The 55480-nt window shown below is 67.0% G+C and carries 57 protein-coding genes and 1 tRNA gene (2 of these 58 only partly in view); 28 read left to right on the plus strand and 30 right to left on the minus strand.

The annotated features are described in order from the left end of the window. Together ACIGII_RS13500 and ACIGII_RS13505 are read left to right on the plus strand one after the other, a co-directional pair. On the plus strand, positions 1-619 hold the 3' portion of the coding sequence (locus tag ACIGII_RS13500) for a response regulator transcription factor (RefSeq protein WP_004136763.1). The gene continues 65 nt to the left of window position 1, outside the view; 619 of the gene's 684 nt are visible here — the last part of the coding sequence; its start codon lies beyond the left edge, outside the window; it ends in the stop codon at positions 617-619. 23 nt (positions 620-642) lie between these two features. Continuing rightward, positions 643-2067, plus strand: coding sequence for a sensor histidine kinase (locus ACIGII_RS13505; RefSeq protein ID WP_399638934.1), 1425 nt, complete (start codon positions 643-645; stop codon positions 2065-2067). A gap of 616 nt (positions 2068-2683) precedes the next feature. On the opposite strand, the gene ACIGII_RS13510 is transcribed toward ACIGII_RS13505, so the two are convergent. Together ACIGII_RS13510 and ACIGII_RS13515 are read right to left on the minus strand one after the other, a co-directional pair. Then, the gene (locus tag ACIGII_RS13510) at positions 2684-3481 is read right to left on the minus strand and encodes a zinc-dependent peptidase (RefSeq protein ID WP_399638836.1); all 798 of its coding nucleotides are present in this window, start codon (positions 3479-3481) and stop codon (positions 2684-2686) included. Further along, positions 3448-3723: a hypothetical protein gene (locus tag ACIGII_RS13515; protein ID WP_399638837.1), complete on the minus strand. Its 276-nt coding sequence runs from the start codon at positions 3721-3723 to the stop codon at positions 3448-3450. Before ACIGII_RS13515 ends, ACIGII_RS13510 begins: the two co-directional genes overlap by 34 nt. A 134-nt stretch (positions 3724-3857) precedes the next feature. Here ACIGII_RS13515 and birA point away from each other — a divergent pair, with 134 nt between their 5' ends. The 5 genes from birA (at position 3858) to ACIGII_RS13540 (ending at position 7390) form a co-directional block, all read left to right on the plus strand. After that, entirely contained in the window at positions 3858-4823 is a 966-nt protein-coding gene (birA, locus tag ACIGII_RS13520; protein ID WP_399638838.1) for a bifunctional biotin--[acetyl-CoA-carboxylase] ligase/biotin operon repressor BirA, read from the plus strand. Continuing rightward, complete coding sequence (locus ACIGII_RS13525) at positions 4820-5557, plus strand: type III pantothenate kinase (protein ID WP_399638840.1); 738 nt, start codon at positions 4820-4822, stop codon at positions 5555-5557. Before birA ends, ACIGII_RS13525 begins: the two co-directional genes overlap by 4 nt. Positions 5558-5566: 9 nt before the next feature. Further along, entirely contained in the window at positions 5567-6373 is an 807-nt protein-coding gene (locus ACIGII_RS13530; RefSeq protein ID WP_399638841.1) for an SPOR domain-containing protein, read from the plus strand. A 39-nt stretch (positions 6374-6412) separates the two neighbouring features. Further along, a tRNA-Thr gene (locus ACIGII_RS13535) sits at positions 6413-6488 on the plus strand. Between the two features lie 140 nt (positions 6489-6628). Beyond that, a complete protein-coding gene (locus tag ACIGII_RS13540; protein WP_399638842.1) occupies positions 6629-7390 on the plus strand; it encodes a DUF3800 domain-containing protein in 762 nt (253 codons plus the stop codon). A gap of 152 nt (positions 7391-7542) precedes the next feature. Here ACIGII_RS13540 and ACIGII_RS13545 read toward each other — a convergent pair whose 3' ends face one another. The 4 genes from ACIGII_RS13545 to ACIGII_RS13560 all read right to left on the minus strand — a co-directional run bounded on the left by ACIGII_RS13545 (position 7543) and on the right by ACIGII_RS13560 (position 10004). Next, on the minus strand, positions 7543-8082 hold the full coding sequence (locus ACIGII_RS13545) for a GTP-binding protein (RefSeq protein WP_399638843.1): 540 nt from the start codon (positions 8080-8082) through the stop codon (positions 7543-7545). Continuing rightward, a complete protein-coding gene (locus ACIGII_RS13550) occupies positions 8079-9041 on the minus strand; it encodes a hypothetical protein (protein ID WP_399638845.1) in 963 nt (320 codons plus the stop codon). The genes ACIGII_RS13545 and ACIGII_RS13550 overlap by 4 nt, the downstream gene beginning before the upstream one ends. 74 nt (positions 9042-9115) lie before the next feature. Further along, a complete protein-coding gene (locus tag ACIGII_RS13555; protein ID WP_399638846.1) occupies positions 9116-9475 on the minus strand; it encodes a roadblock/LC7 domain-containing protein in 360 nt (119 codons plus the stop codon). A gap of 76 nt (positions 9476-9551) precedes the next feature. Further along, on the minus strand, positions 9552-10004 hold the full coding sequence (locus tag ACIGII_RS13560) for a roadblock/LC7 domain-containing protein (RefSeq protein WP_399638848.1): 453 nt from the start codon (positions 10002-10004) through the stop codon (positions 9552-9554). Between the two features lie 310 nt (positions 10005-10314). Between ACIGII_RS13560 and rocF the strand changes: the two genes are divergently transcribed. From rocF to ACIGII_RS13575, 3 genes are all read left to right on the plus strand, one after another. Then, complete coding sequence (rocF, locus tag ACIGII_RS13565; RefSeq protein WP_399638850.1) at positions 10315-11238, plus strand: arginase; 924 nt, start codon at positions 10315-10317, stop codon at positions 11236-11238. A gap of 190 nt (positions 11239-11428) precedes the next feature. Then, positions 11429-11566, plus strand: a complete 138-nt coding sequence (locus ACIGII_RS13570) for an entericidin A/B family lipoprotein (RefSeq protein ID WP_399638851.1) — start codon at positions 11429-11431, stop codon at positions 11564-11566. A 244-nt stretch (positions 11567-11810) separates the two neighbouring features. After that, on the plus strand, positions 11811-12032 hold the full coding sequence (locus ACIGII_RS13575) for a CsbD family protein (protein ID WP_399638852.1): 222 nt from the start codon (positions 11811-11813) through the stop codon (positions 12030-12032). A 96-nt stretch (positions 12033-12128) separates the two neighbouring features. Here ACIGII_RS13575 and ACIGII_RS13580 read toward each other — a convergent pair whose 3' ends face one another. Further along, on the minus strand, positions 12129-12950 hold the full coding sequence (locus ACIGII_RS13580; protein ID WP_399638853.1) for a hypothetical protein: 822 nt from the start codon (positions 12948-12950) through the stop codon (positions 12129-12131). A 108-nt stretch (positions 12951-13058) separates the two neighbouring features. On the opposite strand from ACIGII_RS13580, the gene ACIGII_RS13585 reads away from it, so the two are divergent. From ACIGII_RS13585 to ACIGII_RS13600, 4 genes are all read left to right on the plus strand, one after another. Next, positions 13059-14354, plus strand: coding sequence for a tryptophan--tRNA ligase (locus ACIGII_RS13585; RefSeq protein WP_399638854.1), 1296 nt, complete (start codon positions 13059-13061; stop codon positions 14352-14354). A 135-nt stretch (positions 14355-14489) separates the two neighbouring features. Next, positions 14490-14828, plus strand: coding sequence for a hypothetical protein (locus ACIGII_RS13590; protein WP_399638856.1), 339 nt, complete (start codon positions 14490-14492; stop codon positions 14826-14828). Positions 14829-14865: 37 nt separating this feature from the next. Then, entirely contained in the window at positions 14866-15798 is a 933-nt protein-coding gene (locus tag ACIGII_RS13595; protein ID WP_399638858.1) for an MBL fold metallo-hydrolase, read from the plus strand. Between the two features lie 98 nt (positions 15799-15896). After that, on the plus strand, positions 15897-17549 hold the full coding sequence (locus tag ACIGII_RS13600) for a M28 family metallopeptidase (RefSeq protein ID WP_399638935.1): 1653 nt from the start codon (positions 15897-15899) through the stop codon (positions 17547-17549). A 141-nt stretch (positions 17550-17690) separates the two neighbouring features. Here ACIGII_RS13600 and ACIGII_RS13605 read toward each other — a convergent pair whose 3' ends face one another. After that, entirely contained in the window at positions 17691-19025 is a 1335-nt protein-coding gene (locus ACIGII_RS13605; protein ID WP_399638860.1) for an MFS transporter, read from the minus strand. A gap of 178 nt (positions 19026-19203) precedes the next feature. Between ACIGII_RS13605 and yedA the strand changes: the two genes are divergently transcribed. The 3 genes from yedA (at position 19204) to ACIGII_RS13620 (ending at position 21619) form a co-directional block, all read left to right on the plus strand. Next, positions 19204-20106: a drug/metabolite exporter YedA gene (yedA, locus tag ACIGII_RS13610; RefSeq protein ID WP_399638861.1), complete on the plus strand. Its 903-nt coding sequence runs from the start codon at positions 19204-19206 to the stop codon at positions 20104-20106. Then, positions 20103-21014, plus strand: coding sequence for an EamA family transporter RarD (gene rarD, locus ACIGII_RS13615; RefSeq protein WP_399638863.1), 912 nt, complete (start codon positions 20103-20105; stop codon positions 21012-21014). Before yedA ends, rarD begins: the two co-directional genes overlap by 4 nt. 152 nt (positions 21015-21166) lie before the next feature. After that, a complete protein-coding gene (locus ACIGII_RS13620; RefSeq protein WP_399638865.1) occupies positions 21167-21619 on the plus strand; it encodes a hypothetical protein in 453 nt (150 codons plus the stop codon). On the opposite strand, the gene ACIGII_RS13625 is transcribed toward ACIGII_RS13620, so the two are convergent. Then, a complete protein-coding gene (locus ACIGII_RS13625; protein WP_399638867.1) occupies positions 21608-23137 on the minus strand; it encodes an MASE1 domain-containing protein in 1530 nt (509 codons plus the stop codon). The genes ACIGII_RS13620 and ACIGII_RS13625 overlap by 12 nt on opposite strands. A gap of 603 nt (positions 23138-23740) precedes the next feature. On the opposite strand from ACIGII_RS13625, the gene ACIGII_RS13630 reads away from it, so the two are divergent. Continuing rightward, positions 23741-24601: a hypothetical protein gene (locus ACIGII_RS13630; protein WP_399638869.1), complete on the plus strand. Its 861-nt coding sequence runs from the start codon at positions 23741-23743 to the stop codon at positions 24599-24601. Positions 24602-24643: 42 nt separating this feature from the next. Here ACIGII_RS13630 and ACIGII_RS13635 read toward each other — a convergent pair whose 3' ends face one another. From ACIGII_RS13635 to ACIGII_RS13650, 4 genes are all read right to left on the minus strand, one after another. Beyond that, positions 24644-25954, minus strand: a complete 1311-nt coding sequence (locus tag ACIGII_RS13635) for an ABC transporter permease (RefSeq protein WP_399638870.1) — start codon at positions 25952-25954, stop codon at positions 24644-24646. Positions 25955-25964: 10 nt separating this feature from the next. Then, a complete protein-coding gene (locus ACIGII_RS13640) occupies positions 25965-27122 on the minus strand; it encodes an ABC transporter permease (RefSeq protein ID WP_399638872.1) in 1158 nt (385 codons plus the stop codon). Positions 27123-27136: 14 nt separating this feature from the next. Then, positions 27137-27826: an ABC transporter ATP-binding protein gene (locus ACIGII_RS13645; protein ID WP_399638873.1), complete on the minus strand. Its 690-nt coding sequence runs from the start codon at positions 27824-27826 to the stop codon at positions 27137-27139. Positions 27827-27944: 118 nt separating this feature from the next. Next, positions 27945-29189 (minus strand): efflux RND transporter periplasmic adaptor subunit, encoded by a 1245-nt coding sequence (locus ACIGII_RS13650; protein WP_399638875.1) that lies wholly within the window; start codon positions 29187-29189, stop codon positions 27945-27947. A gap of 319 nt (positions 29190-29508) precedes the next feature. Here ACIGII_RS13650 and ACIGII_RS13655 point away from each other — a divergent pair, with 319 nt between their 5' ends. Together ACIGII_RS13655 and ACIGII_RS13660 are read left to right on the plus strand one after the other, a co-directional pair. Next, positions 29509-30726: a sensor histidine kinase gene (locus ACIGII_RS13655; protein WP_399638877.1), complete on the plus strand. Its 1218-nt coding sequence runs from the start codon at positions 29509-29511 to the stop codon at positions 30724-30726. Further along, positions 30723-31325: a response regulator gene (locus ACIGII_RS13660; protein WP_399638879.1), complete on the plus strand. Its 603-nt coding sequence runs from the start codon at positions 30723-30725 to the stop codon at positions 31323-31325. The genes ACIGII_RS13655 and ACIGII_RS13660 overlap by 4 nt, the downstream gene beginning before the upstream one ends. A 56-nt stretch (positions 31326-31381) precedes the next feature. Here the strand turns inward: ACIGII_RS13660 and ACIGII_RS13665 are convergent, their stop codons facing one another. From ACIGII_RS13665 to ACIGII_RS13705, 9 genes are all read right to left on the minus strand, one after another. Further along, positions 31382-31924, minus strand: coding sequence for a cytochrome b (locus tag ACIGII_RS13665; protein ID WP_399638880.1), 543 nt, complete (start codon positions 31922-31924; stop codon positions 31382-31384). Continuing rightward, positions 31921-33036, minus strand: coding sequence for a catalase family peroxidase (locus ACIGII_RS13670; protein ID WP_399638882.1), 1116 nt, complete (start codon positions 33034-33036; stop codon positions 31921-31923). The genes ACIGII_RS13665 and ACIGII_RS13670 overlap by 4 nt, the downstream gene beginning before the upstream one ends. Before the next feature lie 165 nt (positions 33037-33201). After that, positions 33202-34569, minus strand: a complete 1368-nt coding sequence (locus ACIGII_RS13675; RefSeq protein ID WP_399638884.1) for a leucyl aminopeptidase family protein — start codon at positions 34567-34569, stop codon at positions 33202-33204. Further along, positions 34566-35303, minus strand: a complete 738-nt coding sequence (locus ACIGII_RS13680; RefSeq protein WP_399638886.1) for an HAD family hydrolase — start codon at positions 35301-35303, stop codon at positions 34566-34568. Before ACIGII_RS13680 ends, ACIGII_RS13675 begins: the two co-directional genes overlap by 4 nt. Positions 35304-35347: 44 nt before the next feature. After that, positions 35348-36448, minus strand: coding sequence for an AI-2E family transporter (locus ACIGII_RS13685; RefSeq protein ID WP_399638887.1), 1101 nt, complete (start codon positions 36446-36448; stop codon positions 35348-35350). A 129-nt stretch (positions 36449-36577) separates the two neighbouring features. Then, on the minus strand, positions 36578-37048 hold the full coding sequence (locus ACIGII_RS13690; protein ID WP_399638888.1) for a protein sip-5: 471 nt from the start codon (positions 37046-37048) through the stop codon (positions 36578-36580). Further along, positions 37045-37551 carry a phage holin family protein gene (locus ACIGII_RS13695; protein WP_399638889.1) on the minus strand — a complete coding sequence of 169 codons (507 nt, stop codon included), beginning with the start codon at positions 37549-37551 and terminating at the stop codon, positions 37045-37047. Before ACIGII_RS13695 ends, ACIGII_RS13690 begins: the two co-directional genes overlap by 4 nt. A 6-nt stretch (positions 37552-37557) precedes the next feature. Next, positions 37558-37923 (minus strand): hypothetical protein, encoded by a 366-nt coding sequence (locus tag ACIGII_RS13700; RefSeq protein ID WP_070208571.1) that lies wholly within the window; start codon positions 37921-37923, stop codon positions 37558-37560. Between the two features lie 137 nt (positions 37924-38060). Continuing rightward, entirely contained in the window at positions 38061-39488 is a 1428-nt protein-coding gene (locus ACIGII_RS13705) for a Do family serine endopeptidase (protein ID WP_399638891.1), read from the minus strand. Positions 39489-39995: 507 nt separating this feature from the next. Between ACIGII_RS13705 and ACIGII_RS13710 the strand changes: the two genes are divergently transcribed. Beyond that, positions 39996-40928: a histone gene (locus ACIGII_RS13710; RefSeq protein WP_399638892.1), complete on the plus strand. Its 933-nt coding sequence runs from the start codon at positions 39996-39998 to the stop codon at positions 40926-40928. Between the two features lie 125 nt (positions 40929-41053). Continuing rightward, complete coding sequence (locus tag ACIGII_RS13715) at positions 41054-41722, plus strand: hypothetical protein (protein WP_399638893.1); 669 nt, start codon at positions 41054-41056, stop codon at positions 41720-41722. Between the two features lie 43 nt (positions 41723-41765). On the opposite strand, the gene ACIGII_RS13720 is transcribed toward ACIGII_RS13715, so the two are convergent. Beyond that, positions 41766-42131: a DUF1428 domain-containing protein gene (locus ACIGII_RS13720; RefSeq protein WP_399638894.1), complete on the minus strand. Its 366-nt coding sequence runs from the start codon at positions 42129-42131 to the stop codon at positions 41766-41768. A 732-nt stretch (positions 42132-42863) separates the two neighbouring features. Between ACIGII_RS13720 and ACIGII_RS13725 the strand changes: the two genes are divergently transcribed. Continuing rightward, a complete protein-coding gene (locus tag ACIGII_RS13725; RefSeq protein ID WP_399638896.1) occupies positions 42864-43436 on the plus strand; it encodes an Ax21 family protein in 573 nt (190 codons plus the stop codon). A 474-nt stretch (positions 43437-43910) separates the two neighbouring features. Beyond that, positions 43911-44336, plus strand: coding sequence for an NUDIX domain-containing protein (locus tag ACIGII_RS13730; RefSeq protein WP_399638898.1), 426 nt, complete (start codon positions 43911-43913; stop codon positions 44334-44336). 64 nt (positions 44337-44400) lie between these two features. On the opposite strand, the gene ACIGII_RS13735 is transcribed toward ACIGII_RS13730, so the two are convergent. Continuing rightward, positions 44401-44790, minus strand: a complete 390-nt coding sequence (locus ACIGII_RS13735) for a DUF6165 family protein (protein ID WP_399638899.1) — start codon at positions 44788-44790, stop codon at positions 44401-44403. 264 nt (positions 44791-45054) lie between these two features. On the opposite strand from ACIGII_RS13735, the gene ACIGII_RS13740 reads away from it, so the two are divergent. Continuing rightward, positions 45055-45720 carry a TorF family putative porin gene (locus ACIGII_RS13740; RefSeq protein ID WP_399638936.1) on the plus strand — a complete coding sequence of 222 codons (666 nt, stop codon included), beginning with the start codon at positions 45055-45057 and terminating at the stop codon, positions 45718-45720. Positions 45721-45799: 79 nt separating this feature from the next. On the opposite strand, the gene ACIGII_RS13745 is transcribed toward ACIGII_RS13740, so the two are convergent. After that, positions 45800-46270 carry a DUF1456 family protein gene (locus tag ACIGII_RS13745; RefSeq protein ID WP_399638900.1) on the minus strand — a complete coding sequence of 157 codons (471 nt, stop codon included), beginning with the start codon at positions 46268-46270 and terminating at the stop codon, positions 45800-45802. Positions 46271-46427: 157 nt separating this feature from the next. On the opposite strand from ACIGII_RS13745, the gene ACIGII_RS13750 reads away from it, so the two are divergent. Then, a complete protein-coding gene (locus tag ACIGII_RS13750) occupies positions 46428-46922 on the plus strand; it encodes a hypothetical protein (protein WP_399638902.1) in 495 nt (164 codons plus the stop codon). A 71-nt stretch (positions 46923-46993) separates the two neighbouring features. Then, on the plus strand, positions 46994-47743 hold the full coding sequence (locus tag ACIGII_RS13755; RefSeq protein WP_145481115.1) for an SDR family NAD(P)-dependent oxidoreductase: 750 nt from the start codon (positions 46994-46996) through the stop codon (positions 47741-47743). Between the two features lie 270 nt (positions 47744-48013). On the opposite strand, the gene ACIGII_RS13760 is transcribed toward ACIGII_RS13755, so the two are convergent. The 5 genes from ACIGII_RS13760 to ACIGII_RS13780 all read right to left on the minus strand — a co-directional run bounded on the left by ACIGII_RS13760 (position 48014) and on the right by ACIGII_RS13780 (position 54055). After that, positions 48014-48874: an SPOR domain-containing protein gene (locus ACIGII_RS13760; RefSeq protein WP_399638903.1), complete on the minus strand. Its 861-nt coding sequence runs from the start codon at positions 48872-48874 to the stop codon at positions 48014-48016. A gap of 18 nt (positions 48875-48892) precedes the next feature. Next, entirely contained in the window at positions 48893-50581 is a 1689-nt protein-coding gene (argS, locus tag ACIGII_RS13765; RefSeq protein WP_399638905.1) for an arginine--tRNA ligase, read from the minus strand. A 153-nt stretch (positions 50582-50734) separates the two neighbouring features. Next, on the minus strand, positions 50735-51433 hold the full coding sequence (gene radC, locus ACIGII_RS13770) for a DNA repair protein RadC (RefSeq protein WP_399638906.1): 699 nt from the start codon (positions 51431-51433) through the stop codon (positions 50735-50737). 560 nt (positions 51434-51993) lie between these two features. Continuing rightward, positions 51994-52404, minus strand: a complete 411-nt coding sequence (locus tag ACIGII_RS13775) for a hypothetical protein (protein ID WP_399638907.1) — start codon at positions 52402-52404, stop codon at positions 51994-51996. A gap of 232 nt (positions 52405-52636) precedes the next feature. Beyond that, positions 52637-54055, minus strand: a complete 1419-nt coding sequence (locus tag ACIGII_RS13780; RefSeq protein ID WP_399638909.1) for an ankyrin repeat domain-containing protein — start codon at positions 54053-54055, stop codon at positions 52637-52639. A 273-nt stretch (positions 54056-54328) separates the two neighbouring features. Here ACIGII_RS13780 and coaBC point away from each other — a divergent pair, with 273 nt between their 5' ends. Then, positions 54329-55480, plus strand: the 5' portion of a protein-coding gene (coaBC, locus tag ACIGII_RS13785; protein ID WP_399638910.1) for a bifunctional phosphopantothenoylcysteine decarboxylase/phosphopantothenate--cysteine ligase CoaBC. It continues 102 nt past the right edge of the window; only the first 1152 of its 1254 coding nucleotides appear in the window; the start codon lies at positions 54329-54331; the stop codon falls past the right edge of the window.

Here is a 55480-nt window from a genome sequence, read left to right on the forward strand (position 1 = left end):
CGAAGGCTTTGCCGTCGATGCCGCACAGGACGGTGAGGAAGGTCTGTACATGGGCCGCGAAGTGCCGTTCGACGTGGGCATCATCGATCTGGGCCTGCCCAAGATGTCGGGCATGGAACTGATCAAAGCGCTGCGCGACGAGGGCAAGAAGTTCCCGGTGCTGATCCTTACCGCCCGCTCGAGCTGGCAGGACAAGGTTGAAGGGCTCAAGCAGGGCGCCGACGATTACCTCGTCAAGCCGTTCCATGTCGAAGAGCTGCTGGCCCGCGTCAATGCGCTGCTGCGCCGCGCAGCGGGCTGGAGCAAGCCGACGCTCGAATGCGGTCCGGTTGCGCTGGATCTCGCCGCGCAGACCGTCAGCGTTGCCGGCAGCAACGTGGACCTCACCAGCTACGAGTACAAGGTGCTGGAATACCTGATGATGCATGCCGGTGAACTGGTCTCCAAGGCCGACCTCACCGAGCATATCTACCAGCAGGATTTCGATCGCGACTCGAACGTGTTGGAAGTCTTCATCGGCCGCCTGCGCAAGAAGCTGGATCCGGACGGCGAACTCAAGCCGATCGAAACCGTGCGTGGTCGCGGCTATCGGTTTGCGATTCCGCGCAACGAGGGCTGAGCCGCTAGTCCGGCGATGGGATGATGTCAGGCCGTCTGTGGTTCTTTAAACGCTGGCGGCCGCGCTCCCTGCAGGCACGCCAGCTGCTGGCTGCCAGCGTGAGCCTGGTCGCCTTCCTGGCGATCGCGGGCTACGCGCTGGATGCCGCGTTCGCCGACACCGCGCGTGCCAACCTGCGCGAGCGCCTGAAGAACTACGCCACCGCGTACGCGGCGGGCATCGACTTCACCCGCGACCGCTCGTTGTACATCCGCGAGCAGCCGCCGGATCCGCGCTTCGATGTCCCCGGCAGCGGCCTGTACCTGCAGGTCGTCATGCCGGACGGCAAGGGAAATTCCATGTCGGCCGAAGGCCCGATGCTGCCCACCGTGGGCGGCGGGCTGCTGGCACCGCGACAGGAAGTGTTCGAAGGCCCGCTGCCGATGATCCAGATCGACGGCAGCCAGGGCTCGGTGTACCGCTATGGCCTGGGCCTGGTGTGGGACGCCGACGCCGATCCTGCCACCGAATTTCCGTACACCATCTACGTGATGGAAGACTCGCGTGCGCTTGGCGCACAGCTGCGTGTGTTCCGTGGCCGGGTGTGGTTCTGGATGGGCGGTGCCGGCCTGATCCTGCTGCTGTTGCAGACGGTGATCCTGCAGTGGAGCCTGCGCCCGATGCGGCGCGTGATCACCGAACTGACCAAAGTGCAGCGCGGTGAAACCGAGCGCATGAGCGAACGCCACCCGCGCGAACTCGAACCGCTCACCGACAGCATCAACGCGCTGATCGAGAGCGAGCGCGAGAACCTCGAACGCCAGCGCAATACCCTGGCTGACCTGGCGCACAGCCTGAAGACCCCGCTGGCGGTGCTGCGCACGCAGTTGGACAGCGGTGCGCAGGACCAGGACCTGCGCGAGGAATTCGACGTGCAGCTGCGGCGCATGAACAACCTGGTCGGTTACCAACTGGCGCGCGCGGCCTCCTCTGGCCACAAGCTGTTCTCGGCACCGCTGCCGATCGAGTCCAACGCCGAAGAAATCGTGCGCGGGCTGGAGAAGGTGTACGCGTCCAAGGGCGTACTGTGCGAGTTCGACATCGACGAAGCCGCGCGCTTCCATGGCGAGCCGGGCGATCTGCAGGAACTGCTCGGCAACCTGCTGGAAAACGCGTTCAAGTGGGCCAACCGCCGCGTGCTGCTGACCGCCAAGCCGCTGAGCGCACCGGGCGTGCGCCGCGCCGGCCTGCTGCTGTCGGTGGACGACGACGGCCCGGGCATCGCACCGGAAGACATCGCCAAGGTGCTGCAGCGTGGCGTGCGTGGCGACGAACGCGTGCAGGGCCACGGCATCGGCCTGTCGATCGTGCAGGACCTGATCAAGGATTACCGCGGCGAACTGCAGGTCAAGCGCTCACCCGAACTCGGCGGCGCCCGGTTCGAAGTAAAGCTGCCGCCCGGGCCGTAAGTCCAGAGCGTACCGACCAACGGTCGGTACCTACCGGGACGCACCACAGAATCCGTCGGCACGCATTCACCGGTACGCACCCCACGAACATCGGCCCGCGATCGCCGGTACGCACCACACGAACATCGGCCCGCATTCACCGGTACGTACCACACGAACCATCGGCACGCATTCACCGGTACGCACCCCACGAACATCGGCCCGCGATTGCCGGTACGCGCCACACGAACATCGGCCCGCGATCGCCGGTACGCACCCCACGAACATCGGCCCGCATTCACCGGTACGCACCACACGAACCATCGGCACGCATTCACCGGTACGCACCACACGAACATCGGCCCGCGATTGCCGGTACGCACCACACGAACATCGGCCCGCAATCGCCGGTACGCACCACACGAACATCGGCCCGCATTCACCGGTACGCACCACACGAACCATCGGCACGCATTCACCGGTACGCACCACACGAACATCGGCCCGCATTCACCGGTACGCACCACACGAACCATCGGCATGCATTCACCGGTACGCACCACACGAACCATCGGCATGCATTCACCGGTAGGTGCCGACCGTTGGTCGGCACGCTTTTGCCAAGTAGGTACGACCGTCAGTCGGTACCCAGCCCAACCGAAGGCGGCGCCCCATAAAACCGCCGCAGATGCCCCGCAACACCCGGCATCTCCGCTTCAAGTACCTCCGGCGCCGAGAAGTGGTACTCCGTCGCCACCGCAAAGAACTCATCCGGCCCTTCGCTGGCATACGGATCGATCACCGTCTCCTCGCCGTCATCCACCTGCGCGCATAGCGCGTCATACGCCTGCTGGAAATCCGCTGCCCACTGCTTCTGCCAGTCACGCGGCAGCGGCGGGGTGCCATCGAGCACCCCATCGAGCACATCGATGCGATGCGCCATCTCATGCACCACCACGCACGCGCCTTCATGCGGGTGCTTCAGTTCGGCCTGCACGTCATGCCAGGACAACAGCAGCGGACCGTTGTGCGAGACCTGGCCGATCGCTTCCTCTTCCCACTCGTGCAGCACGCCGTCTTCGTCCATCTCGCTCTGCGGCACGATGAAGCCTTCCGGGTACACCAGTACCTGCGACCAGCCGCGCAGTCCCACTTCGCCCAGTTCCAGCAGCGGCAGGCAGCACAGCGCGGCGATCAGCACCGCGTCATCGTCGCCCAGCTGCAGGCCGCCGATCGGGGTGATGGTCTTGCCGTGCAGGAAGGCCGCCGCCAGTTCGCGCAGGCGTTGCTGGCGCGCCGGCGCCAGGCCACGCAGCCATGCGCTGCGCTGGCAGGTGCGTTGCCAGGCGGAATCGGGAATCGGGCGCGGTGACGACCGCAGCCAGCGCAACACCGACTGGATCAGCGGAACATGCCCGGCAGGAAGCTGTGCCATTTCGGCGCGCGCAGGCGGGGCAGCACATCGTCATCGCCGCCGCCGCCGGTGCTGCCGGGCGCCGTGGCGCTGGGCTTGACCGTCGCCGGGGCCGGTGCCGCCGGCGTTGCGGCCGGCGCCGTGCGCTCGCTTTCGGCAGCCGAATACACGCAGCCGCCCCGGCCCGAGCTGGCCAACGCGTCCGAGGCGTGCGCGGCAAGGGGGGCCATCAACAGGATCAGGCAATGGGCGAACGGGCGCATCGTCAACATCCGGAAGGGCGGAGGGGGTCAATCTTCGATTCTAGCCCGATTCACGACCTCAATTGGAACCCCTCCCCAAAGCGCGCCCGGTCGCTTTCCCGCATAATTTTCCCCATCAACCGATGGAAGCTGCCGTGGACGACCGCCAACTGCTGGCCAAACTGGGCGCCGGGCGACTGTCCGGCGACGCGCTGGCGCGTGAGCTGGGCCAGACCCGCGCCGCCATTTGGAAGCGGATTCAAGGACTTAGGGCAGCCGGCGTGGAGATAGACGGCCGCGCCGGAGACGGCTACCAGCTGCAGCAGCGGCTGGACCTGCTGGAGGCTGCGTCCCTCCTGGCGGCACTGCCTGCGCCGCTGGCGGCAGGCCTGGACAGCCTGGAGGTGGTTTGGAGCGTAGGCTCGACCAACTCTGAATTGCTGCGCTGCAGCGCGCCGGAGCGCGGCGCCCGGGTGCTGCTGGCCGAGCGCCAGACCGGCGGCCGCGGTCGCCGGGGGCGGGCGTGGGCCTCCCCGCTGGCCGCGCACGTGTATCTGTCGGTGCTGCGCGGTTTCGCCGGTGGCCTGTCGCGCCTGGGCGGCCTGAGCCTGGTGGCCGGCGTGGCGGTCGCCGAGGCGCTGCGCGCGCATGGCGTCGCCCAGGTCGGGCTGAAGTGGCCCAATGACATCGTGGTCGACGGCCACAAGCTGGGCGGCCTGCTGGTGGAAGGGGGCGGCGAGTTTGCTGGCCCGGCGCGCGCGGTGATCGGGCTGGGCATCAACGTGCGCATGCCGCCCGCGTTTGCGGTCGAGATCACCCAGCCCTGGACCGACCTGCGCACGCTGCTGGGCGACGACGTGAGCCGCAACGACGTGGTGACCTGGCTGCTGGCCGCGTTGCTGCCGGCGCTGGACGCGTTCGAGCGCGACGGCCTGGCCCCGTTCCTGCCACGCTATGCAGCCCTGGACAGCTTGGCCGGGCGCCGTGTGCGGGTGGATGACGGCGGCGTACTGCATGAAGGCACCGCGCTGGGGCTGGCCGACGATGGCGCGCTGCGGGTGCGTATCGACGGCAGCGAACGCGTGTTCCACGCCGGGGAAGTCAGCGTGAGGGCGCAATGAGCGACTGGTTGTTCGATCTGGGGAATTCGCGCTTCAAGTTCGCCCCGCTGCAGGGTAACCGTGCCGGCGACGTACAGGCATGGCCGCACGGGGCCGAAGCGATGCCCGCCGACGCGCTGGCCCTGCTGCCCAGCGGCGATACCGCCTACGTTGCCAGCGTCGCAGCGGCCTCCCTCACCGCCAGCATGCTGGACGTGCTGCGCGCGCGTTTCACCCACGTGCGGGTTGCGCGTACCGAAGCCAGCTGCGCGGGCGTGCGCATCGCCTACGCGGACCCGTCGAAGTTCGGCGTGGACCGCTACCTCGCCCTCATCGCCGCCGCGGATCGCGGCGAAGCGGTGCTGGTGGCGGGCGTGGGCACCGCGCTCACCATCGACCTGCTGGATGCCCGGGGACAGCATAATGGCGGCCGCATTGCGGCCTCGCCCACCACCATGCGCGAAGCGCTGCATGCACGTGCGGTACAGCTGCCTGCATCGGGCGGCGAGTACAGCGAGTTCGCCAACGACACCGCCGACGCGCTTGCCTCCGGTTGCGATGGCGCAGCCGTGGCGTTGATCGAACGCAGCCGCGTGCAGGCCGCCGACGTGCTGGGCAGCCTGCCGGCGCTGCTGGTGCATGGCGGCGGCGCTCCGGCATTGATGCCATTGCTGGGCGATGCGCAGCTGCAGCCGGCGCTGGTGCTGGACGGCCTGGCGCGCTGGGCGGTGCATCAGCCACCGGCGGCAAGGTAGGATCGCCGCATGCTTACCCGTGCCCTGATCGTCGTACTGGCCATTCTCAACGTGGGTGTCGCGCTGTGGTGGATGCTGCGCGGCGAACCCGTGCCGACGCCACCGGCAGAGCCGCCCACCGGCGTGGCCAGACTGCAGCTGCTCGACACCCCGAACGCGGCAACGGCCCCGGCCAGCTCGGCCGCGCAGCCTGCCGCCGCCAGCACGGCCTTGGCAGACGCCACCCCGGTCCCGCCAACACCAGCGGCCCCAACCACCCCGGCATCCACCGTGCCCGCACCAACCACCGCAGCGGTAGCGCCGGCCGTTGGCCGGCCCACGGAACCCGCGCCGGCGCCCGCCCCCCCTGCGCCCCTCCAATGCATCAGCCTCGGCCCCTTTGCCGATCGCGACACCGCCATGGCCGGCCAGGGCAACGCCGGGACCCTGCTCCAGCGCTCGCGCCTGCGTGAAGCCGCAAAGCCCGGTGCCAGCAGCACCTACCGGGTGATGCTGCCGGCCGCCGCCAGCCGCGAAGAGGCCCAGGCCACGGTCAAGCGGATCGCCGCCGCCGGCATCAGCGATTACTACATCATGGCCCAGGGCGAAGACGCCAACGCCATTGCGCTGGGGCAATACCGCAACCGCGAAGGCGCCGAGCGGCGGATGGCCGCGCTGGCGGCTGCCGGCTTCAACGCCCGGCTGGTCGGCGGCGCCGCTGGCACAGGCCAATGGTGGGTGGACGCGGCCCTGGCCGGGCAGGCCACCCCCGCCGCAGCCCGCCAGCGCAGCGGCGCGGCGCAGCAGCGCTCGCTGGAATGCGCGGGCTTGCGCTAGAATCGCCGTCCGCGCCGGCAATGCCGTCGCCGTGCCTTTGCCGGCATAGCTCAGTTGGTAGAGCAACCGCCTTGTAAGCGGTAGGTCCCCAGTTCGAATCCGGGTGTCGGCACCAGCTTCCGCGGAATCGCGATAGACGCGCCGCGGGGACAGTCTTCGGATGTGCCTGAATCTTCGATTGGCGCTTCGCTCGAGTGTCCTTGAAACTTCCTTGCTCGGTTCATCAGCACGCCAACGGCGAACTAAGGAAGCAGCATGTACCTGATGTACGTCGATGAAAGCGGAGATCCTGGATTGGTGAATTCGCCGAGCCGGTACTTCGTCCTATCCGGTCTGGTCGTTCATGAAAGCGCGTGGCGCCCTTGCCTGGACGCGCTTCTGGCTTTCCGCCTCCGCATCCGCGACCATTTCGAGCTGAAGCTTCGCGAAGAGGTCCACGCCGCCCAGTTCGTGCGTGGATCGGACTCGCTGTCCCGCATTGCCAAACACGATCGTCTGACGGTACTGCGGCACTTCGCCGACGAGCTAGGTGCCCTGCCAGGCGCCAATCTGATCAATATCGTCGTGGACAAGCAGGGCAAGGGCGAGAGCTACGACCCGTTCGAAAAAGCGTGGCAGGCGCTGATACAGCGATTTGAGAACACATTCGCCTTCCGCAACTTTCGCGGCCCCGCAGCGCCGCCGGACGAGTGTGGATTGATATTTGCAGATGGGGATCCACAGAAGAAGCTGACGCAATTGCTGCGCAGGATGCGTCGGCACAATCCAGTTCCGAGCCAGCTTGGGGGATACCGGTCATTGGAGCTGCGCCGCGTCCTTGAAGATCCCGTCTATCGGGACTCCAGGCACTCGTTTCTCATCCAGTCCGCAGACTTGTGCGCCTTCCTGCTCTACCAACGCCTTGCCCCGAACGGGTACATGCGCCGGAAGGGCGGCAATCACTACTTCGAACGCCTCGCACCGATGCTGTGCAGGGCGGCCAGCGCCTCCGACCCGGAAGGCATTGTCAGGCTGTAAAACAAAAAAGGGCACCTTTCGGTGCCCGGGTAGATCCTACTGGGCAGACGAGCTGCCGGTCAGATCTGCACTGAAGATATCACGGAAGCCGGGCATCCGTATCTCCAATTGTGTCAATGATGTTGGAGGTTTTGATAGTTCAAACCACGCATTTAGTTTGTTTCCGCGTAGCGATATGACAACAGCGACTTCACCAGGAACGTTACCTGCGTGGCCGAGCGCGCGTCCACGCGCATCACCGGCAGGCGCTGGCCGGCATCGAAAAGCGCATTGCGGAATTCCGGGATCAACAGCGCCGGGTGTTCATCCGTGCGGGTCACGCCCACGGCCAGGCTGGCGTCCGGGGCGATACGTGAGAACTCCTGCAGCAGTTCGAGCGTCGACGCCACCGGATCGGGATGCCCCGCGCTGACCAGCACGACCACCCCCAGCGCGCCTTCGCAGACCATCGGCCACATGAAGTCCAGGTAGCGCTGGCCGGGTACGCCGTACACGTGCAGCAGTTCGCCGTCATCCAGCTCGATGGAGCTGTAATCCAGTGCCACGGTGGTTTCGACCTTGTCGCCCATGGCATCGCCGCTCATCGGCATCTCGGTGCTGACCGGCTCCACGTCGGAGATCGCGCGCACGGCGGTGGTCTTGCCGGCGCCCATGCTGCCGACGAACACCAGCTTGTTGGCAGGCAGGCTCATGGTTGGGCTCCCTGGAACAGGTTCAGGCCAAAGCGACGCGCCACCCACGAGAAGAAACGTGAGTCGCTGGCGTCTTTGCGGCGTTGCGTACGGGGCACGGCGGCGTCCTGGGTCAGTGCGAGGCCACTGGCAACAGCAGCGCAGAAGAGCGATTGCACCGTGTGGCGCGGCATCTGGCAAGCCGCGGCCAATGCCGCCGGCTGCCACGGGCGGGCGTGCAGGCAGGCAATGGGCAGCAGCCAGGTGCCGGGCACGTCGTCGGCATGCAGGTCGGGCCAATGGCGCAGCTTCAACGTTGTGTGTTCGGCAACCGGCGGCAGCAGCGCCGGGCGGTGGCGCGCGATGCAGAAATACAGCGCCTCGAACGAATGCCGCTGCGGCAGCCGGTAGGCGTACTGGTGCCGGAACGTTGCGGCATCGATGGGGCTGGCCGACCAGGCCACGTCATCCAGTTGGGCCACCACCTCCGCCAGCGTGGTGCCGGGAGCCAGCGCGATGCTGCGCGTGGCACGGTCGACCAGCACGGTGATGCCACCGCGCTGCAGCAGGTGCAGGGCCGACGCAGCCGGATCCGCCGATGCCAGCTGCAGCAGCAGCGGCGTGCCTGCTGCCGGGCGCTCGTTGCCCATGCCAGGCGTGGCCAGCAGCAGGCTGGAAAGCTGTTCGTTGATGTCGCGCACCGTGGCGCCATGCGGCAGCCGTCCCAGTGCCGCGTCGGCATGGCGGCGGGCAATGGACAGGATGGGCACGTTGACCGCATTCGCTTCGCTCAGCGCACGGGCCGCATCCGGGTGGTCCAAGCCGATCACCAGCAGGTCGCAGGCGTCGCCGGACCACGGGTGCAGCACCACCTCCATGCGCTCGGCAAGCAGCATCGAGCAGGCCAGCTTCAGCCGGGTCTGGTGCAGCATGTCCAGGCCGGCAGCGGCAACGCGGAAGGAACGGGTGGGGGTATTCATGGGGGTCACGCAGCAGCGCGGCGGCGGCCGCACCACGACCGCTCACGGACGCGGCACGGCACGGGCGCCTGCGATCAGCTGAAGTCCAGGGTCTTTTCGAAGGCCTTCAGTTCGTGGCGCGACATGGCCAGGTTGGCCTTGCTGCGGTCCATCACCACGTACAGGAACAGCAGCGGGTTGCTTTCCAGCGGGCGGATCAGGTGGTACTGGCTGGTCAGGGTGATCAGCAGGTCTTCCAGGGTGTCCGACAGGCCCAGCGACTCGGCCACGCGACGCTTGGCACGCACCACTTCGGTGTTGCCGGCAGCAGCCAGTTCCAGGTTGATGTTGCCGCCGCCGACCATGGCCAGGGCCATGCCGCTGTCACCGTCGACCAGCGCGGCGCCGACGAAACCGGCGAGCGAATTGAGCTTTTCCAGATTGAGATTGGGCACGTAAATCCTTTTTACTTCAGGCAGTGGGAGGGGCAGGCCAGGGCCTGCCGGAAGGGCACAACAAAACCGGGAGGGCTCAGGCCGCGCGGGCGCGCAGCACGGCGTCAAGACGACTGGCGCATTCGCGCGCATGGAACAGCAGCACCGCCATGTTGACCTCGTGACCGGCTACGGCGGTCAAGGTCAGCGGCTTGTCGGCCTGGATGCGGATCAGCACCACATTGCCCAGCCGGGTGCAGATGGTGGCGTAGTCCGCCTCGCTCAGGGCCAGCTCGCGCGAGACGGTCTCGCCCAGGGTCAGGAACGAATTGGCCATCGCGGCCAGGCGGCGGCCATCCACGTCCAACGTGGAATGTTCGGCCACGGCGCGGCCATCGGCGGTGGAGAGCATGAGCAGGCGCAGGCCCTGCTCGCGCTCGCGCGACTGCTGGAACACCTGCTCGAGGGCGGCAATGTCATACAACTGCCGGGCCGGCTGGCTTTCGCCAGTGGCGCTGCGGACGATCTGGTGGATGCTGCTGCGCTGCACGTACTGCCCCCTGAGACAAAACGAAAGACGGACCAACCCGTTGCGGGTTAGTCAATCTGTACTGCGAAGAAGTGTGAAATGTAGCACGTAAATTTTGCCAAAATAGACAACGTAAGCTAAACCGCGCCCCGCCTTTCGTATGCGTCAAACCGTTGACGCACAACGGATCCGCCCTTGCGGCGGAATGCGACGCACCGCGGCGGGGAGCGCCGTGGCGGGTCAGCTGCCGGGGGCGGCTGCTGCGTCGCCGCGAGTGGTTTGCGCCGGCGGTCACTAGACTGGTGGGATTTTCCGTGTGTCTGGAGTCAGCATGAGCAAGCGTCAACCTGCGGTTTCCCTGATCGGCGTGCCTACCGACATCGGCGCGGGTGCGCGCGGTGCCGGGCTGGGCCCGGAGGCGCTGCGTATCGCCGGCCTGGGTGAAGCGCTGGCCGCACGGGGCGTGGACGTGCGCGACTGCGGCAACCTGGTCGGCCCGCGCAACCCGTGGACCGCGCCGGTGCAGGGCTACCGCCACCTGGACGAGGTGGTGGCCTGGAACCAGGCGCTGATGGATGCCACCTACGCCGAGCTGCAGGACGGGCGCATGCCGATCATGCTGGGTGGCGATCACTGCCTGGGCATCGGGTCGATCACCGCCGTGGCGCGCTGGTGCCGGGAACAGGGGCGTGACCTGCGCGTGCTGTGGCTGGACGCGCATTCGGACTTCAACACCAGTGACGTCACGCCGTCGGGCAACGTGCATGGCATGCCGGTGGCCTGCCTGTGCGGCCTGGGCCCGGACGCCTTGACCCGGCTCGGCGGTGACGCGCCGGCGATCCGCCCGCAGCAGGTGCGGCAGATCGGCATCCGCTCGGTGGACCAGGAAGAAAAGCGCCTGATCAAGCAGCACAAGGTCGATGTCTACGACATGCGCTACATCGACGAAGCCGGCATGAAGCGCGCCGTGGAGGCGGCACTGGAAGGCGTGGACGACAACACCCACCTGCATGTCAGCTTCGATGTGGATTTCCTGGACCCCAGCATCGCGCCTGGCGTGGGCACCACGGTGCCGGGCGGGGTGAACTACCGCGAAGCGCAGCTGGTGATGGAAATGATCGCCGACACCGGGCGCATGGGCTCGCTGGACATCGTCGAGCTCAACCCGCTGCTGGACAATCGCAACGCCACGGCCGTGCTTGCCGTAGACCTGGTGGAGAGCCTGTTCGGCAAGTCCACCCTGATGCGCGACTGAGCCCGGCCCGGCGTTTTCCGGCGCGTGGCTGAACCGCCGCGCGCCACGTTCACATCGATTGCACGCCCCAGACTTCAGATTGCATGTCACGCGGCGGCCGTGCCTGAAACGGCAGCGAGGCCACCGCGATCTGCCAGAGGCAGGTGGGGCCGGAATTCGGTAGTAACGTTGAACTAATCAGGAGAACCCTATGAAGCGTGTGATTGCACTGATGCTGTTGTCGATGGTTTCGGTTGCCATGCTGGCCGGTTGCAACACCGTTGCCGGTGCCGGCAAGGATGTGCAGAAGGCTGGCCAGTCGGTGGAAGACGCCGCCAAGGGCAACTGATCCAACCGCGCGGAGGGGCTGCCGACCCACGGTCGACAGCACCCCCTGCACAGGTAGCTGCCGACCGTTGGTCGGTAGCAGAAAAACGCCGGGAATTTCCCGGCGTTTTTTTGTTTGGCACCACACGACACCTGGCATTCAACGACGTGAGCAACCGCTTCATGTGCGCTTGACTGCCGCCCAACACCCGCTATTGCACTCTGTCCTTACGGCGACGTTGCCGTTGCAACCAGGAAGCGAACCCATGAACAAAGACATCATTTCCGGCAAGTGGCAGCAGCTGAAGGGCAAGGCACAGGCGAAGTGGGGCGACCTGACGGACGACGATCTGAAGGTGGCCGAAGGCAACTCCGAGTACCTCGCAGGTCGCCTGCAGGAGCGCTATGGTTGGGCGCGCGATCGCGCGGAACAAGAGGTCAAGGACTTCGATAAGTCCCTGCGTGACGAGTATCCAGACTTCCGCTGACCCGTCTGACGGGGCAGTGCGGCCCAGGGCCGCGACGAGGGTATGAAACCGGAACGGGCCGCATTGCGGCCCGTTTTTCGTGTGGCGGGCCGGGCATCACCGCCCGCCGTACCCGGGCGGGTCCGGCACGAAGGCGTCCGGAAACGCCTGCGGGCCACGCTCGCCGGTGCGATAGCGGGTGGGGATCACCCCACGCGCCACCAGGTTGCGTTCGCTGTCGTAGCGAAGGTCCAGCCGCTGCGCGGGCAGGCGCGTTGCCCGCTCGAATGTCGTGCTGCCCGAATACGACGTCTCGCGCGGGCCATGGCCGGTGCCCAGGGCCGGAGCAGGCGCCGCGGCGATCGAGCCGCTGACCCGTGCCGAGGGCATCGCGCTGTCGGCGGCCTCGACCGCGGCCTGGCCCTGCACGCGGCTCTTTTCGCGTGCCACGGACGGCGCACGCGGAGCCGGCGCTACCCAGCGCCGGGCCTCATTGAACACGGCGATGCCGACCACGCCGATATTGTCCGGGCGCCCGGTGCGGTCGGCGTAGCTGTCGCCCGGGTCGGTGAACACGAACTGCGCCACCTCCTGCTGCGACTTGCGCCAGCCGGTGATGTCCGCGCGTTGCCACGGGTCCAGCACGTAGCCGGCCTGGTCCGGCGAGGCGACCTCGCCACTGATGACGTTCAGGCCATCCACCGACAGCACCACCAGCACCCGCTCGGGACTGTTGTTGCGCAGGCGCACCGCATACGCGGTGCCTTGGTTGCCGGCGACCCAGCCTTGGCCACGGTGCTGCCAGGTGGGCAGCTCCAGGCGCTGGTCGCGGTCGACCAGGGTCAGGGTGACCGGGGCCGGTCCCGGAGCGGGCACGACGGCGGGTGAGAAGCCACACAGGGCCAGCACGGCAAACAGGGGCAGGGCGAGGTGTTTCATGGCGGGGCCTTCGCGGTTGGGTATGACCTTCAACGTGCCGGGCCGGGCAACGGGGTTGCGCCCGGGCAGGTAAACTGGGGGCGTTCAACTGTCCGTAATGATTCCCACATGACCACCCGCGTTCTTACCGGCATCACCCCCTCCGGCACGCCCCACCTGGGCAACTATGTCGGCGCCATCCGCCCGGCCATCGCCGCCAGCGCAGCGTCCGGCATCGAGAGCTTCTTCTTCCTGGCCGACCTGCACAGCCTGATCAAGGCGCAGGAGCCGGAGCGGACCCAGTGCTCGACCCTGGAGATCGCCGCCAGCTGGCTGGCGTGCGGGCTGGACCCGGACAAGGTCTGGTTCTACCGGCAGAGCGACATTCCCGAAACCACCGAACTGATGTGGTTCCTCACCGCCATCGCCAGCAAGGGCATCCTCAATCGTGCCCATGCCTACAAGGCAGCGGTGGACAAGAACCGCGAAGAGCAGCTGGATGAGGACGCCGGCATCAGCGCCGGCCTGTTCATGTACCCGGTGCTGATGGCCGCCGACATCCTGATCTTCAAGGCCAACCAGGTGCCGGTGGGTCGGGACCAGATCCAGCACATCGAGATGGCGCGCGATTTCGCCCAGCGCTTCAACCACGTCTACGGCAGGGAGTACTTCCCGCTGCCGGAGGTGGTGATCGACGAGCAGGTCGCCACCCTGGCCGGGCTGGACGGCCGCAAGATGAGCAAGAGCTACCACAACACCATTCCGCTGTTCGCCCCGCGCGCGGAGCTGAAGAAGCTGGTGTTCTCCATCCTCACCGATTCACGTGCCCCGGGCGAGCCCAAGAGCACCGACGGTTCGGCGCTGTTCCAGATGTACCAGGCGTTTGCCAGTGCCGAGCAGACCGCTGCGTTTGCGCAGGCGTTCGCCGACGGCATCAGCTGGGGCGATGCCAAGCAGCAGCTGTTCGAGCGCATCGATGCCGAACTGACCCCGCTGCGCGAGCGCTATGACGCGCTGATGGCCGAGCCGGAGAAGATTGAAGCGCTGCTGCGCCGCCGTGGCCAGCAGCTCCGCGAGCAGTACGCCATCCCGCTGCTCAGGGAGCTGCGCCATGCGGTGGGCCTGCGCGACCTGTCCAGCGCCGGCAGCATCGCTGCTGAAGACGGTGGCGTGGCCCGCGCCGCGCCGCCGCTGTTCAAGCAGTACCGCGAGAAGGATGGCCGTTTCTACTTCAAGCTGCAGGCCGGCGACGGCACCCTGCTGATCCAGAGCGAAGGCTTCGATTCGCCGCGCGATGCGGGCCAGCTGATCGGCGTGCTCAAGCAGACCGAGCATGGTGATGGCCTGCAGAGCGAATTGTTCAAGCTGGAGGCGGAAGTGGAGGTGGTGCTGGCCGCGCTGCAGGAGCTGCGCGACCAGGCATGAGGCAACGGCGTACCGACCAACGGTCGGTACCTACCGGATGTCACGCCTCCATGGCGTGCGATGCATCCACGCGGTCGCATCGGCGCGGTAGCCACCGACCGTTGGTCGGTGGACACGTAAACGGAGGAAACCACGATGGCCTGGTTGTCGTTGTTGCTGTTCCTGCCCTGGTTCATCCTGCTGGGCACCCTGTACTGGCTGTTCCCGCGCCAGCCGCGCCACGCCGCGCGGCGCCTGTTCGACGGCACCGCGTTGCTGCTCGCCTTCGTGCTGAGCATCCTCGCCATGTTGTGGGGCCACCACATCGGCGTGGTGCAGAGCGACGCCGGCCCGATCTGGCGACAGGTCCTGGCGGTGCTGTATGCCTACGGCGCATTCCTGGCGGTGATGGTGGCCGCCGTGCTGCTGCGCGGCGGCTGGCTGGCCGCGCGTGCGACCAAAGCCGCATCGAAGTCGGCCGGCGACAGCGCCTAGAATCAGGCGTACACCGTCTGTCGCCAGGGATGAGCCGATGTCCTCCGACCCCAGCATCTTCACCATCGACACCGCATTCCAGCGCAACGAGTTCGACGCTGCCTACCTGATCGTCGAAAACGGCCGCGCCGCCTTCATCGATTGCGGCACCGGCCTGGCCGTGCCGGCGATGCTGGCGGCGCTGGCGCGTGCGGGTCGCGGTCCTGAGCACGTCGATTGGCTGGTGCTTACCCATGTCCACCTGGACCACGCCGGCGGCGCAGGCCTGCTGATGCAGCAGCTGCCCAACGCCACCCTGGTGGTGCACCCGCGGGGCGCACCGCACATGGTCGACCCGACCCGGCTGCTTGCCGGTGCCACCGAGGTGTATGGCGCCGAAGAAATCGCGCGCAGCTATGGCCCGGTGCTCCCGGTACCGGCCGCCCGCATCGTCGTTGCCGAAGACGGCCACCGTATCGACCTGGCCGGCCGCACGCTGCTGTGCCTGGACACCCCGGGCCACGCCCGCCACCACCTGTGCGTGTGGGACGAACGCAGCCGCAGCCTGTTCACCGGCGACACCTTCGGCCTGTCCTACCGCGAGCTCGACAGTGCGCGTGGCGCCTTCATCCTTCCCACCTCATCGCCGGTGCAGTTCGACCCCGAGCCACTCAAGCACTCCATCGCGCGTCTGCTGGCCCTGCAACCGCAGGCGGTGTACCTGACCCACTACGGTCGCGTGCAGGGAATACCGGCGCTGGCCGCCGACCTGGTCGAGCAGATCGACGCGATGGTGGAAATCGGGCGCCAGTGTGACGAACGGCCCGACCGCCACCGCTGCCTGGTGGCCGCACTGACCGCGTTGTACCAGGAGCGCGCGCAGGCGCACGGCTGTGCCCTCGACGACGCCGCGGTTGCGCAGGTGTTGGCCATGGACATCGAGCTCAACGCCCAGGGTCTGGCGTGCTGGCTGGACCGCGACCGGCGCTGAGCGTGTGCAGGCGATGTGCAGGGCGCGTGCACGGTCACTGAAGTGTCACGTTACACTTCGGCCTTCCGTTTTTTGAACTGGTGTCTGCCGTGAATCCGATGCGCATGCTGCTGTTGTCGTCCTGTCTGTTCGTGGGCGGGCTGGCCCACGCGGCCAATGACCTGCCGGGCGGCGGCATCGATCCGGAAGCGTTGTCGCGGCATGTGCGGATCCTGGCCTCGGACGAGTTCGAGGGGCGTGCCCCGGCCTCGCCGGGCGAAGAGCGCACCGTGCAGTACCTGATCGAGGAATTCCGCAATTCCGGCCTGCAGCCCGGTGGCGTGGATGGCGGCTGGGTGCAGCCGGTGCCGATGGTGCGGGCACAGGTGGACGGCCCGGTGAAGGCGCAGCTGCGCCAGAAAGGGAAGACCCGCGCGCTGGAAAACGGCGTGGACGTCACCCTGCAGAGCCTGCGACCGCAGGCGGCGGTGGACATCCGCAACGCCCCGCTGGTGTTCGTCGGCTATGGCATCGACGCCCCGGAGCGGCAGTGGAACGACTACAAGGACGTGGACCTGCACGGCAAGATCGCGGTGATGCTGATCAACGACGCCGACTTCGACGCCGAGCGTCCGGGCGCATTCGACGGCAAGGCGGTGACCTACTACGGCCGCTGGACCTACAAGTTCGAGGAAGCCGCGCGCCGGGGTGCGCAGGGCGTGCTGATCGTGCATGAAACCGCGCCGGCCGCCTACGGCTGGGCCACGGTGAAGAGCTCGGGCACCTCGCCATTGTTCGACATCGAGCGCACCCGGGAACAGGCGCTGGCCCAGCACGTGCCGGTACGCGGGTGGATGCAGCGCGCGCTGGCCGAACAGCTGTTCCGCGATGCCGGCCTGGATTTCGAGGCCGAGAAGCGCAAGGCGATGACCCCGGCCTTCCAGCCGGTGGCGCTGGGCGATGCCACGCTGTCGGCGCAGTTCAAGCTCAAGCGCGAGCAGGTGGTCACCCGCAACGTGGTGGCCAAGCTGCCCGGTGGCGCACACGCCGACGAAGCGGTGATCTTCTCCGCGCACTGGGACGCGTTCGGCATCGGCCAGCCCGACGCCAAGGGCGACCGCATCCGCCGTGGCGCGATCGACAACGCCACCGGCGTGGCCACCGTGCTGGAACTGGGCCGGGTGTTCGCTGCCGGCCCGCAGCCGCAGCGCACCCTGTACTTCGTGGCGCTTACTGCCGAGGAGAAGGGCCTGCTGGGTGCCAGCTACTACGCCGCGCACCCGCTGGCGCCGTTGGACAAGACCGCCGCGGTGATCAACATCGAGATGTTCAGCCCGGACGGCGCCACCCGCGATATCGCCTCGTGGGGCAAGGGCCGGGTCTCGCTGGAAGGCGACCTGGAGCGCGTGGCCAAGGCGCGCGGCCGCAGCTACAGCCCCGACCCGAACCTGGAAGCGGGCTTCTTCTACCGTGCCGACCACTTCGCCTTCGCCCGCCTGGGCGTGCCGGCGATCACCATCGGCCCGGGGCTGGACAAGCTGGAAGGCGGTGTTGCCGCCGGCAAGGCGTTGCGTGAGAAGTACTTCGCCGACTGCTACCACCAGGCCTGCGACGCCTGGACCCCCACCTGGGACCCGGCCGGCCACGCCGCCGACACCCTGCTGGTCTACGACCTGGGCGCCGAACTGGCCAACAGCCGCCGCTGGCCGCATTGGGAAGAAGGCTCGGAGTTCCGCAAGGTCCGGGAACAAAGCGAAGCGTCCCGCCGCTGAGCGACGCATGGGTCACCACCGGGACGCTTGGCCGATGGTAGATCACGACCGTTGGTCGTGACCCCCGTAATCCCAAACGAAAACGCCGGGCAATGCCCGGCGTTTTCGTTTTCCGTGCCGTGGCCGGTTGGCCGCCATCGGTTATTTCCGCGTGCCATCCAGGTAGTTGGCGCCCTTGTTCTTCAGGAAGAACACATACACCACCAGCGACACCGCGATGATCGCCGTGACATAGATGGCGAAGTCGCCCACCCGGTCGGTCTTCAGCGCGCCCTGGTACAGCAGCGGGGCGGTACCGCCGAACAGCGAGTTGGCCAGCGCGTAGCCGAAGCCCACGCCCAGTGCGCGCACATGGGTGGGGAACAGCTCGGCCTTCACCACCGCGTTGATCGAGGTGTAGCCGGTGAGGATCACAAAGCCCAGCGCGAGGGTCAGGAACGCAATCAGCGGGTCGTGCTGGTTCGGCAGTTCGGTGATGAGGTACCAGCTGTACAGCACGCCGCCCACGCCGAAGAACACCAGCAGGCTCTTGCGGCCGACGATGTCCGACAGCCAGCCGCCAATCGGCTGCAGCAGCATCAGGAAGGTCAGCACGCCCAGGTTGATCAGCGTACCGGTCATCACGTCGGTGCCCGCGAACGCGCTCTGGATCATCTTCGGCCCGTTCACCGAGTAGGTGTAGAAGGCCACGGTGCCACCGGCGGTGATCAGGAAGCACAGCAGCAGCGGGCGCCACTGGTGCACGAACAGCTCGTACATCGAGCCCGACGCCTTGGCGCGGCCTTCGCGCGCGGCTTCGATGGAGTCTTCGCCCAGCGATTCATCCATCGAGCGACGCAGCCAGAACACCACGATCGCGGCCAGGCCGCCGATGCCGAACGCGATGCGCCAGCCCCATGCCGAAATTTCCGGCTTGTCCCAGAACAGCAGCATGGTGAACAGGGTCAGCTGCGCCAGCACGTGGCCACCGACGAGCGTGACGTAGTGGAACGAGGACAGGAAACCGCGACGACCCGGAATGGCCGCTTCGGACATGTAGGTAGCGCTGGTGCCGTATTCGCCGCCGGTGGCAAAGCCCTGCAGCAGGCGTGCGAACAGCAGGATCAGTGCGGCCCAGCCCCCGATGGTGGACGCGGTGGGGGTCAGTGCGATCAGGAACGAACAGGCCGCCATCATCGACACCGACACGGTCAGCGCCAGGCGGCGGCCGTAACGGTCGGCGAAGCGGCCGAAGTACCAGGCGCCGATCGGGCGCATCAGGAAGGTGGCGGCGAAGATCGCCCACACGTAGATGGTGGAGTTCTTGTCGGCGGCCGAGAAGAACTGGGATTCGAAGTAGACCGCGAATACCGAGTAGACGTAGACGTCGTACCACTCGACAAGATTGCCCGCCGAACCCTTCAGGGTGTTGGAGATCGAGCGTTTCAGCGCGGCCTTGTCATTGGCGGGCGCGGCCAGGGTGGGGGAAGTGCTCATGTTGGAAAACGGTCCTCACGGTGGAGCAATGGCAATACTGGTTTTTACCTTACCCCACGTGATGATCGGTGGGCATTGCACCATGTAACTAGGTCCAGCACGACAGCGTGCCACCAGAGGGCATGCCGGGCCGCCGGCAAAGGCCTAGAATCGCCTCTCCCCCGACCGCTGGTCCCGTATGGCCGCCACCCCCGCAACTCCGCAGGTCGCTCCCCGCAGCGGCCTGGTCGTCCTGGCCCTGCTGCTGGTGTACGTGGTGTGGGGGTCTACCTATCTGGGCATCCGTTTTGCCCTGGAAGGCGGGGCGCTGCCGCTGACCACGGTCTCCGGGGCCCGGTTCATCGTCGCCGGCAGCCTGATGTACGCGGTGCTGCGTTGGCGCGGCATGCCCGCGCCCACCGGCCTGCAGTGGCGCAACCTGGTGATCATGGGCCTGACCATGCTGGTGCTGGGCAACGGCATGGTGGTGCTGGCCGAACGCACGGTGTCCTCCGGGCTGGCCGCCACGGCGGTGGCATCGGTGCCGCTGTGGATGGCCCTGTTCGGCGCCATGCGCGGCCAGCACGCCACCCGCGGCGAATGGCTCGGCATCGCCATCGGCTTCCTGGGCGTGGTCTGGCTCAACGCCGGCAGCAGCCTCACCGCCTCGCCGCAGGGCCTGGTGCTGCTCCTGATCGCCCCGATCGGTTGGGCCTTCGGCTCGGTCTGGGCGCGCAGCCTGGACCTGCCCAGCCCGTTCATGACCGCCGCCGGGCAGATGCTGTGCGGCGGGGTGATGCTGGTCGCGCTGGGCTTGGCCACCGGCGAACGCCCGACCACCTGGCCCAGCATGAATGGGCTGCTGGCGGTGGCCTACCTGTGCATGTTCGGCTCCATCGTCGCCTTCACCGCCTATGTGTGGCTGTTGCAGAACGTGCGCCCGGCGCTGGCCGCCAGCTACGCCTACGTGAACCCGGTGATCGCCGTACTGCTGGGCGCGCTGATCGGCCATGAGCATTTTGGCGCGCATGACCTGCTGGCCATGGGCGTGATCCTGGCCGGCGTGCTGGTGCTGACCCTGGCACGGACCCGCCGCAAATGAGCGCTGTGGAACGGACGCCCCTGCAGGAACAGCGCCGTGGCCTGGCCATCACCGCCTTCACCTTCACCCTGTGGGGGCTGGTGCCGGTGTACTGGCACCTGCTCAAGGCGGTGCCGTCGCAGCAGATCATTGCCCACCGCATCATCTGGAGCACCGTGCTGGTGGTGGCCTGGCTGCTGCTGAGCAGCGGCACCGGCTGGTGGAAGCAGATTGCCGCCCAGCCGCGCGCGCTGCCCACCCTGGCCCTGAGCAGCATGGCCATCGCCTTCAACTGGGGCCTGTACATCTGGGCCATCAACGCCGGGCACGTGATCGAAACCAGCCTGGGTTACTTCATCAACCCGCTGGTGAGCGTGGTGCTGGGCGTGGTGGTGCTCAAGGAGCGCCTGCGCGGCCTGCAGTGGCTGGCGGTGGGGTGCGCCGCACTTGGCGTGGCGTGGCTGACCCTCGACGCCGGCACCCCGCCGTGGATCGCGCTGGGCTTGGCCGGCTCGTTCGGGCTGTACGGCCTGCTGCGCAAGATGATCTCGGTGGACCCGGTAGCCGGGCTGGGTATCGAGAGCCTGTACCTGTTCCTGCCGGCGATCGGCTTCGCGCTGTGGAGCGAAAACGGCCACGGCGGCGGGTTCTTCGGCGGCTGGGGCTGGCGCAACGACCTGCTGCTGATCCTGGGCGGCGCGGTGACCGCACTGCCATTGATCGGCTTTGCCTATGGCGTGAAGCGCATTCCGCTCTCGCTGGTGGGCATCCTGCAGTACATCGCCCCCAGCCTGGGCCTGCTGCTGGGCGTGTTCTTCTTCCGCGAACCGTTCGACACCGCCAAGGCGATCGGCTTTGCCGCCATCTGGACCGGCCTGCTGCTGTTCATCGGCGACAGCCTGTGGCGCGCGCGAGGTACAACCCGGTAGAGCCACGCCTTGCGTTGCTGCATTACCCCGCCCCAATCCTGATCCTTCAGCCATGCAGTGCGTGGCCCTCTCAGTTTCCGACTTTGTTCAAGGTCTTGCGCAACCCGCGCGCATAGCATCGCGCGCACCAGCCTATGAAGAATCGGAGGTGCATGATGCTGAAGCTGTCTGCGCGTTACATCTGTCCGCTCATCCTGATGATGACGCCGTCACTCCCCGCCTGGGCGCTGTGCTGCCCGGGTGATATTAAAGAGCCTATGTCCGCCAGTAGCGGAATTGGCCAGGTTCAACCGCCAGAAACGGATCTGAGCCTAGATCGGCAGTGGGCCGTTCATATGTTCGAGCGTGATGGAGTCGGCTACCTGCAGGTCAGTGAAAAGTCCGGTGACCTGCAGTTCATCATCGGGAGGTCCGGCACCTTCTATTGGGTACTGCCTGCAGGGCCGGACGATATAAGCATCACACTGCCTTCCGACCATCGCCAAACGGTCCCGGTACATGCACGTGAGGTGTACAGGCATCCGGAATTCAGGCTGCTGGTGAGTGGCTGGGGTCGCACGGCAAACTGGTGGGTGGAGAACGCGTCGCAACCGCTAGCACGTTGAAGGGTCAGCGAACGACATCCGGATACGGTTAGGGAAGCACTGGACGGTTCCACCGTAGACCTGGGTACGGCCACTCAGCCGACCAATCGCCATGGTGACAGTACTCCTGGATAGCGTGTGCCGAACATCGGCCGTGCCGATGGTCACCACGACGCCCTGAGTGATCCCATGGCGGCCGCACCTGGCGCGTATCCTCAGCTTTCCTCTTTCGTGTTCCAGCAGGAGGGAAACTGCCTCCGTCATCGCTCGATAGACGTTGAGTTGCAGGTCCAAGTCCAATTGACAAGGATCTCCTGACAAATGAAGTCGCTCCAGTCTGGCCGTCTCATGCCACGCATCGCAGAGTCCGCCGACTTGGAGCGCCAGGTAGAGGCCAACATGTTCCATGCTGCTTGGATAAACCATGCTTGTCTGCGCCCGAAACTTACTTGAATGAACGGTCGCAACATGTAGAAGGCTTGATGCCATATCGTGATATCCACGAACTTTCAGCCATTGGATGGTTTCGCTGAGAGTTGACTCAAGCCCTTCCCCAATCTTCCTGAGGTCCATCGCGCGATTGCGGAGCTCGCGTTCACCAACACTATGTGACGTCCGCGCATTCGAGATTGCTTGCCGACTGGCGCTTGCATGAAAAGTGCATTGATGGAAGAAGTGCGTGATCCTTGAGCCAAGGGCAAGCAGCGCCGTGCCTGACAAAGCAGCAAGCAGCTGTATGTTGAAGGACTCCAGATCAAACGAATAGGGAAGGCCGGTAACCGGAGTGCCTATTCGGACGAAAAGATTCATCAACGGCATTCCGATAGCTGCTCCCAACCAGCCTTGAAGACAGGTGAGTGAGATGACAGGTGCCGCCATCAGAAGTTGAGCAGTAATTCGTTCAACCGAAGTGTGGGGCAGGAGGGTCGAGACGAAGCCCAATGCCAACAGTGTAAGCAAGGCGTATGTGGTACGTGAGCTTAGAAAGGAGAACCAATCGATTTCCAGTCGCTGCTTCCACAGTACCGCCAGTGGCACAACCGTCAGGATGGCCACGTAATCGCCGAGTGCGCTTCTGAATGAAACAGCTACGATCCCTCCGGCCGGTGGCGCAGGCCAGTAGAGATGGGCAATGAGAACCGTACCTGTCCCGATCAGAACTGCTGCAGCAGACGCGACTGACAGCAGCCATGTATCGTTCTTGCGGGCGATTTGCCGACGATGCAGGTAGACGACACCGGCGGCAGTGGGAAATTGAAATGCCGAGGAGATCAGAGCCCAGGACAGTCCGTACTTCTCGATCATCGGAAGTCTCAGGTGACCATAGTAGAGGTACTCGCCCAGCAGCAGGTATGGCCAAAAGCGCACAGGGCATAGGAGCAGGGATGCAATCCGGACCCCTGCTGGCAGGAAGAACTGATCCAATGACACCTGTCGAGCCGCCCAGCAAGTTACGGCGTACAGCGCAGCAATAAGCAGCCCTTCGGCGAGCGTTCGTGCACTAGCTTCGAGCCCGCCTGCAACCTTTTGTACTGACATCCTTACCCTCCTTAGGTGGGTCGATGTCGCAAGTCGTCCGCGACGCACACCCTTTCCGAGGGCGCGAAAATAGCCATGAGGTGCGGCCGTAGCAATGAAGAGGCTGAATTTTCAGACAAAGACGAAGCCGTAAACTGCTTCTGTTGAACTGCATCACACGGTAGGTATGATCCACGTTCCAGAACATGGGGCTTAGGCCGGCCGTACCGATGGCGTGTTGCACACCCTGGCGGTGGAATGTCCGTTGCACCTTTCCGGATGATGCATCCAGCGCGTCGCGTTCGACCCGATTCCAATAGGCACCGCTTCGGCCGACGTCTGCACCACCGTGCTGATGCTGATCCGCAATACCCGTGGTGGTCCCGGAGGCCCAGGCGGGTCTGACGTCCCTCAGCCACGCAGGGCGTGGCTCTACGCAGCCTGCGACCGACCTGCATTCAGGACGTGGTGCCGCGCCCTGCGTGGCTGAATCCGCTCCGGCGACAAGCACCATACCGAATGCAGCAACTCCCATCTGCGTATTCGCACAGTTCCGATGTCTTTGCCTTTCGCGGGCTGCTCCACTCTACTGGCCCGCGCGTGCGGGTCACGAGGGAGCATGAGATGAAGAAGTTGGCATGGTCGCTGTTGGCGGCATTGCCCCTGCAGGCAATGGCGGAGGAGCGTCTGGAAGATCCCGTGGCACAGCCGTGCTACATGTGTACCGATGCAGAGATGTACGCCAAGGCCCGTTCGCTCGGGGTGGGCTCGCACTATGTATACCAAGCCGCAAGCCAGACCAACATCCAGGGGTTTCACGTCACCAACGAGAACGGGCAGCTGGTGGCCACGCATTTCGTGCCAGAGCCGTGGATACGCACGCAGTACAACGCGCTGATGAAGCTCTACAGCACCACCCGTGGCGCTTTCGTGGATCAGTGGGGCACCGTGTCGCTGCAGCCGCCCGGATCGCCGCATGTGATGATGGAGCAGCCGCAGAGCGACACCCTGCTGTGGGGGCACCACGTCTCCGACCTCAATCCCAGGCGCGAGGAGGCGCGTGAAACGGTACGGCGCATGCTCAGTCGTTCAAGTCGCTATGCCTTCTTGAACGCAGATGCCGAGCACGGCCGGATGCTGCGGTTCGAATCGCAGTCCTATGGGGCGACGCCGTTGATCGCGCAGCTGAAGATCCTCTCGTCCTCGCTCGGTTACGTCGAGTTCTACTTCGATTACGAGACCCGCAACTGGGAGTATCTGAACTCGAGGGACTGGAACGGGGTGATCCAGGAGAAAGCGGACGATTTCCTGTATCCCGACGGCACCGCGCGCAGGCTGGTTTACGAGCGTGCGCTGGCGCCGTACTTCGTGCAGCGGGCCGGCTGGGCGGGCGTAAAAGTCACGGGAACGCCTGCGTTCGGTACTCCCACCGTTGCGTACCTGTGCGCCCGCATCGCTGGAAAGATTGAGTGCCGCGCAGAATGATCCACCCACCGTGCCCCCTCGGGGGCACGGCCGTTTACTGGCTCAGGTTTCCCGCAACGCCGTGGTGATCGGCAACCGCGCTGCGCGCAGGGCGGGGAACAGCCCGCCCACCAGCCCGATGCCCAGTGCCCACTTCAGCCCGCTCCAGAGCAGCTCGGGCGAGACCTTGAACTGGAACACGACCTGGCTGAAATTGCTGCCGATGGTGGAGACGCTGTAGCCATTGAAGATGGCCCACGCCACCAGCCCGCCCAGCAAGCCGCCGATCAGTGCCAGCAACATGGTTTCGAGCATGATCGCGGTGACCACCGGCAATCCACGGAAGCCGATCGCCCGCATCGTCGCGATCTCCCGCGCGCGGGTCGCCACCGCCGCATACATGGTATTGAGCGCGCCAAACACCGCACCTACTGCCATGATCGCGCCGATCACCGTCCCCAGCACCTTGATCAGGGTGTTCAGGCCGCCGCCTTGCTTGGCGTAGTACGCGCGCGTGGTGTCCACATCCAGTTTCAGGCGCGGGTCGGCAGCGACGCCAGCCTTGAACTGATCGAACCCGGCCTTGCCGTCGGTGCGTACGCTGATCGACTGCCACGCGCTGCGCTGGTAGGTGTTGGCCAGCGTCTCAGCGTCGGTCCACAGTTCCGAATCATGGGCGTCGCCGGAGTTGAACACGCCCACCACCGTCCACTGCTGGTTGCCCAGCGTGAGCGACTTACCCACCTCCAGCCCGCGGAACTGGCCCTGCGCGCCCTTGCCGACCACGATCTCCCGCAGGCCGGGTTTGAACGGGCGGCCCTCGGTGACCTTGACCTTGTCGTGCACTGACCAGGCCATTTCGCCTACGCCACGGAACTGCGCGTTGACGTCGGTGCCGTCGCCCTTGGAGACCAGGTTGACCACCTGCGACAGCTCCGGCGAAATCATCGGCCGGCCCTGTGCGTCCTTGGCCACGCCGGGGAGCGTGGACAGCAGCGGTACCTGGTCGCGGGTGATCACCGAATTGGGTTCGGCCTGCGAACCGCCGCGCAGCACGATGGCCGTGGTGTCATCGCCGGTGCTGTTGAGCGTGGCCTGGAAGCCCTGGCCCATCGCCAGCATTGCCACCAGCACGCCGACCACGCCGGCAATGCCCACCACCACCACCGAGGACGCGCCCCAGCGCTGCGGAAGGCTGGCCACGCCGATCCGCGTAGCGGCCAGCGAGAGCCTGCCGGTGCGGGTGAACAGCAGCCACAGCACCACGGCGACGGCGACGGCGAGGACGCCTGCCCAGGGCAGCATGATCCACACCGCCAACGCCACCGCCAGCAGCAGGATCGAGAGCGCGTTGCTCAGCCATTGCTTCTTCATCACGTTCTCCTCAGCGGCCCGCCAGGGCGTCGACGATCTTCAGCCGCTTGGCGCGCAGCGCCGGCAGCAGGCCCACCACCACACCGATCAGCAGGATCAGGCCAATGCCCATCAACCACGTCTGCGTGGGCACGTGCGGCGGCAGCAGCCCCCGGGTCTTCGGTGCCAGCACCGGCAGGATGGTCGCGGCCAGGCCCATGCCGATGGCGCCGCCCAGCCCGATCAGCAGCACCGACTCGATCATCATCAGGGTCAGCACCGTGCTGTCCTTGAAGCCCAGCGTTTTCAGCGTGGCCAGTTCCGGCACGCGCTCGCGCACGGCCTGGGCCATGGTGTTGCCGGTGAGCAGCAGCAGGGTGAAGAACACCGCGCCCATGATCGAGGTGACGATCAGGCCGATGTCGGCGAACTGTTTGACGAAGGCCTGCTGGAACGCCGATTCGGTCTGGGTCTTGGTTTCATGGTCCGAGTTGGCCGAGATCGCGTCGATGGCCTGGGCCACGCGCGAGGAGTGGTCCGGGTTGTCCAGGGTGACCGTGAACCAGCTGGCCTGGTTCTTGATGTAGTCGTTGCTCTCGTCGAAGTACTTCCAGTTCATCATCAGCTGGCGCTCTTCATTGGCGGCCAGCGTGCGGTCCTTGGAGCGGAAGATGCCGACCAGCTGCAACGGCCAGTCGTTGCTGCCGCCACGCGGGAAGATGGTGGCCTGCAGCGGGATGGTGTCGCCGATCTTCCAGCCGAACTCCTTGGCCAGGGTCTCGCCGACCACCGCGCCGGTGCGGGTGTCCTGGAACGCCTTGAGCTGTTCGGGCGGGAGCTGCAGTTCGCGGTAGACGTTGAAGTAGTTCGGTGCCACCGAGAAGTTGGCGAAGAAGTTCTTCGGGTCCTGGTAGATGCCGCCGAACCACATGCCGTAGGTCACGTCCTTGACCCCGGGAACCTGGCGCACCTGCGGCTCCAGCCGGGTGGGCAGCGATTGGGTGATGGACAGCCGCGAGGCCACGATCAGCCGGTTGGCGCCTTCCACGCTGCCGCCGGAGCTGAAGGCCACGCGCACCGAATCGAGCATGCCAAACAGCAGGAACGCGGCCACCACCGAAAGCAGGGTCAGCAGGGTCCGCGTCTTGCTGCGGAACAGCTGGGCCCAGATGAGCGAGAAATACTTCATCGCAGTGACCTCCGTCAGTGGGCCGCAGGCGCTTGCGCCAGCTCGCCCTTGTCCAGGTGCACCGTATGGGTGGCGTACTCGGCCGCCTTGGGGTCATGGGTGACCATGATGATGGTCTTGCCGTGCTCGCGGTTGAGCTGCTGCAGGAGCAGCAGGATCTCCTCGGCCGAGGCGCGGTCAAGGTCGCCGGTGGGCTCGTCGCAGATCAGGAAGGTGGGGTCGGAGACGATCGCGCGCGCGATCGCCACGCGCTGCTGCTGGCCACCGGAGAGCTCGTTGGGGCGGTGGCTGCGGCGGTCGGCCAGGCCGACCAGGGTGAGCGCGATCTCGGCGTTGCGCTTGCGCTGCGCTGCACCCAGGTGGGTAAGCAGCAGCGGCAGTTCCACGTTCTTCTGCGCGGTGAGCATCGGCATCAGGTTGTAGAACTGGAACACGAAGCCGACGTGGTGGCTGCGCCAGGTGGACAGCTGCCCGGCCGACATCTGGTCGATGCGCTCGCCCTCGATCTCGATCTCGCCGCCGGTAGGCGTATCCAGTCCGCCGATCAGGTTGAGCAGGGTGGTCTTGCCCGAGCCGGACGGACCCATCAGCGCGACGAAGTCGCCACGCTGGATGTCCAGGTCGATGCCATGCAGCACCTGCACCTTTTCCGGGCCGCGCTGGTAGGTCTTGGTGATGTTGCGAAGCGAAACCAGGGTGGACATGGACGTTCTCCGTGCATCGTTGGAAGAAGGAACCCTGCAGGCAGCCGCGCGCATGCGCGCCGGCCGGCACGGGAATCGCACACCATCGGCTCGCGACCAGGTCGCGGCACCGCGTTGCTTATTGCGCCTGCTTTTCCGCAACCGCGCTGCCATCGCGCAGTTCCGGTGGCGGGCTGGTGACCACCTGCTGGCCGGCGGCGAGCCCGGCGGTGACCTGCCGGTCGTTGTTGAGCGCCACGCCCACGGTCACCGGCACCTGCTGCACGCGCTTGTCATCGCCCACCACGAAGGCCACGGTCTTCTGGTCGCGCTCGACCAGCGCCGCCGCCGGCACGCGCACGCCCTTGGGCGCCTCGGCCTGGGACGGGGCCGACGCTTCCAGGAAGCTCACCCGTACCCCCATCTCGGGCACGATGCGCGGGTCCCTGGTCTTCAGCGCCACGCGTACCTTGACCGTGGCCTTGCCGCGATCAGCGGTGGGCACGATGGCGATCACCTCGGCGGGAATCTTCCATTCCGGGTAGGCATTGAGCGTGGCCTCGACCGGCATCTTCGGCTGCACGCGGCCGATGAAGGCCTCGCCCACGTCCACTTCGATCTCCAGCGAATCCATGTCCACGATGGTGCCGATGCCGGTGCGGGTGAAGCCGCCACCGGCCGACAGCGGCGAGACGATCTCGCCCGGCTGCGCCGCCTTGGCGGTCACCACGCCGGAGAACGGGGCGCGCACGATATTGTTGTCCACGCCCAGGTCGGCGATCGCCAGCGAGTCGCTGGCCACCCGGGTGTTGCGCTCGGCGGTACGCAGCTGGGCGCGCAGGCTGTCGCGCGTGGCGATGGCCTGGTCGTACTGCGAGCGCGAGACCAGCTGCTGGCCGACCAGGGTCTGCAGGCGCCCGGCTTCGGCATCGGCCTGGGCCACCTGCGCCTGCAGGCCGGCCAGCTGGCTGCGGGCCGCCTCCAGTTGCGACGAGGACAGGCTGCGCTGCGCATTGGCATCGATCGGGTCCAGGGTGGCCATCACCTGGCCCTCTTCGACGCGCATGCCTTCTTCGATCATCACCTCGCGCACCTTGCCGGTGATCTTGGCCGACACGGTGGCCATGCGCCGGGCCACCACGTAGCCGCTGGCGTCGAGCACCGAGCTGCTGGCGGTGCCCTGCTGGATCGCCACCACCGGCGCGGTGGCCACCTCGATCGGGCGTTCGCGGCCGAACACGAACCAGGCAACGGCGCCCAGAAGCAGCACGGCCACGATGGCCAGCACGATCCACAGGCCACGGCGTGGCGACGACGGCGGCGGGGCGGCGGCCTTCTTGCGGTCGATGCGGAGTTCCTTGAGCAGTTCAGCGGATGCGTTCATCGTGAGTCTGGACGTGGAATCGGGCCGAGTGTGACCGCAACGGGAGTCACGGGCAAACCGGAAGGTGCCGGCTGGGCACAGGATGCCCGGATGTCGGGGGCGCGGGCAGTGACAGGTGTCACCCAAGGGGGGTGATGAGGTCCACTGGTGAAGCTGGGGCCAATTCCGGATCGTAGGGACACGCCACGCGTGTCCACGGGCGCCACGTAAACCCCGGCACCGCGCAGCCCCGCAGGGCGTGGCGCTACCGGGCCTGAGCTCCTGCTCCCTGAAGGAAACTGCGATGATCGCGCCTCGCCCCCACGACCGGGAACCCACCATGCCGCCCCGCTGGCTCTTCTCCCTTCTGCGACCCGCCCCGGATTCGGCCGTTGCCGACAACTTGCGCGCCGGCAAGCCGGCCTGGTCCGACGCGGTGCACCTGTTGTGGACCGGGTGGGTGTTTCTCACCCCGATGTTCGGCGGCGGCTATACCCTGCTGTGGCTGTGGCTCACCCTGCTGACCTACCCGGTGTTCCTGGCGCTGTACGCCCGCCAGCTGCTGTCGCCGCGCCGGCACGCGCCGCGCTACGCGATGACCATGGTGGCCATGGGCCTGGCGCTGCTGCCGTGGTATCCGTCCGGCATCAGCTATTTCATCTTCGGCTGCGTCACCCTTCGGGTGTGCCGCACCGGCAGCGCGTGGCGCTACCTGGCGCAGCTGGCGGCGCTGAACGCGGCGTTCGTGGCCATTGCGCTGTGGGTGGGCTACCACTGGCAGCTGGTGGTGTGGATTCCGTCAATGGCGTTCATCATCGGCGTCATCATCAACGTGGAAAGCACCAACAAGGACCGTGACGCGGCCCTGCAGCTTTCCCAGGACGAGGTGCGCCGGCTGGCCGCCACCGCCGAGCGCGAGCGCATCGGCCGTGACCTGCACGACCTGCTGGGCCACACCTTGTCGATGATCACCCTGAAGCTGGAGCTGTCGCGCAAGCTGTTCGACCGCGACCCCGAGCGCGCGCGGCTGGAGGTGACCGAAGCCGAAGCGGTCGCCCGCCAGGCACTGGCCGAAGTGCGCAGCGCAGTCACCGGCATCCGCGCCAGCGACCTTGCCGCCGAACTTGCGGCGGCGCGGCTGCTGCTGGAGTGCCAGCACGTGCACCTGCACTACGGCGTGCCGCCGCCGATGCCGGCGGAGATCGAACGCGGGCTGGCGCTGGTGCTGCGCGAGGCGGTCACCAACATCGCGCGGCACGCCGACGCGCACCAGGCCTGGATCACGTTCGGGCAGGAAGGGCGCACGCTGTCGCTGCAGGTCCGCGATGACGGCAGGGGCGGGGTGCAGGCGGACGGCAACGGGCTCACGGGCATGCGCGAACGCGTGGCGGCGCTGCGCGGGTCGTTGCGGCTGCAGTCGCCGCGCGGGGAGGGCACCACCGTAGCGGTGCAGGTGCCGCTGCCTGCGGCCGGCAAGTTGCAGGCGAGCGCCGCCCCCACGGCCGTGGCGGCCGGGGCCGCTCTGCCCGCGCAGGCACTCGGCGAGGCGACGCCATGATCCGCATCGTGCTGGCCGAAGACCAGGCCATGGTGCGCGGCGCGTTGTCGGCGCTGCTCGGGCTGGAGCCGGACATCGAGGTGCTGGGCGCGGCCGCCGACGGCGAAGCGGCGTGGCGCATGCTGCAGCAGCTGCAGCCGGACATCCTGGTGACCGACATCGAAATGCCGGGGCTGTCAGGCCTGGAGCTGGCGCAGCGCATCGCGCGCCATGACCTGCCGATCAAGGTGGTGATCGTGACCACCTTCGCGCGTTCCGGATTCCTGCGCCGCGCACTGGATGCGGGCGTGCGCGGTTACCTCCTCAAGGACGCGCCGGCGGAGAAGCTGGCCGACGCGCTGCGCCAGGTGCAGCACGGGGGCCGTGCCATCGACCCGCAGCTGGCGCTGGACGCATGGTCGCAGGCTGACCCGCTCAACGACCGCGAACGCCAGGTGCTGCGCCTGTCCGGCGACGGCCGCTCGGCCAGCGAGATCGCCACCCAGCTGGGGCTGTCGCATGGCACCGTGCGCAATTACCTGTCCGAATGCATCGGCAAGCTCGGCGTCGCCAACCGCATCGAAGCCTATCGCCTGGCCCGTCAGAAAGGATGGTTGTAGCCACCAACGGTGGCTACAACCATCCGGTAGCACACGACCGTTGGTCGTGTGACGTTTCAATGGTCTTTCCTGCCCCTCGCCATCGCCTGGAACACCCCGTCCCTGCGCACCCACAGGTGGAACAGCGCCGCGCTCAAGTGCAGCACCACCGTGGCGAACAACACATACGCCAGCACGCTGTGCGCACCGCGCAGCGCCGCATACACCGCCACGTCGTGCGGCAGGATCGGCGGCAGCAGCACGCCCTTCCACATCTGGATCGGGTATCCGCCGGCCGACAGCATCGCCCAGCCCACCAGCGGCATCGCCAGCATCAACCCGTACAGCACCCAATGCGAGGCATGCGCCGCGAACACCTGCCACTCCGGCAGGTCGGCCGGCAGCGGCGGCGGCCGGTGGCGAAGGCGGTTGACCAGGCGCACCACCGCCAGCAGCAGGATCGCAATCCCCAGCGGCCGGTGCAGGTCCACCAGCATCGGCCGCAAGTGCAGCGAGGCCACCATGGTCACGCCCACGAACAGCATGGTCAGGATCAGTACGGCCATCAGCCAGTGCAGCACCCGTGCGGTGAGGTTGAAGTGCCCGATTTCGCGGCTCATCGCGCTTTCTCCCCGGCGGCCGCGTCGGTCGCCTTGCCGCTGGCCACTTCGCGCTCGCGGCGATTGAACGATTCGGAATACACCGCCGAGCGGGCCGCCAGGATCGGGTCGTTGGTACCGGCGATGCCACTGGGCAGGATCAGCGGATCGAAGTTCACGTTGTTGCAGGCGCCGCCGGCCTGCGGCTGCATCGCGGTGAGGCTGAGCGTGCCGGCCTTTACCCGGCGCCGGTCGTCGGGCCAGGCAATGGAGGGATCGTTGATGTCATCGCCGTCGCCTGCCAGCATCACCCACATGTCCCAGCGCACCGGTCCCTGTGCCAGCCGCTGTGCGAATTCGTCGGCCAGGTAATCCAGCCCCGCCTGTGCCCGCTGTTCGCCGCTCATCGCTTCGAAGGCCGCCTGGGGACGCAGGCTCCAGCGGACCGCGTGCTCGCTGCCGTCGGTGGCGATGAAGCGGAAGCTGTTCACCCCGTTGTAGTCGGTGTTGGCCCAGCTGGTCGACCACGGCGCGGTCTTGGCCCACTCGCCGAACGCGCGCGCGGACGGGTACTTCGCGGCGATGGCCGCCATCTTTGCCGGGTCCGGCTTGCCGGTGGCCGGGTCGGGAATGCCGGCCCGGGTCTGTTCCAGGAACGCCTCGGTGGTGGGCACGGCGAAGAACGGGAAGCTGTTCATCGCGGTGCGCCATTCCTGGCCGTCGTCGGTCACCAGCTGCAGCGCCATGCTGCGTACCCGCGCGCTGGCGTCGGCCCCATGCGGGTCGCCGCCGCCGATCGACAGCCGACCCAGCACCGGCACCTGCTGCTGGCGGAACACCCGTGCCGAACTCAGCGCGGCGCCGTCCGGCGAGCCCTGGAAGGTGCCGCTGACGCACACGCCCTTGCTGTGTGCACGGCGGAAGCCGGGGTGGTTGGCGCCGGTAGCCTCAATGGTGTCGGTGAACGTCTGCGCGGTGGTGCGGTCGCGGCCCAGCCAGCCGGCCAGCCAGGCGAAGGCCAGCACCACCGCACCGGCGATCAATGCGATCAGTGCGATCCACAGCAGCGGCGAATGGGGCGGGCGCGGGGCATCCGGCTCGCGGCCGGCGCGGGTGTAGCGGAAGAGCGACATGGGCCGTTACCTGCCTTCTCGAACGTGAGCGGGGTGGATGGCGCCCATGGTCGCAGAACCCCCGCCACGCGGATATTCACATTTTCGACAACCTTTAAACGACCAATCCCCGCCGGGGCGGGGATCTGTACGGTGCACGGCGGCCGGGCAGGGCCCGGCGCTACCTCAGGCGTACCGGCCCTTCAGCATCGTCCACGCCGAGCGCAACGCCAGCGCCTCGCCACCGGCGGGGCGGCCCGGTCGTTCGCCGTCGTTCCAGGCATACACGTCCAGGTGCGCCCATGCCTGGCCGTCGCCGATGAAGCGTTCCAGGTACAGCGCCGCGGTGACCGAGCCGGCCATGCGCGAACCGGCGTTGGCCAGGTCGGCAATGCCGCTGTGCAGGTAACGCAGGTACGGGCGCCACAACGGCATGCGCCAGACCGGGTCGCGGGTGCTTTCACCGGCCTGCAGCCACTGCTGGGCCAGCGTGTCGTTGTTGCTGAACAGCGCCGGCAGGTCCGGCCCCAGCGCAATGCGCGCCGCACCGGTGAGGGTGGCGAAGTCCAGCACGATGTCCGGCGTCTGCTCGCTGGCATAGGTAAGGGCATCGCACAGCACCAGCCGGCCTTCGGCGTCGGTGTTGTCGATTTCGATGCTCAGGCCCTTGCGGGTGGCGATGACTTCGCCGGGGCGGAACGCGTCCGGCCCGATCGCGTTTTCCACGGCGGCAATCAACAGGGTCAGCTGCACCGGCAGTTCCTGCGCCATCACCAGCCCGGCCAGGGCCAGCGCATGTGCCGCGCCGCCCATGTCCTTCTTCATGTTGCGCATGCCGTCGGCCGGCTTGATGTCCAGCCCGCCGGTGTCGAAGCACACGCCCTTGCCCACCAGCGCCACCTTTGGATGGCCAGCATGGCCCCAGCGCAGCGCGATCAGCCGCGGCGCGCGGTGCGAGGCACGGCCCACCGCGTGGATGGCCGGGAAGTTCTGCTCCAGCAGGGCATCACCGGTGATCACCTCGACCTGCGCACCGTGGGCGGCGGCCAGTTCGCGCGCGGCGTCTTCAAGCTGCTGCGGGCCCATGTCTTCGGTAGGGGTGTTGACCCAGTCGCGCACGCGCAGGCTGGCGGTGATCACATCGCGCACTTCGGCGGCCGGGCTGGCCACCAGCTGCGCCGGGGCGCGGTTGGGCTTGCGATAGCGGGCGAAGCGGTAGCTGCCCAGGCCCCAGCCCAGGTGCAGCAGGGTTTCGATGTCGCCGGGCAGGGTAGTGGCCAGCTGCCAGACCGTGCCTTCGGGCAGCGCGAACGGCGCATGCGCATACGCATAGGCATCGCCGGGGTCGCCCACGCCGACGATGGCGCCGGCCAGGCCCTGTTCGCCCGGCAACAACACCACGCTGCCACCGCTGCCGTTGAAATGCTGCGCGTCCAGCCAGGCAACCAGGGAGGCGTCCTGCTGCGCGCGCCACGCCGCGAACTGCTCGCGTTCCATGACATGCAACGGCAGGGCCTTGGCCGAATCGGTGGTAAAGCCGGTGATCTGGGTCATGCGGGGTCGTGCTCCGTTCGTGGTCCGGCGTGCTGCGCCGATGCGTTCGCATCCAGCCAGTCAGCCAGTCCGGTCAGGGTGTCGAACTGCAGGTCGGGCTGCAGCGAAGGGTGGTGCCAGGTGTGTTCGACGCGGTTGATCCAGCAGCCGCGCAGGCCGGCCTGCATCGCGCCAACCACGTCCATCTCGACATGGTCGCCCACGTGCAGCACCTGCGCCGGGGGCACACCCAGGCGTTCGCAGGCGGCATGGAAGATGCTGGCGGCCGGCTTGGCCGCACCATGTTCGCGCGAACCCAGCTGGAACACGAAGTGGTGGTCCAGCCCGATCCGGGCCAGGTCGGCGTTGCCGTTGCTGAGTGCGGCCACCGGCACCCGCGCGGCGATGCGGGCCAATGCGTCGATCGCATCGGGGTAGCACTCCACCTGGTTGCGCGCGGCGTAGAACGCCTCGTAGGCCGGTTCGAGCAGGGCCAGGTCGGCGCCGCTCTCCTCCAGGGCCTCCTGCAGGGTCAACCGGCGCAGCGCGCTCAGGTCGTAGTGCAGGTGCGGGTTGTCGCGGAACGAGCGCTCGCGCAGCTCACGCATCGCCGCCACCGGGTACATCGCGGCAGTGGCGGGGCTGTGCTGGAGCATCCACTCGTGCAACACCTGGTCGATGCGGGCGCCGATGGGGGCGAACGGCCACAGGGTGTCGTCGAGGTCGAGGGTGATGGCTTGGACGGGGAAATTCACCCGCCCATTCTACGCCTGTGGGGGCGGCCACGCAGGGCGCGGGGCTACTCCAGCAGCTTGGCCCACCCCTGGGTGCCGTCCAGCCGTGCCAGCACCAGCTTGATGCAGACCAGCAGCGGTACCGACAGCAGCAGGCCCACCATCCCCCACAGCCAGCCGAACACCATCAGGGCCAGGATCAGGATCAGCGGCGAGATCGCCATCCGCCGCCCCAGCACGATCGGTGTCACGATCTGGCCTTCGATGGTATGCAGGGCCAGGTACCCGGCCGCCGGCAGCAGCGCCTTGAACGGGTCACTGAACTCCACAAAGCCCATCAGCAGCATCAGCGTCACCCCGATCAGCGGGCCCACGTAGGGCGCGAAGTTCAGCAGCGCAGCCACCGTGCCCCACAGCAGGGCTTCCTGCAGGCTGATCCCGAGCAGCAGCAACACCCCGGAAAACACCAGCCCTACCAGCGTATTGATCACGGTGATGGTGAGCACGTAGCGCGATACCTCGCGCTCGATCGAACGCAGGATATCGGCGGTGAAGCGTTGCTGCTGGCGGCTGGGGAACAGGGCGATGGCGTGCTTCTGCAGGTTCTGCCCGTAAATCATGAAGAACAGGGTCAGCAGCACCACGGCCAGCACCGACGCGGCCAGCCGTGGCGCGCGGGTCAGCACCTTGTACGGATCATCCAGCTGGGTACGCACCACCTGTACCCGGCGGCTGCTTTCGCCGCCAGCCACGCGGGCGAAGTTCTCCGCCGCCAGGTTGGCCTGCTGCACCGGCTTGGTCAGGTTCTGCACCTGGCGGGCCACCTTGCGCAGCTGCTGGGGGGCCTCCTGCGCCCAGTCCATCGCCGGTCCGATCAGCTGCACTCCCAGCGCGGCGGCACCGCTCAGTCCCACGCCGATCACCAGCACCGCACCCAGGAAGCGCGGAATCCACAGTCGGCCCAGGAAACGGATGATCGGATTGCCCACCAGCGCGAAGAACATCGCCAGCAGCACCGGCAGGATCACTTCCTGTGCGGCCCACAAGGTGAAACACACTGCCAGGAACGCCAGGACCACCAGCGACATCGGCGCGCGCGGACGCGGTGCGGGTGGCGCGGGTGCAACCAGGTCGGCGTCGGCAGGGGAGGGCGCAGGAACGCTCATGCAGGTCGCACGTTGGAGAGGAGACGCATTATTGGGTAACCCGGGTGCGTGCGGCGTGTGGAGTCGGTAGCGCCGGCCGTTGGCCGGCTTAGGGGTTACGGAGGGCCGGCCAACGGCCGGCGCTACCGGTCAGCGTTCGGAAACCTCGGTGGCCGCTTCGGCCGGTTGCGGCTGTGGCTGCGCCGCCTCCTGGGTGGCGGTGACGCGTGCGCGTGGCGTGGACAGGGGCGCGGCGGCAGGCGCTGCCGCCCGCACCGGTGCCGGTGCCACCGCCTCATCCACCTTGTCGGCCGCCTGCTCGGCCGTGTCGGCGGCTTCGCTGGCCTGCATGGAGGCAAACGCGGCCTGGGCGCTGGCCATCAGGTTCGACACCGAACCAATCATCTGCAGCCAGCGTGCGCCGTGGAAACGGGTTTTGCCCGGCTCCAGCTTGCCGGCGATGAAACCGCCCACCAGGCCCACGCTGACGATGCGCAGCGGCGTCCACCCCTCACGCCAGGCGTGGCTGAGGGTAAACCAGCTGCACTGGGTCTCATCGACCCGGATCGATACCACCTTCTCCGCGCGCTTGACGCGGTGACGCAGGGCTTCGAACTTCATGGCGAACGCTCCGTGCCTTCCGCCTGGGTTTCGGCATCGTCGTCGCTGGGCTCATCGAACAGGCCCAGGCGTGCCAATTGGCGGCGGGTAGCATGCATGCCGGTATGGCGGAAGAAGAACGACACCCGCCAGATCGAATAGCCGGTGACCGCAAGGCTGATCAGCGAGGTGATCAGCAGCGACTGGAACCACGACAGGCCCCAACGCTGCATCAGCGCGATCAGGGTGCCGGCCAGCAGCAGCCAGGCCGAGGCGCCGAACACGATCGCCACCCCGCTCCAGGCCAACGCGCGGCCGAACGCACTGCGTGCCAACGCAAATTCAAAGGACGCCAGGCGACGCAGCGAACGCAGCGTGTGCTTGGCGGAATCAACGGTCGCGCGGCCGGCCTGGCCGACCTCGCGGATGCTTTCATCCAGGCGCGGCGCGCGCTGCCCGGCATCGCCCTCGGGTGGAGGCGTTGCCGCCCCACCGTCAGGCGTCGACTGTGCCTGGTCGCTCACGCCGACTTACTTGTCGCCGCCGCTGCGGGCCAGCTTGGCAATGATCCAGCCGGCCGCGAAGGCCACGCCGAACGAAGCCAGCGGGCGCTCGCGGATCAGCTCGGCGGCGCTGTCGACCAGGTCCTTGCCCTTGTCCATCAGCGCGTCGACCTGTTCCTTGGCGGCGGCACCGCCGAATTCAGCGGCGGCCAGGCCCGACAGGGCAGTGTCGGACAGCTCGGCCTTGACGTTGGCACGGCCGATGCGGAGCTCGTCGCCGGCTGCACCGGTGGCGCCCTTGATCGCACCGCCGGCGGCGCTGGCGGCCGACTTCAGGTGCGAGCCGGCTTCGCCCAGGTGTTCCTTGAGGTTTTCGGTGTTGGTGGGGCTCATTGTGTGTCTCCGTTAGGCAAGCGATGGGGAAGGTGACCGCGGAGGAACCCGTCGGCAACGAACACAAGGTAATAGCACCGGCCGGGTGTAGAGGGTGTCAGCTGGCGTGATCCGCACGCGAAGGCGGGCTGACCGGTTCAGCGCATCACCAGGTCGCCGCGCGCGTTGCCGCGCACGATCCGCAGCACCAGCTGCTGCGGAGGATTCTGGAAGTTGGCGCGCCAGCTGGCCAGGTCGGCGAATTCACCCACGCTCGCCTGGACGATCAGGTCGCCCGCGGCCAGGCCGGACTGCGCCGCGCGGCTGCCGCGCTTGACCTCGCTGACCATGACCCCACCGTCGCCGGCCTGGCGCAGCGTCTCGGGCAGGTCGACGAAGGTGGCACCGGCCAGGCGCGGGTCCAGCGATTCGCCGGCGACCGCACGGGCCTGTTCCTTCAGCGTGGCCTTGAGCTGCAGCGCCTTGCCGTCGCGGCGCACGTCCAGGTCCAGCGCGCTGCCTACCGGCTGCAGCCCTTCCACGTTGTGCAGCGCCTGCGCGCTGTCCACCCGCTGGCCATTGGCAGCGACCACCACGTCGCCCGGCTTCAGGCCACCGGCCGCCGCACCCGACCCGGCCAGCACGCGGGTGACCAGCGCGCCACGCGCCTCGCTCAGGCCCAGGTTCTGGGCCAGCGACTGGGTGAGGTTCTGTGCCTCGATCCCCAGCGTGCCGCGAACGACCACCCCATGCTTGACCAGCTGGTCCACTACGTCGCGGGCCAGGTTGGTGGGGATGGCCAGGCCCAGCCCGATGTTGCCGGCCATGCTGCCCTGCGGGTTGAAGCTGGCGGTATTGATGCCGACCAGCTGGCCCTGCAGGTTGACCAGCGCGCCGCCGGAATTGCCCGGGTTGATCGACGCGTCGGTCTGGATGAAGTTCTGGTAGCCCAGTCCGCGGATGCCGGTGCGGCCCACCGCCGAGACGATGCCCGAGGTCACTGTCTGGCTGAAACCGAACGGGTTGCCGATCGCCACCACGAAGTCGCCCACGCGCAGCTGGGCGCTGTCGCCCAGCGGCAGTGCGGTGAGCTTGTCGGCGGGAATGCGGATCAGCGCCACGTCGGTGTCGCGGTCCGACCCCAGGAACTCGGCCTTGACCGTGCGCCCGTCCGACAGGGTCACCTGCACGTCGTCGGCATTGTCGATGACGTGGTGGTTGGTGAGCACCAGGCCTTCGGCGGCGTCGATGATCACCCCCGAGCCCAGCGATTCGTTGATCCGCTCCTGCGGCACTTCCGGGAACAGGCGGCGGAAGAACGGGTCGTTGAAGTACGGGTTGCGCACCCGCACCACCTGCTTGGTGTTGACGCTGACCACCGCCGGCATCACCCGCTCCAGCATCGGTGCCAGCGATGGCAGCGGCTGTCCCGCCACCGACGCCGGCAACGCGGCCGTGGCCGGAATCGCCAGCGAGGCCGGGGCCGCCTCGGCGCGATTGTCCAGATGGGCGTTGATGGCAGAGGCGACGAAGCCACCGAAGGCGGCAGCAAGTGCGAGCGTAAGCAGGGTCGGAAGCGGTCGCATGGGAATCCGGGCGGGGTCAGGGAACGGGTATACGGTAATTCAAGCGCATCGAGTCTGTCCGGCATCGCCTGAAAACCGGATGAGCGGCGCCCGCCACATCCGGTCTTCGGCACGGCCGGTCCCCGGACGACCGTCGATAGCGCCCGTCGCCGCGGCAACGCATGGACGCCGAACGAAGAAACGCTCTGCCGCCCCACCGCAAATTCCCGCACGGCCAGCGCAGTTGTGCAGGGAATGGCAACAGAAACCTCGCACGGGTCGATCAATTTCAGACCCGCACCACCCGCCGCCGCGCACACGAAATGCGCCACGCGTGCATGCACGGGAAACACGCGCACCGCTGTTTTAAAGCGCTTTTCCACACCACAACGGTATCCGCGTGCTGTCTTCGCCCCATCGCCCCAGCACATCCGCGCCTCACCGGCTGCGACTGGACCGTTCCACCCAGGACCGCGCCGGTATAGCATCGCCAGCGAAATCACTGACCAGGCCCCTCAGGAGGGCAACATGAGCAACGGAAATGGTGTGACCGCGACTTTGTCGCAGGGCGTCGACAGCGTGAAAGAGACTGCCGAAAGCGTGGGCGAAACCATCGCGCACACCGCTGAAGATGTGGTTGCCACGGTGAAGAAGACCGCCAAGCGCGCACGCAAGGCCGCCACCACGCAGGTGGCCAAGGTGACCAAGGCGGTCAAGAAGGCCGAGAAGACCGTCGCCAAGAAGGCCGACAAGGCCGCCAAGTCGGTGGGCAAGACCCTGGCCAGCGCCAAGAAGAAGCTGGAAGCGGCCAAGTCCAATGCCAAGGCCGAAGCGGCTGCACTGACCAGGAAGGTCGCCAAGAAGAAGGCCGCCGCCGAAAAGGCCGTGACCAAGACCACCAAGGCCGCCAAGAAGGTTGCCGGCAAGAAGGTCGCCACCGCCAAGAAGGCCGTGACCAAGAAGACCGCTGCGGCCAAGAAGGTCGCTGGCAAGAAGGTCGCCACGGCCAAGAAGGCGGTCGCCCGCAAGTCGGCCACCGCCAAGAAGGCCGTGACCAAGAAGACCGCGACCGCCAGAAAGGCTGTCGGCAAGAAGGTTGCTACCGCAAAGAAGGCCGTAGCCAAGAAGTCGGCCACCGCCCGCAAGGTTGCTGGCAAGAAGACCGTGGCCGCCAAGAAGGTCGCCGGCAAGAAGGTCGCAACTGCCAAAAAGGCTGTCGCCCGCAAGTCGGCCGCCACCAAGAAGGCCGTTGGCAAGAAGACCGCCGTTGCCCGCAAGTCGGTCGGCAAGAAGGTCGCCGTCGCCAAGAAGACCGTTGCCCGCAAGTCGGCAGCCACCAGGAAGGTCGTCGGCAAGAAGACGGCCGTGGCCAGGAAGGCCGTCGCCCGCAAGGCCGCCCCGGCCAAGCGCGCCGCCAAGACCGTGGCCCGCAAGGCCCCGGCCAAGCGCGCCCGCAAGTAAGTGCGTCAGCACGGCGCCTGCCCCCGGGCGGGCGCCGTGTGCACCCCCTCGACACGCCGCACCGACGCGGTGTTCGGTAGAACGCAGGGCCATTCCAGCCATCACGGCGGGGAGTCTGCACACCGATGCGCAACCTGGACTTCAGTTCCTGGCAGGCCATGCTCTCGACCCTGGTCGGGTTGGCTGTCATCACCCTGATCGGCGTGGGTATCCGCCTGGTCTTCATGCAGACCCTGCAACAACGCCGCGAGCGCGAAAACCGCCAGATCAACGAGCGGCTGCGGACCTTGATTGCCGCGTACAAGACCCTGGGCGGGTCATTCACCGGTGCGCTGCATGTGGACCCGCGGCACCTGCGCGACCTGCGCCAAGCGCCCGCCGGAAGCGACGATGCCCTGGCATTGCCCCTCAGCAGCGGCAGCGACCGTGCCCGCCGGATCCGGGATGCAGTGGAAGCGGCGCTGTCGGACATCGTGCTGCTGGGCACCGACGAGCAGGTGCGGCTGGCCGCGCATGCCGCCAATGAACTGGCCGAAGGCCGCGCCGTACCCACCGCCGAACTGGTGGTGTCGCTGCGCGACTTCATCCGGGAAGCGCTGGACCTGGCGCCCATTCCCACCAGCGTGACCATCCCGCGCCAAGGCCCGACCCGGCCGACCGCCGGCGGTGCCCGCGGCAAAACCGACCCGGGCGAGCGCGGCGGAAAGGGCGGCGGCGGTGGCATGGGCGGCATGGGAGGTGGCATGGGCATGGGCGTCCACCGCCTGGACGACGACGGCAGCCAGACCCGGTAACCCGGTCGGGTGGCTGCGCGCGTCGTCGTTGCCGGGCCGCCGCCTATTGCTTGCCGTGCAGTTCCACGATCGGCACGAAGCCGGCGTAGATCATGCGCTTGCCGTCGAACGGCATCGGATTGTTGGCCGGATCCATGCGCGGATCCTTCATCATCTTCTCCATGCCCGCGTCGCGCGTGGCCTTGTCCGGCCACTCGATCCAGGAGAACACGATGGTTTCACCGTCCTTGGCCTCCACCGCGCGGTAGAAATCGGTCTGCTTGCCGTGGGTGACATCGTCGCCCCAGCACTCCACTACGCGCGTGGCGCCGAACTCCATGAACACCGTATCGCCGTCATTGGCGTGTTTGATGAATTTTTCTTTGTTGGCGGTGGGTACGGCCAGGACGAAACCGTCGATATAGGACATCTGCAGCCTCCGGTCACCGGTGCACCAGGATGGGCACCTTCACTAGGTAAGACGCGTGGGCGTGGGGGAAATCGACAATGCGCCGCGCGTCCGTCAGATCCGGTGACGGCCACGTGTACATGCGGTGTCAACGCGGAAAATCAATCAGTTGCACGTCGGTACGCAGATCTGGAAGCGCGTCAGGGTAAGAAAAACCCTAATCACAGTGAGGAACATCCTGATGTTTACCGGTCCGGGTTCAGCCCACTATGCGAAAGCCGGGCAGGGCCTTCCCCAAGAGACCTGCGGTGTGACGCCCCAGCTGCGTCAGCCGGTGCAATACGGAAGATGGGCGCGTTAGCCGACTACTCCCCAAGAGCGGCTTCCCCAACGCGCGACGCCCCGCCGAGGGTATCGTCGTGACCAGATTCCTTTCTCGACTGCCGCACCGTTCTGGTCGGTGTCCTTCCTGGATTCGCCCGTCGCGACACGCCATGCGTGTCTCCCCGCTGTAATCGCTCGTCCACGGATCGCGCAGGACACGCACGGCGTGTGCCTACGTCACGCGGTGTGCACGGCGGCGCATTGCATTGCGCGCGTATGACATGCGCCTACTGAATGGTTGCCGAAAATGCGCGGAGTCGAAAGCGGCTGACTTCAGGGCGCGTTGTGTCGAATAACGGAGAATTTACATTCCCGATGCAGAAGCCGCTTGCGCCACTGCACGAACGAACAAGAAAAAGGTGTACCCCCATGAAGACTTCCCTGATTGCCCTGGCGCTGGCCGCCGCTCTGCCGTTCGGCGCTTCCGCTGCCGAAGGCCTTTCCTACAATTACGCCGAAGGCGATTACGTCAAGACCGATGCCGATGGTGGCAAGGCTGACGGTTGGGGTGTGAAGGGTTCCTACGGTTTCCTGCCGAACTTCCATTCATTTGGTGAGTACAACCAGCAGAAGACCGACATCGGCGACTTCAAGATCGACCAGTGGCGCGTGGGTGTGGGCTACAACCACGAAATCGCCACCAGCACCGACTTCGTGGGCCGCGTCGCCTACAACAAGTACGACCCGAAGGAAGGCCTGGACTTCAACGGCTACAGCGCTGAAGCCGGTATCCGTACCGCGTTCGGCCAGCACGCCGAAGTCTATGCCATGGCCGGTTATGAGGATTACAGCAAGAAGCACGGCATCAACCCGGACGGCGAGTTTTACGGTCGCCTCGGTGGCCAGGTGAAGTTGAACCAGAACTGGGGCATCAACGGCGACATCAAGATGAATCGCCACGGTGACAAGGAATGGTCGGTCGGCCCGCGCTTCAGCTGGTAAGCGGCGTCTGATCGCGCCGCTGCGCGCCTGACTGGCGCAGCGACAAGGGCCCGGCACATTGCCGGGCCTTTTTTGTGGCCGCGAAAGGCGTACCGACCAACGGTCGGCACCTACCACCCTACCGGCAGGCGGGCACCGTTGGCCGAACACGCGCAGCAACCGGTAGGCGGCCACCGTTGGTGGTCGCGCACGCGCAGCAACCGGCGGGCGGGCACCGTTGGTGGTCGCGCACGCGCAGCAACCGGCGGGCGGGCACCGTAGGTGGTCGCACACGCGCAGCAACCGGCGGGCGGCACCGTAGGTGGTCGCACACGTGCAGCAACCGGCGGGCGGGCACCGTTGTTGGTCGCACACGTGCAGCAACCGGTAGGCGGCCACCGTTGGTGGTCGCGCACGTGCACCAACCGGTAGGCGGCCACCGTTGGTGGTCGCGCGCCCGCAGGCGATAATGCCTCCGCCCTCCCGGAGAACCCGATGTCCCAGCCGACCCCACTGCAACACCCCCGCGTCGGCTGTGGCGCCGTCATCCAGCGCGCCGATGGGGCCGTCCTGCTGGTCAAGCGCGGGCGTCCGCCCGAGCAGGGCCACTGGGGTCTGCCCGGCGGCAAGGTCGATTGGATGGAGAAGGTGGAAGACACCGTGGTGCGCGAAGTGCGGGAAGAGACCGGCCTGCGCATCGCGTTGGAGCGGCTGCTCTGCGTGGTGGACCACTTCGAACCGGCGCTGGGCCAGCACTGGGTGGCACCGGTCTACCTGGCGCGCACGCTGGACGACACGCCGGCCGCATCGCTTGAACCCGACGCAATCCTGGCCGTGGACTGGTTTGCGCCCGACGCATTGCCCGCCCCCCTGACCCGCTCGGCCACTGAAGGCCTGGCGCGGCTCGCCGAGCCGCGCTGAACCACGCGCGTTATCGCCGCGCGGCGACCGCCGCAATGCCAACCAGCGCCATACGGGACGGCGATCATTCCCCCTGGTACTGCTTCTCTTCCACCAGCTGCGAACCGGCAATCCGGTTGATCTCGTTCTTCACCTTCACCCGCTCGCCGTTGGTGCCATACACCCCCCGCGCCAGCTGGATGAACTGATCATCGAACACCTGTGCCGCTTCCTTGTCGCGCAGCTGGTCCTGGATCTCCCACATCCGCACGTTGATGTCCTTGAGCTGTGCCTTGAGCGGCTCCAGCCCCGGCTGTGCGGCCAGCAGGTCCTGCCACAGCGGCAGCAGGCCATCCAGTTCGGTGCGGACATTGGCCACCTTGCCCGCATCGGTGATGCGTTCGGCCTTGATTTCCAGGATGGTGATCTTGTCGATCAGCTCGCCAATCGATACCGGGGTCAGGATCGCGTCCACGCCATTCTCGCTGCAGGTCAGTCAGGATCGCCATGATAACGCGGCCCGTCCGTAGCGCCGGCCGTTGGCCGGCACGGCGGTGCAGGGACCCATGGGTTGGCAGGATTCCATTGCAGCTTTTACGCCGAATTTGCGCGGGTTGCGGCCGCACCGCATGGCCCCTTTACGCCCACCCTCACCACACTACGCACCTCAACGGCGCGGCCGTTTTATTGAGTGGTGGATGTGGTGGCACTACAGGAAACAGGGCGCAGCGTGCGCCGGATGGGGGGTCTGGTACTCGGCCTGGCGCTGAGCGGCGCGGCATCTGCCGCCGTGAGCGGCAACGCCACGTTGACCACCGACTACGTGTGGCGCGGCAGCTCGCAGACGCTGGAAGATCCCACCGTGCAGGCCGGCGTCAAGCTGGGCAGCGAATCAGGCTGGTACGCGTCGGTGTGGGGGTCGGGGGTGTCATTCGCACCGGACGTGGGCGCGCGCAGCGAGTTCGACATCGTGGCCGGGTGGGGTGGCCAACTCGCGCCCGACTGGGCGCTGGACGTCAACGTTACCCATTACCTGTACCCGTCCACCACCGTCGACCTGGACTGGACCGAGCTCAACAGCACCATCACCTGGAAGGAACGCTACTGGGTCAGCGTGGGGGTGTCCGACGATGCGTTGGCCAGCGGCACCACCGGCACCTACGCGCAGGTTGGCGCACGGCTGCCGCTGGGCGAGCAGTGGCGCATCGAAGGCGCGCTGGGCCAGTACTGGCTCGACAGCGCGTACGCCGAGGACTACCTGCACGGCCAGCTCAGCGCCATCTGGAAGGTCCACGGCCCGTGGGAGCTGCGCCTGACCGCCCACGACACCGACCGCGCCGCCAAGCGCCTGTTCGGCAGCAACGCCGGCTCCCGCGTTGAATTCGCGATCCAGACCACGTTCTGACGCGTGGCGACACGCCATGCGTGTCCAACGTATCACCGACCGAAAAAGGTTGAGCCACGCCCTGCGTGGCTCCCCCCCCTCACGCCCCGCGAACGCGCAGCGTCAACCCCTTCAGGAAGTTACGCAGCAGCTGATCGCCGCACGCGCGGAAATTCTTATGATCCGGCTGCCGGAACAACGCCGACAGCTCCGGCTTGGAGACCGGGAAGCCCGCGCTCTCGAAGATGGCATGCATATCCACATCCTTCAGCTCGAAGGCCACCCGCAGCTTCTTCAACACCAGGTTGTTGGTGATGCGCCTTTCCACCGGGCGCAGCGGCTGGCTTTCATCGCGGCCGCGCATCTGCACGATCAGCCCGTCCAGGAAGTGCGCCAGCGTGCGGTCGTCGCAGGCCACGAAGCCTTCCTCGTTCTCCTTGCGCAGCCAACCGGGCACATCGGCCTTGTCGACCACGAAGGCCGGGTCGGCCAGGGCACAGATTTCCGCAATCTTTCCGTCGCTCAGGTCGAGCATGTAACGGATGCTGCGCAGTACATCGTTGTTGATCATGTGACGTCCAATACCGCCATCGCGGCTGCGTGGCTGGCCGCCATTTTACCCCCACCAGCCGCCGCGCCCCGAAACGGCCCGTACCGGCTGTCATCTGGCTGCCATGAAAGTGAAGCACAGTGCGCTCCTCGGGCATCGACAGGCAGTGGAGCGGGCAATGCGCAGGTGGCAGGTTCTGGCGGGTGTGGGCACGGTGTGGCTGGCCGCAGCGGCTTGGGCCCAGGCCCCGTATGTGGCGATCGAACAGCGCGTGGACCCGCAGCAACTGGCCGAGGTGGGCCTTACCCCGTCCCAGCTGCAGACCCTGAACCGCCTGCTGCGCGAGGCCGACGCCCGCGCCCCGGCGCCCGCTCCGGTGGCTGCCGCGGCAGCCCCGGCACCGCTGCCCGGCGCACCCACCCCGGCCCCGATGTTCCCGGGCCTGGACGACGGCCCCATCCATGCCCGCGTTAGCGGCCAGGTCGACGGCTGGCAGCCGGGTACCGTGTTCACCCTGGACAACGGCCAGCAGTGGCAGGTGCTCAAGGGCGACATGAAGCTCAAGGCCAGCCGCAGCAACCCGCCCATCGTGGTGGTGCCGGGCATCGCCGGGCGCTGGTTCCTGCAGGTGGACGAGGACCTGCCCAAGGCCCGCGTGTTCCGCATCCGCTGAAGCCGCCAGCCCCGGCCAACATCATCGGGCGCGGGGTGCGAAAATAGCCGGGAATCCCACGGAGACCCGCGATGACCCGTACCGCCCTGATCACCGGCGCCACTTCCGGCTTTGGCGCCGCCGCCGTCCATCGTTTCGCCCAGGCTGGCTGGCGCGTCATCGCCACCGGGCGCCGTGCCGAACGGCTGCAGCCGCTGGTCGACGCTTACGGCCCTGAGCGCGTACATGCGGCGGTCTTCGACGTGCGCGACAACGCCGCGATGGAAGCGGCCCTGGCGGCGCTGCCGGCGGGTTTCGCCGACATCGACCTGCTGGTCAACAACGCCGGCCTGGCCCAGGGCACCGCCCCGGCCCAGAGCGCCTCGTTGGACGACTGGCGCACCATGATCGACACCAACGTCACCGCGCTGGTCACGCTCACCCACCGCCTGCTGCCGCAGCTGGTGGCGCGCAAGGGCGCCATCATCAACATCAGCTCGGTGGCCGGCGTGTACCCGTACCCGGGCGGCAACGCCTATGGTGGCACCAAGGCCTTCGTCAGCCAGTTCTCGCTGGGCCTGCGCTCGGACCTGCACGGCACCGGCGTGCGCGTGACCACCATCGAACCGGGCATGGCCGAAACCGAATTCACCCTGGTCCGCACCCACGGCAACCAGGCTGCCTCGGACACGCTCTACACCGGCGCCAACCCGATGACCGCCGACGACATCGCCGAGCAGATCCTGTGGGTGGCCAACCTGCCGGCGCACCTCAACATCAACCGCCTGGAAGTGATGCCGGTCAGCCAGTCGTTTGCCGGCTTCCAGGTCGCGCGCGACTGAACGCTGCCGTCGCGTACCGCAACGCTGCCGCCGCCTCACCGCAACGATGCCGTCGCCCACCGCAACGATGCCGCCGCCCACGGCAATGATGCCGCCGCCCACGGCAATGATGCCGCCCCCCACCGCAATGATGCCGCCGCCCGGTAGAGCCGACTGTCAGTCGGCTGCTCTTCGCGACCCAACACAGACAAAAATGCCCCGCGGTGCGGGGCATTTTTGTGGAGCAGCCGACTGACAGTCGGCTCTACCTGTCGGCTCTACCTGCCGGCGCTACTGCGCCTTGATCGCCATCGCCTGCAACCCGGTGCCGTCCAGCTTCTGCTTGGCCTCGGCCAGCTCGCCGGCGGTGCCGTACGGACCCATGCGCACGCGGTATACGGTCTTGCCGTTGATCTGCGCCGATTCCACCCGCGCCGCCAGGCCGATCATGGCCAGCTTGGCCTTGGTGGCTTCGGCATCGCCCGATGCTCCGAAGGCGCCGGCCTGCAGGATGTAACGCACGTTGTTCGCCGGCTCTGCTGCCGCCGTCGCCGGAGCGGCCGCAGCAGTGGCCTCCGGCTTGGGCGCGGCCTCAGCCGCAACCGGCTTCGGCTGTGCAGCGGCGGCTGCAGGGCGCTCGGCCACCGGCGCCGGCAACGGGGCCGGTGCAGTGGTGGCGGCGGCGGCGGTAGCCGTTGCCGTGGTAGGCGCCGGCGTGGCTGCCGGAACCGGGCGACCTTCCAGTGCGGCCTGCGCGCGCTGCGCTTCGGCCTTGGCACGGCGCTGGTCTTCGGCGCGCGCGCTGGCGGCCAGCTCCGCATCCGACATTTCCACTTCCTTGCCGGGCAGCAGGGTGTAGAAGTCGTACTGCGTGGTGGCCGGCTTGGCCGGTTCGGCAGGCTTGGCGGCCGCACCCGGCTTGGGCAGTTCAGCGCCCACGTCGGTGTCCGCGTCGCTGACCGGGGCCGGCTGCGCGTTCGGGTCCGGCTGCGGGCCTACCCGCAGGAAGCCGTCGCCATCGTTCTTGAACAGGTTCGGTGCCGCCAGGAACACCACGGCGGCAATCGCCACGCCAGCCACCAGCCACACCCATCCGGGCGTGCCTTGGCTGGTATTGCGTCGGGCCTGGGTTTTGCCGCGTCGTGCTGCCATTTACCGCTTCTCCACTGCTTACATTTTTTCCGGGGCGGACACGCCCAGGATGTTCAGACCATTGGCCAGCACCTGGCGCGCCGCGCAGGCCAGCGTGAGCTTGGCATTGCGTTCGGCTTCGTCAGCCACCAGCACCTGCGTGCCGTGATACCACGTGTGGAACGCGTGCGCCAATTCACGCAGGTACTGCGCGATCAGGTGCGGTTCCAGCGCGATGCCGGCCGCTTCCACCACTTCCGGGAAGCGCGACATTTCCACCATCAGCCACAGCGAGGGTTCGTCGGTCAGCGTCGACAGCCCGGTCAGGCCCTCGGCCGGGGTGTACGACAGCCCCTTCTCCTGTGCCTGGCGCAGCAGGCTGCACACGCGGGCGTGCGCATACTGCACGTAGAAGACCGGATTGTCATTGCTCTGCTGGCGGGCAAGGTCGATATCGAAGGTCAGCTGCGAATCGGGCTTGCGCGCGATCAGGAACCAGCGGGTCGCATCGCGCCCGGCTTCCTCGATCAGGTCGCGCAGGGTCAGGTAGCTGCCGGCCCGCTTGGACAGCTTCACTTCCTCGCCGCCGCGCATCACCGTCACCATCTGGTGCAGCACGTATTCCGGCCAGCCCTTGGGAATGCCCACGTCCAGCGCCTGCAGGCCGGCGCGCACGCGCGCCAGCGAACCGTGGTGGTCCGCGCCCAGCTCGGTGATGGCGCGCTCATAGCCGCGCTGCCACTTGCTCAGGTGGTAGGCCACGTCCGGCAGGAAGTAGGTGTAGGTGCCGTCGGACTTGCGCATGACGCGGTCCTTGTCGTCACCGAAGTCGGTCGAGCGCAGCCACAGCGCGCCGCCTTCCTCATAGGTATGGCCGGCCGCGTTGAGCTGGGCCACGGTTTCTTCGACCTTGCCGTCCTTGTACAGCGAGCTCTCCAGGAAGTAGATGTCGAAATCCACTCCGAAGGCGGCCAGGTCCTGGTTCTGCTCGTTGCGCAGGTAAGCCACGGCGAAGCGGCGGATCGCGTCCAGGTTGTCCGGGTCGCGCTCGCCCACCACCGAATGGCCTTCCAGCTCCACGGTGGCGCCGGCCAGATAGGCCTTGGCCACGTCCTCGATGTAGTCACCCCGGTAGCCGCCTTCCGGCCAGCCGGCGTCATCCGGCTTGATGCCCTTGGCGCGGGCCTGGGTGGACAGGGCCAGGTTCTCGATCTGCACGCCGGCGTCGTTGTAGTAGAACTCGCGCTTGGCGTTCCAGCCGTTCACTTCCAGCAGGCGGGCCAGGCTGTCGCCGATCGCCGCCGCGCGGCCGTGGCCCACGTGCAGGGGGCCGGTCGGGTTGGCCGACACGTATTCCACGCCCACGGTACGGCCATTGCCGCTCAGGTTGTGGCCGTAATCGGCCCCTTCCTTGAGAACGCTGGCCGCTTCACGCTGGTAGGCGCTGGGGGCGAGGTGGAAATTGATGAAGCCGGGGCCGGCGATCTCGACGCGCAGCACATCGTCGCTCTTGGGCAGGCCGTCCAACAGGGCCTGGGCCAGGGCGCGCGGGTTGCTGCGCGCCGGCTTGGCCAGCAGCATGGCGGCATTGGTGGCGAAATCACCGTGTTCACGGGTCTTCGGGCGTTCCACCACGAATTCCGGGGTCAGGGTGTCGGCCGGCAGCGTGCCATTGGCACGCAGCGCTTCGATGCCCTGGCTGATCAGGGCGCGGAGGAGATTTTTCACAAGGCCTGCTTTGAAGACTGGAGCGGCGGAATCGGTAATTTTAGCCCAGAAGCTGCCCCGATCCATTGAACCGGGGCACAGCGGGGGTCGGCGGCGGGTCTCCGGACAGGGCTGGAGCCCTTGCGGGGCGGGCAATCCGGCTGAGCGGGCCGTTCAGCTGTGGGGAAATGGGCCACGCCTGAGCCAACCGCGCTCGGCCATGGAAACCGGCGGGCCGTCGCCCACGACGATGTGGTCGACCAGCCGGACGCCCACCAGCTCAAGGGCCTGATGAAGCTGGTCGGTGATCTCACGATCCGCCCGCGAGGGTTCGGGCCGGCCGGAAGGGTGGTTGTGGCTGACGATGACCGCCGCTGCGTTGTGCAGCAGTGCCCGCCGGACCACTTCCCTCGGGTAGACGGCCGCGGCGTCGATGGTGCCGGTGAACAGTTCCTCATACGCCAGGGTCCGGTTGCGGGTGTCCATGAACAGCGCGGCGAAAACCTCCTGCGGCCGTGCGCGCAATCGCATCTTGAAGTAGCGCCCGGCCGAGCCGGGGTCGCAGATGCTCTCGCCGCGCACGAGATCGGCCAGGAGATGGCGGCTGGCCAGCTCCAGCGCAGCGACGAGTTTGCAGGCGCGGGCAGGCCCGAGGGCTGGCAGCTTCCTCAGCCCGGTGGCATCCATGTCCATGAGCCTGCGCAGAGGGCCGTGCTCCTCAAGCAGGCGGCGCGAACTCTGCACTGCATCCATGCCGCTGCAGCCGCTGCCAATGAACAGCGCCAGCAGTTCCGAATCAGAAAGTGCCTCGGGCCCAAGCCGCAGCAGCTTCTCGCGGGGTCGGTCGCTCTCGGGCCAGTGTTTGATTGCCATGCAGGCAGTGTCAGGGCATATGCGATGAGGGGGCATCGGGAACCACAGCGTGGCCGCGTAGGAAAGCGTCCTGCATCGGGCGAGCCGCTACCCGAGTGAATGCTCATCGGCCTCACGAAGGAAGGGCTTCATTGCTTCAAGGTCTGCTTTCCCTCACTCACCACCTTGAAGAATGCGCTGTGCTTAACGACCCGGCCGAGGTGCATCGCGAGGCGGAGCGACTCCGTCATGGCAATGACATCCACAAAGACCCGTCGGCCGCGGAACAGGGCGTAGCGCCCACGCATCACACACTCAACCGGACCCAGCGACGTTGTGGCGTGGCAGGAGAACGGCGATGGATGCTCTTGTGGCCAAGAACCGGATCCACTTCGGCATTGCCGTACAACGTTGCATTGCTCGGCCGGTGGTCGCCGCCTCTGGCCCGGGCACTGCAGATTACTCTGCCTGATCTCGTTGCTTCCGACGCTTCGTCTCTTTATGGGTTTCGACCACCGTCCAGGCTGCGACCCCAAGGGCGACAAGGGCGATCACAACGGTTGATGCAACAAGAATGGTTGTCATGAAACGGGCTCCGGGAGGGGAGGTTGGATCTTTGAGATCCGATTGAACAGGGCATAGCTGAAGCCAAGTGAGGCGAGCGCGGTGATCGCAACGCACTGCATGATGGCCTGCGGCTCGATGGAATCGCCTCCGATCAAGGTCAGACAGAAGAGAACGCCGTGAATCGCGATCAAGAACGCGGACGTGCCGTACTGTGCTGTCTTCCATGGACGCTCAACGTTTGCGAGGTGCTCGATTTCATTGATGTTGGAAATGAGAAGTACAAGCCCGAATGCGATGAATTCCTGTGGCGCGAAGGGCTCGATGCTGCCTTCCTTGGTCACGAGCCAGATGAGGAACCGCGAGAAGATCGGAATCAACCCGACCAGGACGGTGTACGCAAGCCACTTGCTCTTTGCTATCGCCATCTGCTGCTCTTCGGCTCGACCTTGCGCGCTCGCTTGTGGCGCGAAGTCTAGGAGTCAGATGACGGCGAGGTTGAAGACTGCGTCCCAGTTCTGGAAGAACCTATCGCCTGGAGGTAGTGAGTGTCGTAAGTGACTTCGTTGGATATGCCGTCAACGTCAGCAGACAGAAGCGCTTCGAGCGCACAAGAAGGCCGGTGATTGACGTTCACGCGGCCTGATGACGACCGCGACCTCAGGCAGTCAGTTTGAAATAGCGTGCACTCATCCGCCCCACCACCTCCGCCACAGCCTCCACGCTCGGCGGGTGTTCGGCGGACATCGACAGGAACACCTCTTCGCGGCATGGCATCGCTTCACCTTCCAGTTGCGAAAAACTGACGCGCAGGGTTTCCCAGGACACCCTGTCCGGCTGCACCGTCACCACGCCGCTGCGGCTGACCCAGTCCTTGGTCTTGGACAGGAACAGGGAGCGCAGCGCGTCGGTGTAGTCGGCATACAGCCGCTGCGGCGGAATGTCCGGATGAGCGCCGCTGGCCAGATGCTCGAAGAGTGCCTTGTTGTACGTGCAGAACCATGCCGGGCGCTGCCACGCCGAGGGATGGTTCATCGCCTGCCGCGCGCGGGCCCACGACTCGGCCTGCGCGGCACCCATCGGCTTCGACTGGTTCCTGGGCGGCTTGCTCGTGCGGCCACTGGTGGCCAGTGCTGCCACCTGCGCCTCGAACCCGGTTCCCTTGAACCGGCGCACATCCGCTTTCAACAACTTGCCCTGCGCCGAGAGGGCCTCGGCCAGCACCACCGCAACGTCCAGGTTGCCGGCATTCAAGGCCAGTGCAAGCGGCGTGCGGCCGCGCTCGTTGGTTGCGGCCGGGTCCACACCCCATTCGAGCAGCAGCCGGGTCACGGCCACCGGGTCGCCCATCCGGTGCCAGGTGGTGGAGATGCCGCCGCGGCTGGCCTTCAGTCCGCCCACGTCGCCGGCCGCATACATCAACGCGTTGGAGCCGGCCGGATTGACGACGTGCAGGTTGGCGCCCCGCGCTGCGAGGAAACGCAGCAAGGGCACGCTGCCCAGGTAGGCGGCGATCAGCAGCGGGGTGTACATCTGCCGATGGTCCATGGCCTCGATGCTGGCGCCGGCCTGCAGCAGGGCATCGATGGCCTGGAAGACAAGCTCGCTTTCGGCCGGGTCAGCGTCCGCATCGAACGCGGAATTGAAGACCTCGCCGCGCATGTCGCGCAGGCCGAGCACGGTGCAGACCGGCGAGTCCTTGGTCAGGCGCGGGTTGGCACCGGCGTCCAGCAGCAGGCGCAGCTTGGCCACGGCCCATGGCGACGGGCTGAAGATGAAGTCCCGGCACGTGGCCGACAGTGGGGTGGCGCCCCGACCGGCCGCCTTGTTCGGGTCGGCGCCCTTGGCAAGCAGCAGTGAGATCAGTGCCAGGTGCGCATCGAGGCGCTGCGCCACCGTCGCCTCGTCCGGCCCGTCATAGCGCAGCATGCTGTTGTTGCAGACCCAGTACAGGGCGCGCTCGTTATGGCCGAGGCGAAGGCGGTCCGGGTGGACGCCTGCACTTACGCGCTGCTCGATCTCGGTAAAGGCTTCGTCGCAGGTACGGAACGGGTCAAGTACAACAGGGGACTTCGGCACGGGCAGTTTGCCATCCTTGATTGACTGGCTCCAATGCTACCAAGTGCGATTTCCGGGGCACTGGACGATGTGTCAAGTAGCGTGTCTGTCGCCTCGTTCTCATGGCGTACCGGCTGCGCTCGACCCTCCTACGTGGGCCAGCGCCTGGCTCCGGTGCTCACGCCCCCAGCGGTCCCCTAATGACCAAAAACCCGCTCCTTATGCCCCTGGGGCATCAGCCCGGCACCCCCCATCGGGTAAGCTAATCGCCTCAGATCGACAGGAATTCCGCAGGTGGCTGACTCCCCCCAGGCTTCCCCGGCGCAGGCGCGCCCACTGGCAGGCCAGAAGCTGTTGTTGTGCGTGGGTGGCGGCATCGCGGCCTACAAGTCGCTGGAACTGGTGCGCCGCCTGCGCGACGCCGGGGCCCAGGTGCAGGTCGCCATGACCGCCGGCGCCCAGCAGTTCGTGACCCCGCTCAGCTTCCAGGCCCTGTCCGGCCAGCCCACCCGCACCACCCTGTGGGACAGCGCGGCCGAACAGGCCATGGGCCATATCGAGCTGGCGCGCTGGGCCGACCGCATCGTGGTCGCCCCGGCCACCGCCGACCTGCTGGCCCGGCTGGCCAACGGCCATGCCGATGACCTGGTCACCACCCTGTGCCTGGCCACCACCGCGCCGCTCACCGTGTGTCCGGCCATGAACCATCGCATGTGGCTGCACCCGGCGACCCAGGCCAACATCAGCCTGCTGCGCGAGCGCGGCGCCCAGGTGATCGGCCCGGAAGACGGCCCGCTGGCCGAAGGCGAATCCGGCCCCGGCCGGCTGAGCGAGCCGCACGCCATCGTGGCGGCGCTGGCGTCGGTGCAGGACCGTGCTGTGGCCGAGGCGGCACAGGAATTGAAGGGCCTGCGCGTGGTCATCAGCGCCGGCCCCACCTATGAAGACCTCGATCCGGTCCGCTACGTGGGCAACCGCAGCAGCGGCAAGATGGGCTATGCGCTGGCGGCCGCCGCCGTGCGCCAGGGCGCGCAGGTGGTGCTGGTCAGCGGCCCGGTGCACTTGGCCACCCCGGCCGGGGTGCAGCGGGTGGACGTGCGCTCGGCCGCGCAGATGCGCGATGCCGTGCTCGAGGCGTTGCCGGCCGACATCTATATAGGCGCGGCGGCGGTGTCCGATTACACCCCGCGCCAGATCGCACCACAGAAGCTGAAGAAGACCGCCGGCTCGCAGACGTTGACGCTTGAACTGGTGCGCACTGCCGACATCCTGGCCGAAGTGGCCGCGCAGACCAACGCGCTGAAGCTGGTGGTCGGGTTCGCCGCCGAAACCCACGACGTCGAGAAATACGCGCGGGGCAAGCTGGTCGACAAGCGGCTGGACCTGGTCATCGCCAACCAGGTCGGGATCAGCAACGGCGGCTTCGAAAGCGATGAAAACGCGGCC

This window comes from Stenotrophomonas sp. NPDC077420, assembly GCF_044543385.1.
Lineage (GTDB): Bacteria > Pseudomonadota > Gammaproteobacteria > Xanthomonadales > Xanthomonadaceae > Stenotrophomonas.

Coding starts and splice junctions, on each gene's coding strand:
- ACIGII_RS13505 (WP_399638934.1), top strand. CDS start 643: ATGTCAGGCCGTCTGTGGTTCTTTAAACGCTGGCGGCCGCGCTCCCTG.
- ACIGII_RS13510 (WP_399638836.1), bottom strand. CDS start 3,481: ATGGCACAGCTTCCTGCCGGGCATGTTCCGCTGATCCAGTCGGTGTTG.
- ACIGII_RS13515 (WP_399638837.1), bottom strand. CDS start 3,723: ATGCGCCCGTTCGCCCATTGCCTGATCCTGTTGATGGCCCCCCTTGCC.
- ACIGII_RS13525 (WP_399638840.1), top strand. CDS start 4,820: ATGAGCGACTGGTTGTTCGATCTGGGGAATTCGCGCTTCAAGTTCGCC.
- ACIGII_RS13530 (WP_399638841.1), top strand. CDS start 5,567: ATGCTTACCCGTGCCCTGATCGTCGTACTGGCCATTCTCAACGTGGGT.
- ACIGII_RS13540 (WP_399638842.1), top strand. CDS start 6,629: ATGTACCTGATGTACGTCGATGAAAGCGGAGATCCTGGATTGGTGAAT.
- ACIGII_RS13545 (WP_399638843.1), bottom strand. CDS start 8,082: ATGAGCCTGCCTGCCAACAAGCTGGTGTTCGTCGGCAGCATGGGCGCC.
- ACIGII_RS13550 (WP_399638845.1), bottom strand. CDS start 9,041: ATGAATACCCCCACCCGTTCCTTCCGCGTTGCCGCTGCCGGCCTGGAC.
- rocF (WP_399638850.1), top strand. CDS start 10,315: ATGAGCAAGCGTCAACCTGCGGTTTCCCTGATCGGCGTGCCTACCGAC.
- ACIGII_RS13570 (WP_399638851.1), top strand. CDS start 11,429: ATGAAGCGTGTGATTGCACTGATGCTGTTGTCGATGGTTTCGGTTGCC.
- ACIGII_RS13575 (WP_399638852.1), top strand. CDS start 11,811: ATGAACAAAGACATCATTTCCGGCAAGTGGCAGCAGCTGAAGGGCAAG.
- ACIGII_RS13580 (WP_399638853.1), bottom strand. CDS start 12,950: ATGAAACACCTCGCCCTGCCCCTGTTTGCCGTGCTGGCCCTGTGTGGC.
- ACIGII_RS13585 (WP_399638854.1), top strand. CDS start 13,059: ATGACCACCCGCGTTCTTACCGGCATCACCCCCTCCGGCACGCCCCAC.
- ACIGII_RS13590 (WP_399638856.1), top strand. CDS start 14,490: ATGGCCTGGTTGTCGTTGTTGCTGTTCCTGCCCTGGTTCATCCTGCTG.
- ACIGII_RS13595 (WP_399638858.1), top strand. CDS start 14,866: ATGTCCTCCGACCCCAGCATCTTCACCATCGACACCGCATTCCAGCGC.
- ACIGII_RS13600 (WP_399638935.1), top strand. CDS start 15,897: ATGCGCATGCTGCTGTTGTCGTCCTGTCTGTTCGTGGGCGGGCTGGCC.
- ACIGII_RS13605 (WP_399638860.1), bottom strand. CDS start 19,025: ATGAGCACTTCCCCCACCCTGGCCGCGCCCGCCAATGACAAGGCCGCG.
- yedA (WP_399638861.1), top strand. CDS start 19,204: ATGGCCGCCACCCCCGCAACTCCGCAGGTCGCTCCCCGCAGCGGCCTG.
- rarD (WP_399638863.1), top strand. CDS start 20,103: ATGAGCGCTGTGGAACGGACGCCCCTGCAGGAACAGCGCCGTGGCCTG.
- ACIGII_RS13620 (WP_399638865.1), top strand. CDS start 21,167: ATGATGCTGAAGCTGTCTGCGCGTTACATCTGTCCGCTCATCCTGATG.
- ACIGII_RS13625 (WP_399638867.1), bottom strand. CDS start 23,137: ATGTCAGTACAAAAGGTTGCAGGCGGGCTCGAAGCTAGTGCACGAACG.
- ACIGII_RS13630 (WP_399638869.1), top strand. CDS start 23,741: ATGAAGAAGTTGGCATGGTCGCTGTTGGCGGCATTGCCCCTGCAGGCA.
- ACIGII_RS13635 (WP_399638870.1), bottom strand. CDS start 25,954: ATGAAGAAGCAATGGCTGAGCAACGCGCTCTCGATCCTGCTGCTGGCG.
- ACIGII_RS13640 (WP_399638872.1), bottom strand. CDS start 27,122: ATGAAGTATTTCTCGCTCATCTGGGCCCAGCTGTTCCGCAGCAAGACG.
- ACIGII_RS13645 (WP_399638873.1), bottom strand. CDS start 27,826: ATGTCCACCCTGGTTTCGCTTCGCAACATCACCAAGACCTACCAGCGC.
- ACIGII_RS13650 (WP_399638875.1), bottom strand. CDS start 29,189: ATGAACGCATCCGCTGAACTGCTCAAGGAACTCCGCATCGACCGCAAG.
- ACIGII_RS13655 (WP_399638877.1), top strand. CDS start 29,509: ATGCCGCCCCGCTGGCTCTTCTCCCTTCTGCGACCCGCCCCGGATTCG.
- ACIGII_RS13660 (WP_399638879.1), top strand. CDS start 30,723: ATGATCCGCATCGTGCTGGCCGAAGACCAGGCCATGGTGCGCGGCGCG.
- ACIGII_RS13665 (WP_399638880.1), bottom strand. CDS start 31,924: ATGAGCCGCGAAATCGGGCACTTCAACCTCACCGCACGGGTGCTGCAC.
- ACIGII_RS13670 (WP_399638882.1), bottom strand. CDS start 33,036: ATGTCGCTCTTCCGCTACACCCGCGCCGGCCGCGAGCCGGATGCCCCG.
- ACIGII_RS13675 (WP_399638884.1), bottom strand. CDS start 34,569: ATGACCCAGATCACCGGCTTTACCACCGATTCGGCCAAGGCCCTGCCG.
- ACIGII_RS13685 (WP_399638887.1), bottom strand. CDS start 36,448: ATGAGCGTTCCTGCGCCCTCCCCTGCCGACGCCGACCTGGTTGCACCC.
- ACIGII_RS13690 (WP_399638888.1), bottom strand. CDS start 37,048: ATGAAGTTCGAAGCCCTGCGTCACCGCGTCAAGCGCGCGGAGAAGGTG.
- ACIGII_RS13700 (WP_070208571.1), bottom strand. CDS start 37,923: ATGAGCCCCACCAACACCGAAAACCTCAAGGAACACCTGGGCGAAGCC.
- ACIGII_RS13705 (WP_399638891.1), bottom strand. CDS start 39,488: ATGCGACCGCTTCCGACCCTGCTTACGCTCGCACTTGCTGCCGCCTTC.
- ACIGII_RS13710 (WP_399638892.1), top strand. CDS start 39,996: ATGAGCAACGGAAATGGTGTGACCGCGACTTTGTCGCAGGGCGTCGAC.
- ACIGII_RS13715 (WP_399638893.1), top strand. CDS start 41,054: ATGCGCAACCTGGACTTCAGTTCCTGGCAGGCCATGCTCTCGACCCTG.
- ACIGII_RS13720 (WP_399638894.1), bottom strand. CDS start 42,131: ATGTCCTATATCGACGGTTTCGTCCTGGCCGTACCCACCGCCAACAAA.
- ACIGII_RS13725 (WP_399638896.1), top strand. CDS start 42,864: ATGAAGACTTCCCTGATTGCCCTGGCGCTGGCCGCCGCTCTGCCGTTC.
- ACIGII_RS13730 (WP_399638898.1), top strand. CDS start 43,911: ATGTCCCAGCCGACCCCACTGCAACACCCCCGCGTCGGCTGTGGCGCC.
- ACIGII_RS13740 (WP_399638936.1), top strand. CDS start 45,055: ATGGGGGGTCTGGTACTCGGCCTGGCGCTGAGCGGCGCGGCATCTGCC.
- ACIGII_RS13745 (WP_399638900.1), bottom strand. CDS start 46,270: ATGATCAACAACGATGTACTGCGCAGCATCCGTTACATGCTCGACCTG.
- ACIGII_RS13750 (WP_399638902.1), top strand. CDS start 46,428: ATGCGCAGGTGGCAGGTTCTGGCGGGTGTGGGCACGGTGTGGCTGGCC.
- ACIGII_RS13755 (WP_145481115.1), top strand. CDS start 46,994: ATGACCCGTACCGCCCTGATCACCGGCGCCACTTCCGGCTTTGGCGCC.
- ACIGII_RS13760 (WP_399638903.1), bottom strand. CDS start 48,874: ATGGCAGCACGACGCGGCAAAACCCAGGCCCGACGCAATACCAGCCAA.
- radC (WP_399638906.1), bottom strand. CDS start 51,433: ATGGCAATCAAACACTGGCCCGAGAGCGACCGACCCCGCGAGAAGCTG.
- ACIGII_RS13775 (WP_399638907.1), bottom strand. CDS start 52,404: ATGGCGATAGCAAAGAGCAAGTGGCTTGCGTACACCGTCCTGGTCGGG.